Source organism: Bergeyella cardium (assembly GCF_009914665.1).
GTDB lineage: Bacteria > Bacteroidota > Bacteroidia > Flavobacteriales > Weeksellaceae > Bergeyella_A > Bergeyella_A cardium.
This window is the reverse complement of the sequence record NZ_CP029149.1, coordinates 749,729-806,129: the sequence shown is the minus strand read 5'-3', so window position 1 is coordinate 806,129 and position 56,401 is coordinate 749,729. Positions and strand designations below refer to the sequence as shown.

At 41.0% G+C, this 56,401-nt stretch carries 60 protein-coding genes, 1 tRNA gene and 1 pseudogene (1 of these 62 only partly in view); 41 read left to right on the top strand and 21 right to left on the bottom strand.

The genetic code is table 11. The features are described from left to right. Nucleotides 1-96 precede the first annotated feature (96 nt). The 20 genes from ccoS to DBX24_RS03605 all read left to right on the top strand — a co-directional run bounded on the left by ccoS (nt 97) and on the right by DBX24_RS03605 (nt 18,430). Entirely contained in the window at nt 97-279 is a 183-nt protein-coding gene (gene ccoS / locus DBX24_RS03700) for a cbb3-type cytochrome oxidase assembly protein CcoS (RefSeq protein WP_160224023.1), read from the top strand. Nucleotides 280-290: 11 nt separating this feature from the next. Beyond that, nucleotides 291-2,579: a cytochrome-c oxidase, cbb3-type subunit I gene (gene ccoN / locus DBX24_RS03695; RefSeq protein ID WP_160224022.1), complete on the top strand. Its 2,289-nt coding sequence runs from the start codon at nt 291-293 to the stop codon at nt 2,577-2,579. Between the two features lie 66 nt (nt 2,580-2,645). Then, a complete protein-coding gene (locus DBX24_RS03690; RefSeq protein ID WP_120488319.1) occupies nt 2,646-2,858 on the top strand; it encodes a cbb3-type cytochrome oxidase subunit 3 in 213 nt (70 codons plus the stop codon). A 5-nt stretch (nt 2,859-2,863) separates the two neighbouring features. After that, entirely contained in the window at nt 2,864-3,748 is an 885-nt protein-coding gene (locus DBX24_RS03685) for a c-type cytochrome (RefSeq protein WP_160224021.1), read from the top strand. A gap of 155 nt (nt 3,749-3,903) precedes the next feature. Beyond that, nucleotides 3,904-5,358: a cytochrome c oxidase accessory protein CcoG gene (gene ccoG, locus DBX24_RS03680; protein ID WP_160224020.1), complete on the top strand. Its 1,455-nt coding sequence runs from the start codon at nt 3,904-3,906 to the stop codon at nt 5,356-5,358. A gap of 45 nt (nt 5,359-5,403) precedes the next feature. Next, nucleotides 5,404-5,850: a FixH family protein gene (locus tag DBX24_RS03675; RefSeq protein ID WP_160224019.1), complete on the top strand. Its 447-nt coding sequence runs from the start codon at nt 5,404-5,406 to the stop codon at nt 5,848-5,850. Next, complete coding sequence (locus tag DBX24_RS03670; RefSeq protein ID WP_160224018.1) at nt 5,841-6,575, top strand: sulfite exporter TauE/SafE family protein; 735 nt, start codon at nt 5,841-5,843, stop codon at nt 6,573-6,575. Before DBX24_RS03675 ends, DBX24_RS03670 begins: the two co-directional genes overlap by 10 nt. A 6-nt stretch (nt 6,576-6,581) precedes the next feature. Then, nucleotides 6,582-6,875, top strand: coding sequence for a hypothetical protein (locus DBX24_RS03665; RefSeq protein ID WP_120488324.1), 294 nt, complete (start codon nt 6,582-6,584; stop codon nt 6,873-6,875). A 55-nt stretch (nt 6,876-6,930) separates the two neighbouring features. Then, nucleotides 6,931-7,731, top strand: a complete 801-nt coding sequence (locus tag DBX24_RS03660; protein ID WP_160224017.1) for an NAD(P)H-quinone oxidoreductase — start codon at nt 6,931-6,933, stop codon at nt 7,729-7,731. Between the two features lie 161 nt (nt 7,732-7,892). After that, nucleotides 7,893-10,721: a leucine--tRNA ligase gene (gene leuS, locus DBX24_RS03655; RefSeq protein ID WP_160224016.1), complete on the top strand. Its 2,829-nt coding sequence runs from the start codon at nt 7,893-7,895 to the stop codon at nt 10,719-10,721. 257 nt (nt 10,722-10,978) lie between these two features. Continuing rightward, nucleotides 10,979-11,842: a MotA/TolQ/ExbB proton channel family protein gene (locus DBX24_RS03650; protein WP_160224015.1), complete on the top strand. Its 864-nt coding sequence runs from the start codon at nt 10,979-10,981 to the stop codon at nt 11,840-11,842. Nucleotides 11,843-11,891: 49 nt separating this feature from the next. Beyond that, complete coding sequence (locus tag DBX24_RS03645; protein WP_120488328.1) at nt 11,892-12,488, top strand: ExbD/TolR family protein; 597 nt, start codon at nt 11,892-11,894, stop codon at nt 12,486-12,488. Nucleotides 12,489-12,503: 15 nt separating this feature from the next. Continuing rightward, a complete protein-coding gene (locus tag DBX24_RS03640; protein WP_120488329.1) occupies nt 12,504-13,061 on the top strand; it encodes a biopolymer transporter ExbD in 558 nt (185 codons plus the stop codon). An 18-nt stretch (nt 13,062-13,079) separates the two neighbouring features. Beyond that, nucleotides 13,080-13,937: an energy transducer TonB gene (locus DBX24_RS03635; RefSeq protein WP_160224014.1), complete on the top strand. Its 858-nt coding sequence runs from the start codon at nt 13,080-13,082 to the stop codon at nt 13,935-13,937. 64 nt (nt 13,938-14,001) lie between these two features. Further along, nucleotides 14,002-14,214 carry a DUF308 domain-containing protein gene (locus DBX24_RS03630; RefSeq protein ID WP_309568998.1) on the top strand — a complete coding sequence of 71 codons (213 nt, stop codon included), beginning with the start codon at nt 14,002-14,004 and terminating at the stop codon, nt 14,212-14,214. After that, nucleotides 14,189-15,058, top strand: a complete 870-nt coding sequence (locus tag DBX24_RS03625) for a PstS family phosphate ABC transporter substrate-binding protein (protein ID WP_185150756.1) — start codon at nt 14,189-14,191, stop codon at nt 15,056-15,058. The genes DBX24_RS03630 and DBX24_RS03625 overlap by 26 nt, the downstream gene beginning before the upstream one ends. A 28-nt stretch (nt 15,059-15,086) precedes the next feature. After that, nucleotides 15,087-15,704, top strand: coding sequence for an NUDIX hydrolase (locus DBX24_RS03620; protein ID WP_160224013.1), 618 nt, complete (start codon nt 15,087-15,089; stop codon nt 15,702-15,704). Between the two features lie 22 nt (nt 15,705-15,726). Further along, a complete protein-coding gene (locus DBX24_RS03615) occupies nt 15,727-16,533 on the top strand; it encodes a lysophospholipid acyltransferase family protein (protein WP_120488334.1) in 807 nt (268 codons plus the stop codon). Between the two features lie 5 nt (nt 16,534-16,538). Beyond that, nucleotides 16,539-17,087 carry a hypothetical protein gene (locus tag DBX24_RS03610; protein WP_160224012.1) on the top strand — a complete coding sequence of 183 codons (549 nt, stop codon included), beginning with the start codon at nt 16,539-16,541 and terminating at the stop codon, nt 17,085-17,087. Between the two features lie 68 nt (nt 17,088-17,155). Beyond that, on the top strand, nt 17,156-18,430 hold the full coding sequence (locus DBX24_RS03605; protein ID WP_160224011.1) for an acetyl-CoA hydrolase/transferase family protein: 1,275 nt from the start codon (nt 17,156-17,158) through the stop codon (nt 18,428-18,430). Between the two features lie 362 nt (nt 18,431-18,792). Here the strand turns inward: DBX24_RS03605 and DBX24_RS03600 are convergent, their stop codons facing one another. Both DBX24_RS03600 and DBX24_RS03595 read right to left on the bottom strand, forming a co-directional pair. Further along, nucleotides 18,793-20,190 carry a UDP-N-acetylmuramate--L-alanine ligase gene (locus tag DBX24_RS03600; protein WP_160224010.1) on the bottom strand — a complete coding sequence of 466 codons (1,398 nt, stop codon included), beginning with the start codon at nt 20,188-20,190 and terminating at the stop codon, nt 18,793-18,795. Between the two features lie 21 nt (nt 20,191-20,211). Continuing rightward, complete coding sequence (locus DBX24_RS03595; protein ID WP_160224009.1) at nt 20,212-21,141, bottom strand: DUF8457 domain-containing protein; 930 nt, start codon at nt 21,139-21,141, stop codon at nt 20,212-20,214. Between the two features lie 60 nt (nt 21,142-21,201). Here DBX24_RS03595 and DBX24_RS03590 point away from each other — a divergent pair, with 60 nt between their 5' ends. Then, nucleotides 21,202-21,789: a thymidine kinase gene (locus DBX24_RS03590; RefSeq protein ID WP_120488339.1), complete on the top strand. Its 588-nt coding sequence runs from the start codon at nt 21,202-21,204 to the stop codon at nt 21,787-21,789. A gap of 23 nt (nt 21,790-21,812) precedes the next feature. Here the strand turns inward: DBX24_RS03590 and DBX24_RS03585 are convergent, their stop codons facing one another. Both DBX24_RS03585 and DBX24_RS03580 read right to left on the bottom strand, forming a co-directional pair. Next, nucleotides 21,813-22,919, bottom strand: a complete 1,107-nt coding sequence (locus DBX24_RS03585; protein WP_260392838.1) for a CapA family protein — start codon at nt 22,917-22,919, stop codon at nt 21,813-21,815. Nucleotides 22,920-22,940: 21 nt separating this feature from the next. Continuing rightward, nucleotides 22,941-24,308, bottom strand: a complete 1,368-nt coding sequence (locus DBX24_RS03580; RefSeq protein ID WP_160224008.1) for an exopolysaccharide biosynthesis polyprenyl glycosylphosphotransferase — start codon at nt 24,306-24,308, stop codon at nt 22,941-22,943. 117 nt (nt 24,309-24,425) lie between these two features. Here DBX24_RS03580 and DBX24_RS03575 point away from each other — a divergent pair, with 117 nt between their 5' ends. From DBX24_RS03575 to DBX24_RS03565, 3 genes are read left to right on the top strand one after another with little or no spacing between them, the layout of a single operon-like run. Further along, on the top strand, nt 24,426-25,187 hold the full coding sequence (locus DBX24_RS03575; RefSeq protein WP_160224007.1) for an alpha/beta fold hydrolase: 762 nt from the start codon (nt 24,426-24,428) through the stop codon (nt 25,185-25,187). Nucleotides 25,188-25,220: 33 nt separating this feature from the next. Beyond that, nucleotides 25,221-25,868 (top strand): O-methyltransferase, encoded by a 648-nt coding sequence (locus DBX24_RS03570; protein WP_160224006.1) that lies wholly within the window; start codon nt 25,221-25,223, stop codon nt 25,866-25,868. Between the two features lie 15 nt (nt 25,869-25,883). Next, nucleotides 25,884-26,585, top strand: coding sequence for a C40 family peptidase (locus DBX24_RS03565; RefSeq protein ID WP_160224005.1), 702 nt, complete (start codon nt 25,884-25,886; stop codon nt 26,583-26,585). A 99-nt stretch (nt 26,586-26,684) separates the two neighbouring features. Here the strand turns inward: DBX24_RS03565 and DBX24_RS03560 are convergent, their stop codons facing one another. Next, a complete protein-coding gene (locus DBX24_RS03560) occupies nt 26,685-28,190 on the bottom strand; it encodes a TlpA family protein disulfide reductase (protein WP_160224004.1) in 1,506 nt (501 codons plus the stop codon). A gap of 83 nt (nt 28,191-28,273) precedes the next feature. Between DBX24_RS03560 and DBX24_RS03555 the strand changes: the two genes are divergently transcribed. After that, nucleotides 28,274-29,290, top strand: a complete 1,017-nt coding sequence (locus tag DBX24_RS03555) for a quinone-dependent dihydroorotate dehydrogenase (RefSeq protein WP_160224003.1) — start codon at nt 28,274-28,276, stop codon at nt 29,288-29,290. Between the two features lie 386 nt (nt 29,291-29,676). Here DBX24_RS03555 and topA read toward each other — a convergent pair whose 3' ends face one another. Then, entirely contained in the window at nt 29,677-32,193 is a 2,517-nt protein-coding gene (gene topA / locus DBX24_RS03550) for a type I DNA topoisomerase (protein ID WP_160224002.1), read from the bottom strand. Between the two features lie 77 nt (nt 32,194-32,270). Between topA and DBX24_RS03545 the strand changes: the two genes are divergently transcribed. After that, a complete protein-coding gene (locus DBX24_RS03545) occupies nt 32,271-33,245 on the top strand; it encodes an aminodeoxychorismate synthase component I (RefSeq protein ID WP_160224001.1) in 975 nt (324 codons plus the stop codon). Then, nucleotides 33,229-33,837 carry an aminotransferase class IV gene (locus DBX24_RS03540; RefSeq protein WP_160224000.1) on the top strand — a complete coding sequence of 203 codons (609 nt, stop codon included), beginning with the start codon at nt 33,229-33,231 and terminating at the stop codon, nt 33,835-33,837. The genes DBX24_RS03545 and DBX24_RS03540 overlap by 17 nt, the downstream gene beginning before the upstream one ends. Before the next feature lie 58 nt (nt 33,838-33,895). Here DBX24_RS03540 and DBX24_RS03535 read toward each other — a convergent pair whose 3' ends face one another. Both DBX24_RS03535 and DBX24_RS03530 read right to left on the bottom strand, forming a co-directional pair. Further along, nucleotides 33,896-34,507, bottom strand: coding sequence for a DUF6048 family protein (locus tag DBX24_RS03535; protein ID WP_120488349.1), 612 nt, complete (start codon nt 34,505-34,507; stop codon nt 33,896-33,898). Beyond that, complete coding sequence (locus tag DBX24_RS03530) at nt 34,500-34,979, bottom strand: DUF6452 family protein (protein WP_120488350.1); 480 nt, start codon at nt 34,977-34,979, stop codon at nt 34,500-34,502. The genes DBX24_RS03535 and DBX24_RS03530 overlap by 8 nt, the downstream gene beginning before the upstream one ends. Before the next feature lie 114 nt (nt 34,980-35,093). Between DBX24_RS03530 and DBX24_RS03525 the strand changes: the two are divergent. Then, nucleotides 35,094-36,980 (top strand): annotated as a pseudogene (locus DBX24_RS03525) (zinc-dependent metalloprotease); the annotation flags it as partial. Continuing rightward, nucleotides 36,976-37,440 (top strand): RagB/SusD family nutrient uptake outer membrane protein, encoded by a 465-nt coding sequence (locus DBX24_RS03520; protein ID WP_120488352.1) that lies wholly within the window; start codon nt 36,976-36,978, stop codon nt 37,438-37,440. The pseudogene DBX24_RS03525 and the gene DBX24_RS03520, both read left to right, overlap by 5 nt. A gap of 127 nt (nt 37,441-37,567) precedes the next feature. Here DBX24_RS03520 and DBX24_RS03515 read toward each other — a convergent pair whose 3' ends face one another. From DBX24_RS03515 to rplK, 5 genes are all read right to left on the bottom strand, one after another. After that, nucleotides 37,568-38,797, bottom strand: coding sequence for an aspartate aminotransferase family protein (locus DBX24_RS03515; protein WP_160223998.1), 1,230 nt, complete (start codon nt 38,795-38,797; stop codon nt 37,568-37,570). 87 nt (nt 38,798-38,884) lie between these two features. Beyond that, a complete protein-coding gene (gene rplL / locus DBX24_RS03510; protein WP_120488354.1) occupies nt 38,885-39,256 on the bottom strand; it encodes a 50S ribosomal protein L7/L12 in 372 nt (123 codons plus the stop codon). A 51-nt stretch (nt 39,257-39,307) separates the two neighbouring features. Next, on the bottom strand, nt 39,308-39,877 hold the full coding sequence (gene rplJ / locus DBX24_RS03505; protein ID WP_120488355.1) for a 50S ribosomal protein L10: 570 nt from the start codon (nt 39,875-39,877) through the stop codon (nt 39,308-39,310). A gap of 13 nt (nt 39,878-39,890) precedes the next feature. Continuing rightward, nucleotides 39,891-40,583 carry a 50S ribosomal protein L1 gene (gene rplA, locus DBX24_RS03500; RefSeq protein ID WP_120488356.1) on the bottom strand — a complete coding sequence of 231 codons (693 nt, stop codon included), beginning with the start codon at nt 40,581-40,583 and terminating at the stop codon, nt 39,891-39,893. Between the two features lie 13 nt (nt 40,584-40,596). After that, nucleotides 40,597-41,043: a 50S ribosomal protein L11 gene (gene rplK, locus DBX24_RS03495; RefSeq protein WP_120488357.1), complete on the bottom strand. Its 447-nt coding sequence runs from the start codon at nt 41,041-41,043 to the stop codon at nt 40,597-40,599. A gap of 201 nt (nt 41,044-41,244) precedes the next feature. Here rplK and ctlX point away from each other — a divergent pair, with 201 nt between their 5' ends. Together ctlX and DBX24_RS03485 are read left to right on the top strand one after the other, a co-directional pair. Then, the gene (gene ctlX, locus DBX24_RS03490) at nt 41,245-42,171 is read left to right on the top strand and encodes a citrulline utilization hydrolase CtlX (RefSeq protein WP_120488358.1); all 927 of its coding nucleotides are present in this window, start codon (nt 41,245-41,247) and stop codon (nt 42,169-42,171) included. A 2-nt stretch (nt 42,172-42,173) separates the two neighbouring features. Continuing rightward, complete coding sequence (locus DBX24_RS03485; protein WP_160223997.1) at nt 42,174-42,893, top strand: hypothetical protein; 720 nt, start codon at nt 42,174-42,176, stop codon at nt 42,891-42,893. 34 nt (nt 42,894-42,927) lie between these two features. On the opposite strand, the gene DBX24_RS03480 is transcribed toward DBX24_RS03485, so the two are convergent. The 3 genes from DBX24_RS03480 to pepT form a co-directional block, all read right to left on the bottom strand. Further along, nucleotides 42,928-43,722, bottom strand: coding sequence for a DUF2797 domain-containing protein (locus DBX24_RS03480; RefSeq protein ID WP_160223996.1), 795 nt, complete (start codon nt 43,720-43,722; stop codon nt 42,928-42,930). Nucleotides 43,723-43,826: 104 nt separating this feature from the next. Further along, the gene (locus tag DBX24_RS03475) at nt 43,827-44,582 is read right to left on the bottom strand and encodes a Rossmann-like and DUF2520 domain-containing protein (RefSeq protein WP_160223995.1); all 756 of its coding nucleotides are present in this window, start codon (nt 44,580-44,582) and stop codon (nt 43,827-43,829) included. A 69-nt stretch (nt 44,583-44,651) separates the two neighbouring features. After that, nucleotides 44,652-45,911: a peptidase T gene (gene pepT / locus DBX24_RS03470; protein ID WP_160223994.1), complete on the bottom strand. Its 1,260-nt coding sequence runs from the start codon at nt 45,909-45,911 to the stop codon at nt 44,652-44,654. Between the two features lie 124 nt (nt 45,912-46,035). Here pepT and DBX24_RS03465 point away from each other — a divergent pair, with 124 nt between their 5' ends. The 4 genes from DBX24_RS03465 (at nt 46,036) to DBX24_RS03450 (ending at nt 49,087) form a co-directional block, all read left to right on the top strand. Continuing rightward, nucleotides 46,036-46,884 carry a hydroxymethylglutaryl-CoA lyase gene (locus DBX24_RS03465; protein ID WP_160223993.1) on the top strand — a complete coding sequence of 283 codons (849 nt, stop codon included), beginning with the start codon at nt 46,036-46,038 and terminating at the stop codon, nt 46,882-46,884. 28 nt (nt 46,885-46,912) lie between these two features. After that, the gene (locus DBX24_RS03460) at nt 46,913-47,533 is read left to right on the top strand and encodes a TetR/AcrR family transcriptional regulator (protein WP_260392837.1); all 621 of its coding nucleotides are present in this window, start codon (nt 46,913-46,915) and stop codon (nt 47,531-47,533) included. A gap of 213 nt (nt 47,534-47,746) precedes the next feature. Continuing rightward, nucleotides 47,747-48,709: an outer membrane protein assembly factor BamD gene (locus DBX24_RS03455; protein WP_120488365.1), complete on the top strand. Its 963-nt coding sequence runs from the start codon at nt 47,747-47,749 to the stop codon at nt 48,707-48,709. 51 nt (nt 48,710-48,760) lie between these two features. Beyond that, nucleotides 48,761-49,087, top strand: coding sequence for a DNA-directed RNA polymerase subunit omega (locus tag DBX24_RS03450; protein ID WP_120488366.1), 327 nt, complete (start codon nt 48,761-48,763; stop codon nt 49,085-49,087). A gap of 116 nt (nt 49,088-49,203) precedes the next feature. Here DBX24_RS03450 and DBX24_RS03445 read toward each other — a convergent pair. The 3 genes from DBX24_RS03445 to DBX24_RS03435 form a co-directional block, all read right to left on the bottom strand. Next, nucleotides 49,204-49,277, bottom strand: a tRNA-His gene (locus DBX24_RS03445). Between the two features lie 36 nt (nt 49,278-49,313). Then, nucleotides 49,314-50,036, bottom strand: coding sequence for a bacillithiol biosynthesis deacetylase BshB1 (gene bshB1 / locus DBX24_RS03440; protein ID WP_160223991.1), 723 nt, complete (start codon nt 50,034-50,036; stop codon nt 49,314-49,316). Nucleotides 50,037-50,105: 69 nt separating this feature from the next. Continuing rightward, a complete protein-coding gene (locus tag DBX24_RS03435; protein WP_120488368.1) occupies nt 50,106-51,767 on the bottom strand; it encodes a tetratricopeptide repeat protein in 1,662 nt (553 codons plus the stop codon). Between the two features lie 332 nt (nt 51,768-52,099). Here DBX24_RS03435 and nusB point away from each other — a divergent pair, with 332 nt between their 5' ends. Genes nusB through yajC form a run of 3 tightly spaced genes read left to right on the top strand, consistent with a single transcriptional unit; the run spans nt 52,100 to nt 53,831 of the window. Next, nucleotides 52,100-53,008, top strand: coding sequence for a transcription antitermination factor NusB (nusB, locus tag DBX24_RS03430; RefSeq protein WP_120488370.1), 909 nt, complete (start codon nt 52,100-52,102; stop codon nt 53,006-53,008). A 12-nt stretch (nt 53,009-53,020) separates the two neighbouring features. Further along, a complete protein-coding gene (locus DBX24_RS03425; protein ID WP_120488371.1) occupies nt 53,021-53,488 on the top strand; it encodes a DUF1573 domain-containing protein in 468 nt (155 codons plus the stop codon). Between the two features lie 7 nt (nt 53,489-53,495). Further along, a complete protein-coding gene (gene yajC, locus DBX24_RS03420; RefSeq protein WP_374210832.1) occupies nt 53,496-53,831 on the top strand; it encodes a preprotein translocase subunit YajC in 336 nt (111 codons plus the stop codon). Nucleotides 53,832-53,891: 60 nt separating this feature from the next. On the opposite strand, the gene DBX24_RS03415 is transcribed toward yajC, so the two are convergent. Then, on the bottom strand, nt 53,892-54,365 hold the full coding sequence (locus tag DBX24_RS03415) for a hypothetical protein (protein ID WP_120488373.1): 474 nt from the start codon (nt 54,363-54,365) through the stop codon (nt 53,892-53,894). A gap of 24 nt (nt 54,366-54,389) precedes the next feature. Beyond that, entirely contained in the window at nt 54,390-54,818 is a 429-nt protein-coding gene (locus DBX24_RS03410) for a DUF6646 family protein (RefSeq protein ID WP_120488374.1), read from the bottom strand. A gap of 158 nt (nt 54,819-54,976) precedes the next feature. On the opposite strand from DBX24_RS03410, the gene DBX24_RS03405 reads away from it, so the two are divergent. From DBX24_RS03405 to DBX24_RS03395, 3 genes are all read left to right on the top strand, one after another. Then, nucleotides 54,977-55,372, top strand: coding sequence for a hypothetical protein (locus DBX24_RS03405; RefSeq protein ID WP_120488375.1), 396 nt, complete (start codon nt 54,977-54,979; stop codon nt 55,370-55,372). Further along, entirely contained in the window at nt 55,372-55,788 is a 417-nt protein-coding gene (locus DBX24_RS03400) for a type II 3-dehydroquinate dehydratase (RefSeq protein ID WP_120488376.1), read from the top strand. Before DBX24_RS03405 ends, DBX24_RS03400 begins: the two co-directional genes overlap by 1 nt. Nucleotides 55,789-55,861: 73 nt before the next feature. After that, nucleotides 55,862-56,401: the 5' portion of a pyruvate dehydrogenase complex E1 component subunit beta gene (locus tag DBX24_RS03395; RefSeq protein ID WP_120488377.1), read on the top strand. The gene runs 444 nt beyond the window's last position; only the first 540 of its 984 coding nucleotides appear in the window; it begins with the start codon at nt 55,862-55,864; the stop codon falls past the right edge of the window.

The following is a 56,401-nucleotide window of genomic DNA, read 5'->3' as shown; positions in this document are numbered from 1 at the left end:
TATTTTCGTTATAGTTTATATCAATTAATCAGGGTTTTATTGCCTTTAATAAAATCAATTCTTTCATTAATTTTGCCTCGAAATACTCTGAAACAGATGGATATTCTATACTTAATGATATTGTGTAGCGTGTCATTGGCTTTAATCTTCCTTATTGTATTTATTATAAATGTAAAAAAGGGGCAGTTTGAAGATGATGAGTCTCCTGCTGTGAGAATTTTATTTGATGATGAAGCAAAACAAAATGAAAACCACGAATTAAACAACGAGAAAAAATAAAATAGATTTATATGGAAGTACAAAAGTTTAGTTACGACAACAGCATTGTGCGAGCTTTCCTCTATGCTACAATCATTTTTGGGGTTGTAGGCTTCTTGTTAGGACTCACGGCTGCACTTATGCTTTTCTATCCTGAATTACCAGAGTTTATTTTTGGTACTGATGACCCTACGATTAAGAGTTTAAGGGAAATAGGTTCAGGAGGGCTTCAAGGATTAATTGACACTCACGGTGCATTTGGCTTTGGGAGAATCCGAATGCTGCATACTTCGGCAGTGATTTTTGCATTCGTTGGGAACTGCATTTTTGCAGGGGCTTATTACTCAATGCAAAGGTTGCTCAAAACAAGAATGTTTAGTGATACGCTTTCTTGGATACATTTCTGGAGCTGGCAAATTATGATTGTTGCTGTGGTGATTACTTTCTTAATGGGGATTAATACCTCTAAGGAATATGCTGAGCACGAATGGCCTATCGATATTCTCATCACTATATCCTGGGTTATTTTCGGTATCAATATGTTTGGAACCATTGCCAAGAGGAGGGTTCGCCACTTGTATGTTGCTATCTGGTTCTACATAGGTACTTGGATTGCAGTAGCAATGCTTCATATTTTTAATAATTTGGAAGTCCCATTATCCTTTACTGGCTGGAAATCCTATTCTGCATATGCAGGGGTAAAAGATGCCTTGGTACAATGGTGGTATGGGCATAATGCTGTGGCATTCTTTCTTACAACGCCTATTTTGGGTCTTATGTACTACTTTGTTCCAAAGGCAGCCAATAGACCTGTATTCTCTTATAAATTATCTATCATCCACTTCTGGTCATTAATATTCGTATATATCTGGGCGGGGCCTCACCACCTTCAGTATACGGCTTTACCAGGCTGGGCTCAAGCATTGGGAACAGGTTTTTCAGTAATGCTTATCGCTCCTTCTTGGGGAGGTATGCTTAATGGTCTCCTTACCCTGAGAGGCGCTTGGGATAAGGTGAGGGATAATCCTATCCTTAAATTCTTTGTAGTGGCGATTACCTGCTATGGTATGGCTACATTTGAAGGACCTATTCTGGCAACTAAAACTTTAAATAAGATTGGGCACTATACGGACTGGGTTATCGGGCATGTGCATCTTGGTGCGCTCGGCTGGAATGGCTTTATAGCATTCGGTATGATTTACTACCTCATTCCTATTATGTGGAGAACCAAACTCTGGTCTACTAAACTGGCAAACTGGCATTTCTGGTTAGGTACATTGGGGATTATATTCTATGCTATCCCGCTTTATATCGCTGGATTTACTCAGGGCTTGATGTGGAAAGAGTTTAATGACGATGGTACCCTTGTATGGAAAAACTGGTTAGATACAGTCTCTGCAATTCTCCCTTATTATAAGATGAGATTCTTAGGTGGAGTACTTTATCTCTCAGGGTCTATTCTAATGGTAGTTAATGTCATTGCTACTGTAAGAGCGGGCTCTTTCCAGAAAGAAGTTCCTGCGGAAGCTCCTGCATTGGCTCGAATCAGTAAAAACAGAAAACAAAGCGAAGGCTATCACCTTTGGTTAGAGAGAACGCCTTTTCTTTTCAGTATTCTTTCATTTGTTGCATTGGCTATTGGTGGTTTCTTAGAGATTGTTCCTACTTTGCTCGTAAAGGAAAATGTGCCTACCATCACAGCGGTGAAGCCTTATACTCCTCTCGAGCTGGAAGGCAGAGACCTCTACATCCGTGAGGGTTGTAATTCTTGCCACTCTCAGATGATTCGTCCATTCCGTGATGAAGTGGTAAGATTTAATGGTAAAAACGGACAATATTCCAAAGCAGGTGAATTCGTCTATGACCGACCATTCCTTTGGGGCTCTAAAAGAACAGGGCCAGACTTACACAGACAAGGAGGTAAGAACCCAAGTTCTTGGCACTTCAAGCATATGTATAACCCAAGATTAACATCTCCTCGTTCTATTATGCCGAGATACCCTTGGCTGATAGCTCACAAGCTGGACAGGTCGCTTACCCAAGATAAAATCCAGTTTATGAAAGATGTTTATGATATACCTTATACTCAAGCCGAGATAGACTCTGCAAACACTTGGGCTAATAATCAAGCAGCAGGTATTGTAAGAGATATTTACAAAGAAGCGCCAGATATCAAGGAAGCAATAGAGAAAGAAAAGGCTAAAAAGGGTGCTGACTTTATCCCGTTAGAGGAAAGAGAAATCACCGCTCTTATTGCTTACCTCCAAAGGCTTGGTACAGATATTAAAACCACTGAAATAAAAACAGCAAGTAATAACTAATCATAAGGCAAAGGGCTGTGGCAGTACTTCCCTCAGCTCTTGCCTTTCACTTAATCAATATATAGAATGATTCCTCAAAGTTTTAAAGATATCGTCGCTGGTGGTGAGTATTCAGGTCTGTTTCAGACTTTGGCAATGATACTTTTCATCCTTGTGTTTATGGCGCTGGTGTGGTATGTTATCAGCCGACCGAAGAAATACTACCAAGAGGAGCAGAATATCCCTTTGGAAGACGAAAAACAGGAAGAGAATACAGATATTGGTTTAACTAAATTATAACGAAAATGAAACAAAGAACACCCCTTATCATCAATATTTTAGTAGTGCTTTCATTGCTATTTATGTTGTTCTATATGATTATTCAGAACTTATCGTTTCTACTCTCGCCTTACTTTATCGGTACTGCGGTATTCGGTATCTTGATGGCGCTTATCAGCCACTCTATTGGCAATAAAATGGAAAAAGAGAGGCTAAGCAGACTCTCCGATGCAGAAAAGCAGGCTTACCTCACAGAGAAAAAGATTCCTTACTTCGTAAGAATGTACAGAAGTGCATTTAAACAGCAATCTGCTGCAGAGGAAAAAGATATCCTTATAGACCACGGCTTCGACGGCATTATGGAGCTCGACAACCAGCTCCCAAAATGGTGGCTCGGGCTATTCTGGATAGGAGTGGTATACTGCGTAGTCTATATTATATTCTACTTTGGAGGTGTAGGAGATTTTGCCAATGCAGATAAAGAATATGAGCAAGAATACAAGCATCAGCTCGCAAGTATCGCTGCGTATGAAGCCGACCCTAAAAACATCATTACCATAGATAATGCTACCTATTCTCAGGACAACATTAGCGCTGGTGAAGAATTATTTAAAGCCAACTGTGTATCCTGCCACTTAGAGGGCGGTAAAGGAGGTATAGGACCCAACCTTACCGATAACTACTGGATAAACCAACCAGAGAAAACCCTCTTTAAGAATATCTTTAATGTGGTAGAGAATGGCTCGCCCAACAACCCTTCTATGCAGGCTTTTGGTAAGAATGGCGTACTCACTGGCAAAGACATTCAGAATGTAGCTGCCTATGTCTATCACATCAACCAAGAGCAGCCTCCCGTTACTCAGGATAAAGGCGGTGCTGCACCACAAGGCGACGAAGCTCACTGGCAGTAGTAGCTCATCCGCGTACTGCCGCTCTCAGCAGAGCGCATAACTTATGCAATGGGCTTAAAGCGTAGAGCATTAAGCCCGTTTGCTTTCACAATAAATCAAATCTAATTTCTTAGCCTCAAACAGAGGTTTCAGGCTAATGATTAACAAGATTAACAATGGAAGAATCAGAAATAAAAGGCGGACAAGGGCAAGTACTCAACCCCGAAACTTTCAGAGATTCCGTAGGTACTATGGAGCAATCTGGAAAGAGGAAATGGGTATACCCAAGGAAACCGAAAGGGAAGTATACCGATTACAGAACTATAGTCGCAATAGGATTGCTTACGGTGTTTTTCGTTACTCCATTTATTCGGATTAGCGGCAACCCTTTCCTGATGATTAACATACTCGACAGGCAGTTTTACATCTTCGGTCAGCCTTTCTATCCGCAGGACTTTTTCATCTTAGCATTAGGAGCTATCGCTTCTCTGGTATTCATTATCTTATTTACGGTAGCGTACGGAAGGATATTCTGTGGCTGGATTTGTCCTCAAACCATATTTATGGAAATGGTATTCCGCAAGATAGAATACTGGATAGAGGGCGACAGAAACAAGCAAATAAAGCTCGATAAACAGAAGTGGGACTGGGAGAAAATCCGTAAGCGAGGGCTTAAATGGAGCATCTATATCACCATCTCTCTTATCATCACCCACTTTATGTTTATGTATGTAGTGGGCTACGCGGAAGTCTTCCGAATAATGAAAGAAGGTCCTTTCGTACGCACGACCAACTTTGTGGTAATGGTTCTATTCACTGCTACTTTCTACTTCGTTTTTGCGTGGTTCAGAGAGCAGGCGTGCACCCTCGTTTGCCCTTACGGAAGATTGCAGGGAGTGCTCATTGATAAAGAAACCATCAATGTATATTACGATTTCAAGAGAGGGGAAGGTACCGCTGGGCGCGCTAAGTGGAAAAAGAATGAAGACCGCCAAGCACTCGGTAAAGGAGACTGTATAGACTGCAACCAGTGTGTAGTGGTATGCCCTACGGGGATAGACATTCGCAATGGTCAGCAGCTCGAGTGTGTGAATTGCACTGCTTGTATCGATGCCTGCGATGAGGTGATGGAGAAAGTCGGTTTCCCCAAAGGGCTCATCCGTTATGCTACAGAGGCAGAGATAGAATCCGAAACCAAATTCCATTTTACCCTTAGGATGAAACTCTATGCCCTCGTCCTTGTGGGGCTTATCGCTTTCCTCGGCTATCTTCTTTATGACAGAGGCATTATGGAGGCGAAGTTCATCAAACCTGCGGGCAGCACCTATGTCATCAGAGACGGTAAGGTAAATAATACTTATGATTATACCTTGCTGAATAAATCCAACCGAGATATTACCGTATCATTCAAGGTGCTCTCGCCAGCTAATGGCACAGTGCTCTACAGCGGTAGCGATAAAATCACCGTAAAACGAGACGCCATATTAAAAGGAACTATCAATATTCAGTTCCCAGAGGAAGAGATTAGCCTCGCCAAGCAAAGCATTCTAATTGGGGTATTTGATGCTAATGGCGAGATGATAGATTCTTACGAAACCTATTACGAAGGGCCGTTTAAGATGCAGTTCTAGCTGCCCATAGAGTACAAAACAAAATCATTAATAGAAATTATAAGTATGAAATTCAATTGGGGGCACGGCATATTGGTAGCATTGGTTTCGTTCATCATCTTCATCGTGGGGCTTGTGGTCTATTTCACCCAAACGATGCAAAATTCAGAGCTTATCACGGATAACTACTATCAGGAAGAGCTAATGTACCAGCAAGTAATCGATGCTAAAAACCGTGCAGCAGCATTGGAAGAGATTCCTTCCGTACAGCTCCAGAGCAGCGGTATAGAAATCTCCTTTCCAGAGGATATTAATAATGATAACGCCCATTTTAGCTTCTATCTGTACAGAACCGATGACAAAAACCTTGATGTACAGCAGCATTTTAAGCTCAATGCCCATCGCTACACCATACCCTCTGCCGTATTGAAGAGGGGGAGCTATACCTTAAAGCTCAGCTGGAATAAAGACGGAGAAAGTTATCAAGTAGATTACGATATACAATGGAAATAGGGCTTATCATATCAGCATTAGGGCTCGGCTTTGCGTCGGGCTTTCACTGCATTGGTATGTGTGGCCCCATAGCGCTTTCGCTCGGTCTTACGGGTAGGCGAGCGCTCGGTTTCTACCTGCAAAACCTCAGTTATCAGCTTGGGCGTATCACGACCTATGCCCTACTCGGAGCGGTCTTCGGTATCCTCGGCGAGGGGCTGAGCATCGTAGGGCTTCAGCAGTACCTCAGCCTCTTTGCTGGCGTAGCGCTTATCCTTATGGCGATTTTCTCCTTCGGCAGTGCCGATTTCTCAGCCAAAATACCGCTTCTGCATCGCCTTCTTCTAAGGATTAAAATCAATTTAGGTAAAATGATGCAGCGCTCGGGCTACTCCTCTCGATACCTCACAGGGGTGCTCAACGGTCTCCTGCCCTGCGGAATGGTCTATATGGCGCTTACCGCATCGCTTGCCTACGGCGGAGTGAAGGAGGGTGCCGTCTTTATGGCGCTCTTTGGTCTTGGCACCTTACCTTTTATGTTTGTCATCGTGTTCCTCGGCAATCTAATGACACAAGCATTGAGGATTAAAATCCTCAAGCTCATCCCTATCCTAATGCTCATTATGGGAGCGTTATTCATCCTTCGGGGCTTGCAGCTTGGCATTCCCTACCTTTCCCCAAAATCCGAAGTGCTACACATCCACCAGCCTAATGCCTCCCCCCATACCCAACCCACCTGCCACTAGCCCACTGTGTGGGGATCACATCTTGCAGGTGAGGCAATTGTTTTTAATTGCCCCACCGGCTACGGTGTAAGTATTCCCCACGCAGTGGGTTGGATGAAGCTAGAAATGCTGTATTCTTCCTCCGATGAAATAATAAAAGAGGCAATGCCTCTAATCAATGCCTCCGATGAGAAAAAAAGTAATAAACCTCCTTCAATGAGTAGAATATCCTCCTTCAAAAAGGATATGTATATGCCTAAAAGTTACTGTCCATTATTAGAACTATCGGGTATGAGCCAAAAGCCAGTAGCCACAGGATAATTGTCTCACCAGCTATGATGCTCTATATTTGCACCTGTTTTAATAAGTTGAAACAATGAAAGCAATACACTTTAATGGAGCAGGTGGTGCAGAGGTTATAGCGCTTGTAGAGGTACCTATACCTACTCCTCAGCACGATGAGCTCCTTATCAAGGTGCATACGGCGGGGATTAATGGTCCAGATGTAATGCAAAGAAAAGGGCTTTATGCCCCTCCGAAGGGGGTAACCGAAATCCCAGGGCTTGAGGTTTCGGGTACGGTGGTGCAGTCCGATAGTGCTGGGACTTTTGCTGTAGGGCAGGAGGTTTGCGCCCTTATACAAGGCGGAGGCTATGCCGAATATGCCGTTGCCAAAGCAGAAAATACGGTTCCCATTCCTACGGGCTTGTCTCTCACGGAAGCTGGAGGTTTCTTAGAAACTTTTATGACGGTCTGGGCACACCTCTTTCAATTTGCGGGCTTTACGGAGGGTAAATCTATCCTTATCCACGGGGGTGCATCGGGGATTGGCACTACGGCTACGATGCTTGCAAAGGCTTTTGGTGCTAGTCAGATTTTTACTACTGTATCGAATAAAGAAAACCAAATCCGTAGCATTGAATTAGGAGCCGATATAGCCATTAATTACCGAGAAGAGGATTTTGTGCAGGTAGTGAAACAGCATACCGAAGGTAGAGGGGTAGATTATGTGCTCGACTTGATAGCGGGCACTTATGTACAGCGAAATTATGATGTAGCGGCAATGTACGGAACCATCGTGCAAATAGGCGTGATGCAAGGCAAAGCTCCAGAAGTAGATCTCTTCCCAATGCTCGACAAAGGTGGGCACTTCGGTAAGTTTGTACTTAATATATAAGTGAGCCCTAGGTCAAGGAAAATGAACCTTAGGTCAAGGAAAATGAATAAGTGCCCCACCGGCTACCGTGTTGGGTCAATGAAAATTAAGACTGTATAGCTTTTACGATGACTTTCAATATTGTTCTAAAATATTAAATTTGTATCTTAAATAACCAAAAAATGTTTTACAATCACCAAGAGATAGAGAAAAAATGGCAGAAGTATTGGCAGGAGCACCAGACCTTTAATGCCAGCCAACCCACCAACAGCAAGAAACCCAAGTACTATGTACTGGATATGTTCCCCTATCCATCGGGTGCGGGGCTGCATGTAGGGCATCCACTGGGGTATATTGCGAGTGATATTTATGCGAGATTTAAAAGGCATCAGGGGTATAATGTGCTGCATCCTGTGGGGTACGACAGCTTTGGTCTCCCTGCCGAGCAGTATGCGATACAGACGGGGCAGCACCCAGCCATTACCACTAAAGAGAATATCAACCGATACGAGCAGCAGCTCCGTAAGATAGGCTTTTCCTTTGATTGGAGTAGGGAGCTCCGCACATCAGATGCTTCGTATTATAAATGGACGCAGTGGATATTTATTCAGCTCTTCCACTCTTGGTACAATAAGGCGAATGATAGGGCGGAGTGCATCAGCACGCTCGTTCAGCACTTGGAGAAGCACGGTACTGAGGGGCTTTTCGCAGCACAATCTGAGGCACTTGATTTCTCTGCCGAGCAGTGGAAAGCCTACACCGAAACCACAAAGCAGGAAATCCTACTCAATTATCGTATGGCGTATCGTGCCGAGACTACTGTTAATTGGTGCCCTGCGCTCGGTACTGTACTCGCAAATGATGAGGTGAAAGATGGTAAGTCCGAACGAGGAGGCTATCCCGTATTCCAAAAGAAAATGATGCAGTGGTCTATGCGCATCACAGCCTATTCCGATAGATTATTAAAAGGTCTTGAGGGCTTGGATTGGTCAGAAGCCGTGAAAGAAAGCCAGAGGAACTGGATTGGGAAATCCGAAGGAGCATCTGTAAAATTCAAGGTGCAAGGTACGGAGGAGTATATAGAAGTCTTCACCACTCGACCAGATACGATTTTCGGGGTGTCATTCATTACCCTCGCTCCCGAGCACCAGCTTGTAAAATTCATTACCTCTCCCGAGCAGAAGCAGGCGGTGGAGGAATATATTGAAGCTACCTCCAAACGCTCCGAGCGCGAAAGAATGGCAGATGTGAAGAACATCTCTGGGGTCTTTACTGGGGCGTATGCCGAGCATCCGATTACCCAAGAGCCTATTCCTATTTGGCTTGGAGATTATGTGCTTGCAGGCTATGGTACAGGTGCCGTAATGGCTGTCCCTTGCGGTGATGATAGAGACTATGCCTTTGCTCAACACTTTAATATCAGTATTAAAAATATATTTGATAAAGACCTTTCTGACGGGGCTTATACGAATAAGGAGGGGATGATTTATCAGAACTCCGACTTCCTCAATGGAGAAACCGATTTTAATAAAGCTACCGATACCGTGCTTAAGTATTTGGAGAGCCATAATGCAGGGAAACGACAAACCAATTACCGACAAAGAGATGCGATATTCTCCCGCCAAAGGTATTGGGGAGAGCCCGTGCCTGTCTATTACGAAGATGGTGTGCCTTATACTCTGCCTGTTTCAGCCCTCCCTCTCGAGCTTCCAGAGGTGGAGAAATACCTTCCAACAGAAGATGGAGACCCGCCACTCGGCAATGCAAAAGCGTGGTATTGGGATGAGATTAATCAATGTGTAGTTCCCGCTCCACAAGACCCATCAAAGGCAGGGGATAGGGCTTTCCCATTAGAACTCTCCACGATGCCAGGCTGGGCAGGGAGCTCTTGGTACTTCCTCCGATATATGGACGCTCATAATGAAGATTCATTTTGTGATAAGGCGATTTCCGACTATTGGGGGCAGGTAGATCTCTACATTGGCGGAAGCGAGCACGCTACAGGGCATCTTTTATACTCCAGATTCTGGACAATGTTCCTCTACGATAGAGGCTTTATCTCCCATTCCGAGCCATTCCAAAAGATGATTAACCAAGGGATGATTTTGGGGATGAGTGCTTTTGTGTATAGAATAGAGGGAACAAATCAGTTCGTATCAAAAGGGCTTTCCAAAGATTATAGCACCCAAAGGATACATATTGATATATCATTACTAAAAGGTACGAGTGATGAACTGGATATTGAGAAATTCAAACAGTGGAGAAAGGAGTTTAATGATGCAGAATTTATACTTGAAGACGGTAAATACATTACCGAGAGAGAGGTAGAAAAGATGTCTAAATCCAAGTATAATGTAGTAAATCCCGATGATATTTGCGAAGAATATGGAGCTGACTGCTTGCGGCTGTATGAGATGTTCCTCGGGCCACTCGAGCAGTCAAAACCTTGGAATACTCAGGGGCTAAGCGGGGTATATGGCTTCCTTAAAAAGTTCTATAACCTCTATTTTGATGGGGATGCGTTCTCTGTTTCCGACGAAGCGCCTACCAAACCCGAACTGAAAGTCCTCCACACGCTCATCAAGAAAGTGGTGTATGATATAGAGCATTTCTCCTTTAATACCTCAGTATCGCAGTTTATGATTGCGGTTAACGAACTTCAAAAGATGAAATGCAACAAACGAGAGATATTAGAGCCCTTGGCTGTACTTATATCGCCGTATGCACCGCATCTTTGCGAGGAGCTTTGGAGCCTTTTGGGGCATAGCGAAAGCGTGGATTTTGTGCCTTTCCCTGTACTTAACGAAAGCTACCTTGTGGAAGATGAGATAGAATATCCTGTGAGTTTTAATGGTAAGATGAGGTTTAAACTGCCTTTCTCTGCTGCGCTTTCCAAAGAGGAAATAGAGGCATTGGTAGTGAAAGACGAGCGGGTTATTCAGCAATTAAACGGTAATCAACCCAAGAAAATTATCGTAGTTCCTAAGAAGATTATCAATATTGTGGTATAAGAATGCAGGGGTTTTGGTGATTGCTTAATCAATAAAAATAAGCCGTAATATTTTTAATTTTATACTGATTATTGTCTAATTGACAAAAGTTAGAAAAAAAAGAGGATTAAATTGTAGATATAATAATGGGTTTTTAAGTATTTGTTAGGTAAAATTATCTGAATATTGCTTTAAATATTTGGAGTATAAGTTTTTTTTTACTTTACTTTACGCCCTCAAAAAAAGATAAAAATAATAATTATAATTTTAGTTTAACTATGGAAATGAATGTTTCAAACGAGCTTGTAGAAGTGGCTCAAAAGAAAAAAGGAGGTCTTAACCCCGCGATTATTTTACCAATACTTTATGTAATTGCATTATCTATTTATGTTTTCGTATTAGGTAATCCAGGAAACTTTAAAGCTGATCCAAGACTTACAGGTGCTTCTGTAGCTTTGGCTGATGTGGAATCTAAGGAATTAACACCAGAAGGCTTTATGGGGATTATCTATATGGGGGGACCTGTTGTACACATCCTTATTCTCTTTATGATTACCGTAATTGTATTCTCTTTCGAAAGATTTTTCGTTTTAAATAGAGCACAAGGTAAAGGTAGTCTTGATGCTTTCGTAATAAAAGTAAGGTCTTTACTTAATCAAAACAAAGTTGATGAAGCTCTTGAAGAATGCGACAGACAGCAAGGTACTGTGGGAAATGTGGTGAGAGAAGGGCTTACAACTTATAAGGCATTAGCTAAAGACACAACCCTAAATAAAGAACAAAAAATGGCTGCACTTAATAAGTCTATTGAGGAAGCTACAACCCTTGAAATGCCAATGCTTGAAAAGAATATGATGATTCTTTCCACTCTTGGTACAGTGGCTACGCTTGTGGCGCTACTCGGTACCGTAATCGGTATGATTAAGGCGTTTCACGCATTAGGTTCAGGTGGTGGTACGCCAGATGCAGCAGCTCTTTCTATCGGTATCTCAGAAGCATTGATTAATACTGCATTAGGTATTGGTACTTCTGCGATTGCGATTATCCTTTATAACTTCTTTACTTCTAAAATTGATGGAATGACTTATAAAATTGATGAAATATCAATGTCTATCCAGCAATCTTTTGCAGAATTCAACTAAGAATCTGCCTACTTGAAGTTTATAAGTTAAATAAAAATCCAAAAGAATAATGGCGAGAATAAAACCAAAAAGACACGGTGTAGTAACAGATATGACGGCGATGTGTGATGTTGCCTTCCTGTTACTGACCTTCTTTATCCTCACCACACAGTTTAAAAAACCTGATGTGGAGCAGATAAAACCGCCATCTTCTATTTCAGAAAAGCTACTCCCAGATGCGAGTTTGATGACCATTAATATAACCCCGGAAGGAAAATTCTACTTCCAGCCTGTGGAAAATGGTTCAGAAAGAATAAAACTCCTCGAAGCTATGGGAGAGAAATATAAAGTGAATTTTACAGATGAAAATAAAGTAGCATTCACTAAGGTTACAGCTATTGGAGTACCAATGTCTAAACTAAAAGGCTTTTTAGAGCTTTCAGAAGATGAGCAGAAAAATGTGAAAGCGGACGGAATTCCGCTCGATAGTACAAAGAGAGAATTAATCGACTGGGTACAGCAAAGCCTTAATGTAAATGGTAGCTATAAAATGGCAGTAAAAGGCGATGTGAATACCAAATACCCTAAGGTAAAAGACCTCTTTGAAGGTTTGAGAGAGATTAATTTCCTCCAGTTTTGGTTGATTACAACTCAGGAATCTAACTAAATAAAGAATTGAGAAATGGCAGAAGTACAAGTAAAAGAAGATAGCGGAAAGGGCGGTAAAGTCCGCTCCAAGAAGCAGAGCACGAGGGTAGATATGACCCCGATGGTAGACTTGGGGTTCCTATTGATTACATTCTTTATGTTTACCACTACATTTAGCAAGCCTAATGTAATGGACTTAGGATTACCTGCAAAACCAAAAGATGAAACTCAACAATTGGAAAAGAAAGAAATTGATTTATCAAATTCCATATCTCTGATTTTGGGTAAAGACGATAGAATTTTCTACCACCAGCAAGACAAAGAAAGTCTAAATGAGCAAAACCTTATGGAGACCAACTTTGACCGTGAGGGGGTAAGAAAAGTAATTGAGCAAGCTAAGGCTAAGGCTAAAGATAAAAGTATATTTACAGTTATCATTAAGCCTACAGATGATGCGGTATATAAAAACTTTGTAGATCTTTTAGATGAAATGGCGATTACAGGTAATGAAAGATACGGTGTAACCGAAATCAAGACTTGGGAAAAGCCAATTTATGATAAAAAAGCAGGAAATCCTGCATCTGCAAACTAATCTTAATTATAGACGATTATGGCTAATGATATACAATACAATGAACAAAATCTGTCTTTAGATGAAATTGTATTTGAAAACAGAAATAAAGACTATGGTGCATACGACCTTAGATTTAATTATGCTAAGATATTGACCAAGTCATTTATTATCGGTACGGTTCTTTTCCTCGTATTGGCGCTTACTCCTCTTATCTATGTAACGATTGAGAGACTTACAGCTCCAGCAGCAAAGGAGGTAGATTCTGTATTAATCAATATAGAAGATGACCTGCCAGAAGAGGAGGAAATTATAGAAGAACCGGAAGATACTCCGCCACCGCCACCACCTCAGCAGGAAGAACCTCCTCAGCAGGAGATTATTCAAAACTTGGTTCCAGAGCCTACAAAAGATCCTAAGGTAGAAACTCCACCGCCACCAATCAGTGTGCAAACACAAACCACTACTGGAGCGGTGAATCAAGAGGGGGTAAAAGCGCCATCAAGCTATACACCACCGCCACCACCGCCATCCGGTACAGGAAAAGGCACTACAGTGGAAGTAAAACCACAAGTTTCTACTACTGAAGTTTATCAAACCGTAGATCAGGAGGCGGAATTTACAGGTGGAGGGCTCAATGGCTTCCGTAGAAAGTTCCAAGAGAATTTTGATAATGAATCTATGGAAGGTGAGGGTACTGTAAAAACAGAAATCACCTTCGTGGTAGAGAGAGATGGAACCATTTCCAGCGTAAAGGCTACGGGTTCAAATACAGCATTTAATAAAGAAGCAGAAAGAACCATTAAGTCCATTAAGCAGAAGTGGAATCCAGGTAAAGTAAATGGGCAAGCGGTAAGATCGCGATACAGATTCCCAATTACAATGCAGTTTGAATAATTTTTATAATTATTTATAGAGAGAGAAGTCTTAGGGCTTCTCTTTTTTTATTATTTTTGTGGCTATGATGTTTAACTGGTTATCATTGGTAACGGGCTTTTTCTATATCGTAATGGGAGTCGTCGTTATCACATACAAATTTTTTATCAATCGTTTGGAAACCACCACTGCTTATGCTTTGGGGGCACTGCTCATCGCCTATGGTATTTTCAGAATACTCAGAGCTATTTATAAAATTAGGAAAAACAAAAATGAAAAAAATTCTTCCCGTTTTTAGTCTCATCTTCCTCCTCATCATTTCCTGTTCAAAAAAAGAAGAGAAAATGATAGATTTCAATAAAGGTAAAATCACCATACTTACAGATGACTCCTTTAAAAGCTTAGTAGAGGCGTTGGCAGATGCCTATATGATACGCTACCCACAAACAGAAGTAAGTGTAGAGGTAATGAAAGAAGACTTAGCTCTTTCAAGGCTAATGAAAAATGAAGCCAAGCTCATCGCTATTTCAAAACCATTGACTGAGAAAGAAAAATCGGAGTATGAACAGATTATGGAGACGAAGTTTCAACCTGATTATTTCGCTGCCGATGCAGTGCTTTTCATTACCCATAAAAACTCAGCCCGAGAAAGTATTTCGGTTGAAGAAATAAAGGCAGAACTGCTTTCAGATAAGAAGAATTTTGTATTTGATGGGAATAATTCCAGCAATCTGAATTTTATTTCGGATAAAATTGGGCATAAACCTTCGGAATTGAAGTATTATGTGATGAATGGTAATGAAAATGTAATCCAAACTTTGGAAAAGCACCCCGATAAGATTGGAGTTATAAGCCTGAATACCATCAGCAGACAATATAATAAGCAAATGCAAGAGCTCAGAAACTCAGTGAAAATCTTACCTGTGCAGTCTGAGGGGCAGCGTATCTTCCCAGAGGGGAAAAACCTTACCGAGATGAAGTACCCTTTTACAAGGCTTATCTATTTCCTCTATAATGAAGGAGGCTTTGGTATAGCAAAAGGTATTGTTCGTTTTTCTTGTACTCAAAAGGGACAGTTGGTAGTAGAGAAAGAGGGGCTTCAGCCCTACAACCTCTATAAGAGAGAGGTGAGAATGAATTAGCAGAGGCTTTTCCTCGCTTAAAAAACAAATGATAGATTTAGTAAAGAAAATAAAAGCACAGGAGCTTTGGGGAGAGGAGGCGCATCGGTTGTATTCGCCACCGTACCGCCCCGTCTATACCTATGATGAGATTCTGCAAAGAAATCCGAAGCAGGCAGCCGTCAATATCTTATTTTATTTAAAGGATGGTGAGTGGTACTTTCCGCTAATGCTCCGCTCAAAGAATATACATGATACCCACAGCGGGCAGGTATCTCTCCCTGGTGGGCAGTATGAGGAGGGAGACCTTAGCTTTGAGGAGACCGCCATCCGAGAGACAAATGAGGAGATGGGAATAGACAGGCACTACATCCGCATTATTAGGCGTCTTTCGCCTATTTATGTGCAGCCGAGCAACTTCTATGTGCATACTTTTATTTCTTATACCAAGCGAAACCCTATTTTCAAACTCCAAAAATCCGAAGCCGTAGAGCTGATAGAATTTCCCGTTTCTGAGCTGCTCATACAGCCAGAACCTCCAACATTAATGGCGCTTCCTTCTGCGGGAAATACCGAAGTACCCGCTATTCAATTTAAAAATCATATCATCTGGGGAGCGACTTCTATGATACTCTCCGAGCTTAGGCACTTGCTTAAAAATTTGTAAATTTGGCACTCTAATTATTCTAATGGCTAAGAAAAATATCTTTTTTGATGCATTTGGTACGCCTTATTTCTTGAAAAGGTTAATCATTTTCATCTTTGGGCTTATTTCCTATCGTAGGTTCAATGGTTTTAATAAACTGAAAATATCAGGAAGCGAAAATTTGGTGGATTTACCTGATACCAATGTACTCTTCGTTTCTAATCATCAAACCTATTTTGCCGATGTGGCAGCTATGTATCATGCGTTTTGTGCAGTGAATAATGGCTATCTCAATACCATAAAAAATCCAATCTACCTTCTTAATCCAAAGGTTGATTTTTATTATGTAGCAGCAAAGGAAACGATGAATAACGGCCTGCTGGCGCGGATTTTTAAGGTCGCAGGAGCCGTTACTGTAAAGAGAACCTGGCGCTCCGAAGGTAAAAATGTAAATCGTATGGTAGATATGAGCGAGGTGGAGAATATTATGAAAGCCCTTGATAATGGCTGGGTGATTACCTTCCCACAGGGGACTACTTCTGCTTTTGCACAGGGTAGAAAGGGAACAGCCAAGCTCGTAAAAAGCCAGAAACCCATCGTAGTGCCGATTAAAATTAATGGCTTCAGAAGGGCGTTTGATAAAAAAGGCCTCAAACTGAAAGTTACAGGCGTAAAACCGACAATGGAGTTTAAAAAACCTTTAGAACTAGACTATGAAAACGAATCTACGCAGGATATTTTAGATAAAATAATGATTGCCATAGAGCAAACCGAAGACTTCAATCTACTGCACCAGTACGATAAGGAGCAAGAACTAAAAAAACAACAGGAAACTCAAATACAACCTTAATAAAAGTGGATTATAAACAACTCTCAGCGCTTTCGGAAGGCAAAACCCGAGTGATACTTTTCGGCTTGCATCCCAAAATCTCACAGCTTATACGCTATGTTTTGGACTATCACGAAAAAGAATATGATTATGTGAGTTCGGGAGAGGCTATCCTCAATGGAAAAGATTTTTTCATCTTGGAAACCGATGATGCTAATGCTCCTCAGCATTTCCCACCTACGATTATCTTTATAGGGAGCCAATCGCAGACAGAGAACTATTCGGATATGCTTGTCAGCATCACCCAAGGGGGAATATTGGTTTATCCAGACTTTGTAATGCCTTTGGAGCACGCCGTATATCAGTCCCTCAACTATTTCAGGAAGATGGGCTACAAAGCTCCAGATGCTCAAATTTCAGATTCTTCCTCCGTATTGAATACCGACTTTGGTAAGGTTAAAATCGCATTATCAGATAAAGAGATTTTAAAAGACATAGATGGTGCAAAGTATTTCTGCCAGCAATTGGGTATTATGGAAGATGAATTTTATGATGCCGTTTCGGTATGGGAGTGAGTTAATATATAAGGATTTGGCTTATTGGGATAAATTTGTATATTTATCCCAATAATTTTTTACGCATTATGATAAATTATTCAACCATTGAAGAAGCTGTCTCCGAAATTAGGAGCGGAGAGAGGGTATTCCTCCACGGATCAGCTTGTACGCCTACCGTTATCATAGATGAAATGGCAAGACAGGCACCGCGTTTGAAAGATGTAGAAGTAGTCTCCATTACCTTGCAAGGGGACATAGAGATTGCTAAGCCTCAGTATGAGGATAGTTTTATAATGAATTCTTTTTTTGTTTCCTCACCCCTTCGCGAGGGTGTTAATCAAGGTAAGGGCAATTTTATCCCCGCATTCCTTAGCGAGATACCGCTTATTTTCCAGAATGTAATGCCTCTGGATGTGGCGGTAGTTACCGTTTCCCCGCCAGATAAGCACGGCTATTGTACTTTGGGAACTTCGGTAGATGTTACCAGAAGTGCAGTAGATCTTGCCAAAAAGATTATCGCAGTGGTGAATCCTAAAATGCCGAAGACCCACGGTCAGGGCTTGATTCATTATACAAAATTTACTAAGGCTGTCCTCCACGAATCCGAGCTTCTCACCATAGACTATCGCTCAAAAATCACCGATATAGAAATGAAAATTGGGCAAAATATTGCGGGGCTTATAGACGACAGGGCTACCCTACAAATGGGTATCGGTACTATTCCAGACGCTACTTTGCTCTATTTAAACAACCATAAAGACCTCGGGATACATACAGAGATGCTCAGCAATGGGGTGATAGACCTCATTAAAAACGATATCGTAAATAATAAGTATAAGGGGCTTCATAATAACCGTACGGTAACCTCATTCTGCTTTGGTGAGAGGGAGCTCTACGATTATGTGGATGATAACCCAGCCGTAGTATTTATGGATGTAAGGCATACCAATGACCCTATCCAAATTATGAAAAATAAGAAGCTCCACGCCATTAATTCTGCGATAGAGATAGATATTACGGGGCAGGTATGTGCAGATTCTATTGGGACTTATCAGTACAGCGGTATCGGGGGTCAGGTAGATTTTATGCGCGGTGCAGCACTGAGCGAGGGCGGTAAGCCGATTATGGCAATCACCTCCCGAACCAAAAAAGGCCTCCCAAGAATTGTCCCAACCCTCAAAGAAGGTGCAGGGGTAGTTACCACCCGAGGGCATATCCACTATGTAGTTACTGAGTATGGCGTAGCCTACCTCTATGGTAAGAATTTCAGGCAAAGGGCAAAGGCGCTTATAGACATCGCTCACCCAGACGACAGGGAATACCTTACCGAGCAAGCCTTCAAACGATACAGAACACTTTAAGCTATCATTGGTAGCACCTTTACTTCTTGATAAAAGCCCTCATAGAGGGCTTTTTTTTCGGTACACCTTGCAGGTGATGCACTCGTTAGCACGAGGGGCAATTATTTTACACCTTATATATATAAGGTATAGAAATTTGAAAATTCATTACAAGGTGAATCAACATTGTCGGAGACCTCCGATGATGTTAGCAAGGTGAATCAAGATGTTCGCAGGTCTGTGAATTACACACGCAATATGGGCAAGATTAAAAATATAAATTATTACGCTGTTTCAGCTTGTTTTATTATTAATTTCGCAAAAAATTGATGAAAAACTTGATGATTTGAGCAGTTGAAAACACGCATTTTTTTAGCCAAAAGCTAAAAGCTATTAGCCAGAAGCCCATTAAAAACCTCTTTTGCAAAGGTTTCTAAGCTTGGGTCTCTGGCACCCATTAGGAGGAGGATGTCGCCACTGTGTAGGTGTTGCGAAAGGTAAGGGATAATCTCTGCTCTGTGCTCTATAAAGCATGCTTTTTTTCCTTTTTCTTTAATGCCTAAGACGAGGTCATTAGCAGAAATATCTTTTACGGCAGTACCGCCAGCGTAGAATATTTCACTCATCAGGATTTCATCTTGTGGGCGGAGGGCTGCGGATATTTCATCTATAAAATCCTGTTTTAGGAATCGGGTAGGTTTGTAGCCGTGTGGCTGAAACCAAGTGATAAGCCTGCCCTCACCAGCAACGAGCTGGCAAGCCTTAATGCTGGAAGCGCATTTTGCAGGATTATGGGCATAGTCATCAATTACCCAAACGCCATTCTTCTGCCCCAGAATCTGATGCCTGCGGTAGATACCCTCGTACTGGGCAAGGCTTTGGGCACAGACCTCCAAACTCACACCTACGCTGTGGGCAACGGCTATGGCTGCAGCAGCATTTTCCGCCGAGTGCCTACCGATAGCATTCATTTCAAAGACTTGGTTTTGGATTCTAAAGCTGAGATGAAAACCCTCTTGATGAAAATCGGTGATGCAATAGCCCGCTTCTGGAGTTTCAAAACCGAAATCAGAGGATTTATCCGAAGACAAGTCCTTAGCTAATAAATTGGACTGATTTACAATAAAACGATGATGGGTATTCCCTTTAAAAATCGTGAAAAGCTGGATGAGCTCATCAATCTCTTGGTGGTCTTTATCAATATTCAGGAGGAGCCCAATCTCTGGTTTGTACTGCACTACGGAGCCATCGCTTTCATCAGCTTCTATAATGAGCCATTCGCCTTTTCCTACGGCAGCATTGCCTATTTTTCCTTGCTTGATAAGACTCGTAAGCCCTGCACCAGAGATAATACTCGGTGATAAACCTGCATCGTTCAAAATCTGATAGAGCATAGCAGAAGTGGTACTCTTACCCGAAGTGCCTGCTACGGCAATTGTTTTCTTGCTTTGTGCAATGATGGCGAGGAGCTCACTCCGCTTGATAATAGGAATGCTGAGTGCTTTTGCTTTCTGAACTTCAAAGACGGTATCTTCTATCGCGGTGGAAACTACGACTAAGTCCGTATCCTCGGAGATGCCACTGCCATCTTGCAGGAAGCACTGGATACCTTCAGCTTCCAGTAGGTTTTTGGTAGGGTTAAACTCATCGGGGTGGAAATATCGGTCACTCCCCGAAACATCCTTACCAATACCTTTTAGGTACTGGGCTATGGCGCTCATACCGACACCTGCAATCCCAATAAAAAACACATTCTGGAAGTTGGAAATATCCTTTATCATCTCGATTTATTCGTTCTAAGGTTACATAAATTTATCTTCTACAAGATACCAAAGTCTTTGTGCTATTTCATCTACTTTATCCCAGTTTTTTTCGTAGTACATATCGCTGAGAAACTCTTTTGCACTGTCTATATCGTCAAAGGAATTGAGTTTTTTTACCACTTCATTCAGCTCTACTTGGCTACCATCGAAGAGGTGTTTAGAAAAGGCAATCCTGTCATTTAGGTCTAAGGCAAATTCTCTCCTTGCTTTTTTATTTTGATGCTGTTCTGCTTTTTGCTCGGTGATTTCTTCTAATGTCTCTTCATTAAAGAGAGGCTCAATATGGCTTAGGGGTTTTATTTTCGCGAGTTTTATTTTCTTCTCGGTAGGATACTCGCTTTCATTTTCCTCTATGTTTTCTTCAGTCGACTCTTCTATATTTTCTATTGCTTCCTCTATTTCTTCTTGGAGCGTCTCTTCATTTTTGTGTTGAGGCTCTGAGGTCTCTTCTGCTGTATGCGTCATAGGCTTTTCATCCTCCAGCTGAGGGGTTACTTCCTCTATTTCTTGGGGAGTTTCTGTCTCAATTAATACTTCTTCCTCTACATTCTGAGTTTCTTCAGGGTTGAGGAATTGAATATCGATAGAGGGTGTCTCTTCAATGCTGATTTCGTTGAGTTCATTATTAAAAATAACCTCTTCTTCCAGTTCGGGTTTGTTGTCTGGTTCTTCGGGGTATTCTTCAGGGGAAGGGAGGTGGGTGTTTAGGATTTCATTGCTTTCTACATTGGGAGTGAGGTCGGCTTCATTCTTCTCAATGAATTTTAATACGGTGATTCTATTGGTGAGTTCCAGAAATAAATCGTGCTTTATCAGGAGCTCTTCTTTTGTTGAAATTTTGGAGATACTGTCTAATATATTCTTACATTCGAAGAAGAGTTTGTCCTGTAAATCCTGTATCTTTTGCATATAAAATTGAAAATTAAATTTAGTATTTTTGAGGCTCAAAAATCACGGCTAAAATAAAAAATGTTTTTAGAAAATACAATTAATCATGCCAAACAAAGTGGGTGGATGGAAGTCATCTGTGGGTCTATGTTTTCTGGGAAAACGGAGGAGCTCATCCGTAGGCTCCGCAGGGCAGAAATGGCAGGGCAAAGCGTGGAAATCTTTAAACCCAAAATAGACACCCGATATTCTGAGGAAGATGTGGTTTCTCATAACCAAAACAAAATCCGAAGTACTGCGGTAGAAAGCCCAAGTGAAATACTCCTGCTGGGCTCTGGCTGTGATGTAATCGCCATAGATGAAGCTCAGTTTTTTGATGACAGCATCGTAGAAATTGCCAATCAGCTTGCCAATAATGGCGTGCGTGTCGTGATTGCAGGACTGGATATGGACTTCCTCGGTAGGCCCTTTGGACCTATGCCCGCACTGATGGCCACTGCTGAATATGTGACCAAAGTACACGCCATCTGTAAGCGGACGGGCAACCTTGCCAACTACTCTATGCGTACCAGCCAAAGCAAAGATTTGGTAGAGCTGGGCGAGACCGAAAGCTACGAAGCCGTAAGCCGTAGGGTTTTTGTAGATGAGGTATTAAACCGTAAATTTTAAGCTATTAAAGCAAAAATCTCCCCTTATTTTCTAATAATATCAGGATTTTCTTCAAAATGGAGAACATTTTCTGGGAAGTCGGCAAGAGTAAGTTTCTTTATCTGATGAAAGGCTCCAGCATTAGGGTCTAATTGCAAGCCCTTTTCATCGGTCTGTTTTATGGAAATTACCTTTGAGTAGAGGAAATCGCCTTTGGCATTCAGCTTAATATCCAATAGCGGCGCGATACCATTAACTCCTTTCAGATTAAATCTCCCATAGGTATTGAAGTTCCCAAGGCTGTATGCGATAAATTTATTTTTATACAGCTCCACAGCGCGGGTTATATGTGGACCGTGCCCAAGTACAATATCCGCTCCTGCATCGATGACCGAGTGGGCAAATTCATAGACATTGCCTCGGTTTTCTCCGAAGAAAATCTCATTTCTACGGGGCACACGGGTATGCGTAGCGCCTTCGGCACCCCCGTGGAAGGATACGATAACGATGTCGGACTTAGATTTCAGCTCTCGGACGATTTGCTGAGCTTCCTTGATGTTTAAAATAGATACCATATTTCGGTTCGGAGCAAAGGCACAGAAGCCGTACTTTACGCCGTTTTTCTCAAAGGTGATGTAGGGCTTTTCTATCTGCCCTGCGTAGAGGATGCCGTTTTCGTCCAGCACCTCTGCGGTTCGTTTTCTGCCTGCTTCTCCGAAATCTCCAGCGTGGTTATTAGCAATACTCATCAGCATAAAACCTGCATCTTTTATAATCTTGCCGTAGCGCTCGGGCATTTGGAAGGCATAGCAGTTGGAGGCGTTTTTCCCACATTTTTGGGTATAGCCATTGTCTATAAGCGTACCTTCGAGGTTTCCGAAGACGATGTCTCCTTTTAAATAGTCTTTTACAGCATTAAAACTCCCTACGGCATCATCTTTTGGCAGGTAGCTGATGGAGGGATATTTACTTCCAATCATTATATCTCCTACAGCAACGATGCTTATCGTGTCTTTGAGAGGAGTTTGAGGAGAATCTGCCACCGCTTTCTCGGTTTGAGAAGCATTATGAGTAGAAGCATAGCTTTCTTCCTTTTTGGATTGGCAGAAAACGAGCATTGATGCAGCTAAAAAAGTCAATAGTTTATTCATCTTTATAATTTTTAGTTAATATTATCCGGCATTTTTATCACCTTTAATCATCAGGATAAGGGTTTTTAGAATGATGATAAGGTCTAAGCTGAAACTCCAATTTTTTACATAGAAAGAATCGGCAATTATCCTTTTTCTCATCTGAATATTTCGGTCTCCTTTATCGCCTCGGAGCCCATTTACCTGTGCGAGCCCCGTAATTCCTGGTTTTACCAAACTGCGAACTGAGTATCTTCCGATTTTGGGTTTAAATTCCTCATCTACGGCGAGCATATGTGGGCGAGGACCTACAACGGACATCTCCCCAAGCAGTACATTGATGAACTGAGGGAGCTCATCAAGGCTGGTTTTCCTGAGAAATCTACCGATAGGCGTTATTCTGCTGTCGTTCTCCTCCGTTATCTTAGAAGTGGAGCTTCCATCCTCTTTCATCGTTCGGAATTTATAGCAATTAAATACCTCCTCTCGGTAACCATATCTTTTTTGTTTGAAGATGATACCTCCCTTACCGCTGAGCCTGATCAGCAGAGCGATGATGGGAAAGAGCCACGAGCATACTCCTATTAGGATAATGAGGGAGAAGAGGATATCAAATGTGCGTTTAATGGTATAGTTGGCAAAATAATTTAATGGAAATTTTGCTGGGTATAATACGGGGAGAGACTCTATATATCTCAGTTCGTAGGCGAAAAATCGGGTTTGGATAATGTTGGGCAGGAGGATGATTTCCACTTTATCTTTTTCTGCTTCTATGAAAATTTGTTTTTCCAGTTCGGTGGGCAGTGCTTTCTGAGACGGTATATAGATACTGTGGATGCCGTGTGTTTTCCAGAAGTTTTTTAAGTCTTGAATCTTTATTTCTCCCTTTGGGAAGTTGAAAATTTGATAGCCGTAGTCCTTCCTTTTAATAAAAATTTCTCTTAAAATTTCGGTAGTGGGTGTCTCTATGATAAACATTACATTCCTATGGTTGATACCTTTGGAGCGAATATATTTCAGGAAGAGAAAAATGCCCGATTTCTGTACAAAAAAGATAAGCAGCAAGCTCAGACAGAGGTAGAGTCTCTCGCTTTTGAAGATACTGCTGTCGGATATATTGGTAAGGAGTACTACCCCTCCAGAGAAGAACAAAATATGTATGGCAAGCCTTTCCAAATAGTTGGTATAGGTAAGGCTTCGGGAGATGGAGTAGAGCTTGGTACGCCCACTGATGAGAAACCAGAAAATAAGTAGCAAACATACAGTAGTAATATTCTTTTCGGTGAAGATATCACTGATGCTCATCTCCCTCTTCCACCAATAAAAAAACAGGAATGTGCAGGTGATAATAAGAGCATCTATTCCTATGATAATAACCTTTGTATATTTAGAGTACCGCAGCCTTTGCATTCCTTTTTCTCAATTTGTATTCACGAAAATACTACTTTTTTATAAATTAAGTCTTCAGAAAGCCCTTCACAAATCTATTTCTTACCTTTGCGACCATAGTTTTTTTAACAGTACCTAATGCTTCATTATAATATTTCAGGAAGTGGGAAGGAGGTTTTGGTGCTCCTGCACGGTTTTATGGAGAACAGCAGTATCTGGGCAGATATGGAAGGCTTTCTCTCTAAAGATTTCAAATTGATAAAGGTAGATTTGCCTGGGCACGGGCTTTCGGAGGTAAAGTCCTCTCCACAAACAATGGAAATGATGGCCGATGAGGTAAAAGCTACACTCGATTCCCTTAATCTTAGAGCGGTTCATCTCCTTGGGCATTCTATGGGGGGCTATGTTTCTCTTGCTTTTGCAGAGAAATATCCGGAAATGCTGCGTTCGCTTACGCTTTTCTTCTCCACAGCATTGGAAGATGATGAGGAGAAGAAAAAAATCCGTACCCGAAGCATTGAAATCATAGACAAATATTTCTCAATGTTCGTCAATAACAGTATTCCCAACCTCTTTAACCCTAATGAGAAGGATAGGCTGGAAACAAAAATCAACCTTGCGAGGGAAATTGCACACTCAACAGATGTAGAGGGTGTAAAAGCTGCTCAGCTCGGTATGGTAGAACGCCCCAACCGTCTTTCTGCGCTTAAAGATTTAGAGGCAAAGGTGCTCATCATCACTGGGAGGTATGATAGTGCAGTGAAGAATGAATTATTCATCTCCTCACTTCCAGAGCGAAGCAATATTAAGGTCTATACCCTCGATTGCGGGCATTGTGGGCATTGGGAAAAGCCCGAAGTATGCTCGGCAATTATCAATCAAGAACTTTTAAACCCCTAACTCCCATTAATCATCATTTTAACTATCATTACTATGAGCTATTTTGAAGAATTGCATTCGGAGATGGACAGGTATTTGGAATCTCACGCATCCCAAGAGCCTGCTATCCTTAGGCGATTGAGGAGGGAGACTAATCAGAAGACTACTCAGCCTCATATGATTTCGGGTTATCAGCAGGGGAGGCTGCTTTCTCTTATCTCTCAACTCATCCAGCCGAAAAATGTCCTTGAAATCGGTACTTTTACGGGCTATGCTAGCCTTTGCCTCGCTGAAGGGCTTGCGAAAGACGGCACACTTACGACGATTGATATTAATGAAGATCTTGCCTACCTTCCTAAGAAATATTTTGAGGAGAGTGCTTATGCTCATCAGATTAATTTTCTGCTTCAAGATGCGAAAGATTATCTAAAAAACACTTCGGAGCGATATGATTTGGTCTTTATTGATGCTGATAAGGAGAATTACCCAGAGTATTTTCGATTGATTAAGCCAAAATTGGAAGCTGGGGCAGTTCTGATGTTTGATAATGTACTTTGGTATGGTAAAGTTCTTGAGGAAAACCCAACACAGAGAGCTACGCAAAGCATCAAGGCATTGAATGACTTAGCGGCTCAAGACCCGGACTTTGAAAATCTAATCCTACCTTTGCGCGACGGTCTTAACCTGATGCGAAGGAAATAAACACTACCCTCATTTATGGAAAAAACAAGTTGCAAACTTCCCCTAATCTGCATTCGTAGGCATCCTAATGAAACATCTGAGCTTATTTCGCAGATGCTCTATGGAGAAAGCTGTACGGTTTTAGAAACAGAGAAAGATTATTCTAAAATCTCAATGGATTTTGATGCTACAGAAGGCTGGGTAGTTTCTTCCTCACTTAAAAAGGAGGGAAATAGCGTTCGTAGTGTTATACAAACTCCCTTTTCTTTTGTGCAGACGAAGGAGGGGCGGTATCTGCTCTCGATGGGTGCAGAAATTGGTGCGGGAAGTCCTGTGCCGCCTCTGCCAGCCACACCAGAAAGCGTAGTAGAGACAGCGCAGAGCTTCCTTAATGCTCCTTACCTCTATGGTGGGAGGAGTTTTTTTGGGCTTGATGCCCCTGCGCTCGTTCAATTGGTATATAAAATACACGGAATTGCCCTTCCGAGGTTTGCAGAGGGGCAGTCGGAGTGTGGAGAGGCTCTCAATTTCCTTGAAGAATGTGTTGGCGGCGAAGTAGCCTTCTTTGAAAACGAGAATGGCGATATTATCCACGCGGGAATAATGCTTGGAGGGCAGAAAATCATTCATTCTTTTGGGAAAGTTCGGATTGATGATATTGATACGATAGGTATTTTTAATGGCGAGCTGAATAAACACACGCACAGGCTTAGATTTATCAAATCAATTCTATTGTAGAGGAGCTTTGGGGGTGAGATGGGAGGTGATTTGGGACAAAAAAACCTGCTTTAGGGATTTCTAAGGCAGGTTTTTTCAATATTTAAAATAACTGTAAGTCTATTTTGCTTGCTCGGGCTGTTGCGAAGGGGCTTTTTCGGTTGGGAGAGGGGAGATTTCAGCTGGCGGAGCTTGTGAAGGGGCTTTTATGCCAGTGAGTTTCTCTAATTGGTTAGTGAAATTCTCATCTATGCCGAAGTAAGGCCTTCCTGAGAGCTTACCATCTTTATCTATCAGGATAATGCTCGGTATTTTGAAGGCGTAGAGACCGAATTTTTTAGCTTCGGGGGAGTTTATGCCGTCTTTAATGTAGAAATGTGCGCCTGAGAGCCCTTTCAGGAGGGAGGAGCTGGTCTTTTTGAACTGGTCTTGGGTATCATCGAGGTTGATGTAGGCGAAATTGAGCTTGGATTTGTAGGTATCGTCGAGCTCTTTGAGCTGCGGAACGAGGGTGAAGGCTATATTTGGGTTGTAGGAGGCATAAAATACGACGAGGGTAGGCTTTCCTTTGAGGTCTTTGAGGTTTGTATTGCTACCGTCTTCGTTTTGAAGGGCGAGGTCTGGCGCTGTGCCTTCTTTGAAGCCCATCAGTACCTTTTGGAGCTCTTTCAGATTGTCTTTTATGGTATTATCTTTTATGTTTTCGTCTATCAGCTTGGTGATTTTGTCGTATTTTTTGATGTTTTCGTAGTTAATATCATTGGCGATGATGAACGCAAAGAGGTAATCTTTGGTTGTTTGGGAGAAATCCTTTTTCTGTTTCATAAAATCGGTGAAAAGCTCGGAGGTGAGGGGTGTTTGTTGGCTGCTGAGCATTTTCGGTTGGGCGAATTTTTGGAAATCATTATTGAGGGTGCCGAGCAGGAACTGGCGATAGGCAGGAATTTCTTTGACCATCTTTTCCTCATCGTTTATGAGGGATTTTTTTAGCTCGGTGAACTTCGCCGCAGGCTTGTAGCTTTTGTTTTTTGTGGTGAGGGCGTGAGATTTTTCGTATAAATCCATCAGCCCGATGAGTTTGGCGTTGGTATCCATCTTTTTGTAGGTGATAACCTCGCTGTCGGCCTTGTATTTTGCGCCGAAATCATCGATTTGCTTGGTGAGATCGGTTAGAATTTTATTGAAATCCTTGATAAATTTGGGTTCATCGGTTTCTATGAGCTTTTGGACATCGATTTTATTGGCGTAGCTGAGGAAACTTTCGTCGGCTTTCTTAAGAAAATCGTTGTTGGCCTTTGTTTCGCCCTTGATTTGGTTTGTTTCTGGGAAGGAAGAGGCGTCTCCAGAGAGCTCGAGGCTTTGTCCTTTCTTCAGATAGAGCATTGTGGCTTTACCGGCGTATGCAAAGAGGTACATTCCGTTCTTCGGGGCGTCAAAAGAGGCGTTGAAGTGTCCCTTTTCATCTACGGGGATGTTGATGAGGGGTAAAGTGGCTACGCCAGAGGCTTCGATGACCTCAATTCTGTCTAATGGGTTAGCATTCTTTATATTTCCTTTTACTTCTATTTTTTTATTGCAAGAAATGAGTAGGAAAAAGGCTACAATTAATGATAAATAGGATTTCATTGTATGTATATAAATTTAGATTTTTTGGTTTAATGAGGGCAAAAATAAGTAATTTTTGTACTTTTGGGAAACATTTTTTTGATATGTATAAGCGTTTTATAAGACCTTTTCTCTTTAAATTAGACCCAGAGAGGGCTCACAATCTCACATTTTCATTACTTAAAGTTTTTGGCAAGTGCCCGTTTATGTTTAGGGCATTTCTTCGTCCGATTTTTGATAAAAAACTTGAGCGCGAGGTATTCGGGCTGAAGTTTAGGAACCCTATTGGTCTTGCAGCCGGTCTTGATAAGGATGCGAAGCTGTATAAAGAGCTGTGGGCGCTTGGTTTTGGCTTTATCGAGATAGGAACAGTAACGCCAAAGGCACAACCAGGGAATGAGAAGAAGCGTTTGTTTAGGTTGATTGAGGATTCTGGGATTGTAAACCGTATGGGATTTAATAATGAGGGGGTTCGGGCGACTGTAAAGCGGCTAAAAAAGAACACAAATGTGCTGATTGGCGGGAATATCGGGAAGAATAAACTGACACTGAATGAAAATGCTGTGGATGATTATAAAATTTGTTTTGAAGCGCTGTTTCCGTATGTGGATTACTTTGTTGTAAATGTGAGCTCACCCAACACGCCGAATCTGAGGGCTCTCCAAGACAAGGAACCGCTGAAATACTTACTGACGACGCTACAAAAAATGAATGAATCGATGCCTAAATCTAAGCCAATCCTCCTAAAAATAGCTCCAGACCTGAGCGATGAGCAACTTTTGGATATTATTGAAATTGTGAAGGATACTCAAATAGCGGGGGTGATTGCTACGAATACGACGCTGTCTCGCGAAGGGCTACAATCGCCCAACCGAGTGGAGGCAGGAGGCTTATCTGGCAAGCCATTGGCTGCCAGATCAACGGAAGTGATTCGTTTTCTGCATCAGAGGAGTGGCGGAGCGTTTCCGATTATCGGTGTAGGAGGGATACATTCTGCTCAAGATGCGATAGAGAAGTTTGAGGCAGGGGCATCGCTTATCCAACTTTATACGGGGTTTATTTATGAAGGCGCAGGGCTTATAAAGGAGATTAACAAGGCGCTTTTAAGAGAGCAGGTGTAATTATTAAGAAAACAAGGGTATTATTAATCCGAACCGATGATGTATTGGTTTGGATTTTTTTTGTTTATGGATGGCAAGTGGGTGTTGGAATGGCGCAAGTGGGTGTCGGGATTGTGCGGATGTTTGTCGGAATGATACAGACGCTATTCCTTTTAATGCGATTGTATGTTTTTTGATTGCAATAAGGTGTAAATAGAATGCTTATTGTTGTTTTACTAATGAAATGGTATTTTGTTTATGATTTATTGATTTTTTTACTCAATCAAACTTTAACATTTGGAAGGGGTAGTTTGGTTTTTGGTATGAAGGGGATTGAATTGTATTTGCAGGAAAGAAAAACCCTCCTGAAATAAGGAGGGCAAGAAGATTAAATGTATGCTAAAAAATTAATCTTTCTTTTTTGTGGCTTTCTTTGCAGTTTTTTTGGTTTCCTTAAAGGCGGTTTTGTCCTCCGCTTGTATCCATTTTTTCACCTCATCAAAGGAAATGGTGGAAAGTTCTTCCGCAGTGTATTTCTCGCCATTGGATTTTTTAGGAATCTTGATGTTTGCCTTTTTGTATCTGATGAAAGCACCCCAGCGACCGTTTTCTATGGAGACCTTTTCGCTTTCCCATTGCTGAATGTATCGGTTGGCTTCTTTCTCGAGTTTGGCTTCTATCAGCTCATTGATGTCGGAAGGAGAAAGGTTGTCGAAATCGTACTTCTTAGGGACATTGATGAAGAGCGACTGGTACTTGATAAACGGCCCGAACCTGCCCACATCCTTAGTAACGGGTTCGCCTTTATACAGGGCGATGGGAGCATCAGCCTTTTGTTTTTCGCGGATGATTTCTTCGGCTCTTTCTTGATCCACAGAGAAAGGATCTTCGCCCTTTGGAAGGGATATGAATGAGTCGCCAAACTTTACATAAGGACCAAAGCGCCCTACGCCTACCGAGACGGATTTACCTTCATAATCTTGAAGGTTAAACGGTATCTTGAAGAGCTCGAGCGCCTCCTCTAAGCTGATAGTAGCGATATTTTGGGTTTGTAGAAGCGACGCATAGGCAGGTTTCTCTGTATCACTGCTCTCGCCGATTTGAATCATTGCTCCAAAGCGACCGATTCGGGCATAAACATTCTTACCCGTCTTGGGATCTTTACCCAGAAGGCGCTCGCCATTGGCACGGTCGGCATTTTCTTCTACATCTTCTATCTTTGGATGAAACTGGGTGTAGAAATGGGTCATCATTTCTTTCCATTCTTCATTTCCTTCGGCAATTTTGTCGAAATCGGCTTCAACTTTTGCGGTAAAGCCATAGTCTAAAATCTCCCCAAAGTTGTTGATAAGAAACTCATTGACCACTTCGCCAATATCTGTTGGTACGAATTTGTTTTTATCTCCTCCGAATTTTTCAGTGAGGATTTCTTTTTTAACAGAGGTTTTTCCCAGCGTCATTTTCAGGATTTCCCTTTCTTGCGGGAGGATTTCTCTTTTATCTACATAGTCTCTGTTTTGGATGGTCTGTATCGTAGGCGCGTAGGTGGATGGGCGACCGATGCCGAGCTCTTCGAGTTTTCTTACAAGGGCAGCTTCGGTATAGCGAGGCGCAGGTTTTGTGAATCTTTCTACGGCTATTATTTTTTTATATGAGAGTTTTTCGCCGATCTCTACTTTTGGCAGGCTACGCTCATTGTTTTCATCGTCTTCATTTCTGGTTGTTTCATATACCTTTAAGAAACCATCAAAGATGATGACCTCTCCTTGTGCTTCAAAGTGGGTCGGGAGGTTAGAATTACCGATTTCAATAATGGTTTTTTCGATTTTGGCATTTGCCATCTGGGAAGCAAGCGTTCTCTTATAAATTAGCTGATATAATTTATTGAGCTGAGCATCTCCAATGGTTTTTACTGAGAAATCGGTTGGGCGAATTGCCTCGTGCGCCTCCTGTGCGGAAGAGGATTTTGTGGTATAATTCCTCGGTTTGGAATATTCCTCTCCGAACTCGTGTATGATGTGGCTTTTCGCTGAATTAATCGCCTCTTGAGAGAGGTTTACAGAGTCGGTTCTCATATAAGTGATGAAACCTTCTTCGTATAGCCTTTGAGCAACTCTCATTGTGGTGGTTACACCATAGCCCAGCTTATTTGATGCCTCCTGCTGAAGCGTAGAAGTGGTAAATGGTGCAGATGCAGAGCGAGTACCAGGTTTTACTTCTACATTTAAAACGCTGAAGTCTGTATTTTTTGCTTGTTCTAAGAATTTCTCGGCTTCGGCTTCTTCGGTGAAATCTCTTTTCAGCTTGGTAGGAATCTCCTGCTGAGCAGAATTTTGGAACACACCCTCTATCTTATAGCTGGAGGTAGGTTTGAAATCTCGGATTTCTTGTTCTCTTTCTACGATAAGCCTTACTGCTACCGACTGTACCCTGCCTGCGGAGAGCCCCGTCTTTACTTTTTTCCACAGGATAGGAGACATCTCAAAGCCCACGATTCTGTCTAAAACTCTCCTTGCCTGCTGTGCATTTACCAGGTTTTTGTCTATCTTCCTCGGGTTTTCTACCGCTTTTAGTATGGCGTTTTTTGTAATCTCGTGGAAAACGATTCGTTTTGTATTCTCGTCTTTAAGGTTTAGTTCCTGAGCGAGGTGCCAAGCGATAGCCTCCCCTTCGCGGTCTTCATCGGAAGCCAGCCATACAGTGTCGGCTTTTTTCACGGCTTCTTTTAGCTCGCTTACAAGTTTCTTTTTATCGGAGGAAACTTGGTAGTCAGGTGTAAAAGTCTGCAAATCTATCCCCATTCCCTTTTTGGGTAAATCGCGTATATGCCCGAAACTGGATTTTACCTCGAAATCTTTTCCCAAATACTTCTGAATGGTTTTAGCCTTTGCTGGAGACTCTACAATAACTAAGTTTTTAGACATTGAATTCAATTTTGTGCAAAAGTATAATTATTTCTAATATAAGAAAGACTAATGCCACAATATCTTATTTTTGTAAAATGATATTGAGCATTCAGCAGAAGTTTGAGCGGATGGACAGCTTCTCCACTCGAGGAGAGCCGTTCTTTTTTATGGTAGATTTCCTTCTGGAGAATTTGGAAATCTATACTGTGGAAGAATTACAGAAGTCTGATATTCTCATAGAATTTCAGGGATTTAAAAACTTTAAACCAAAGGAATTTCAAGCCAATATAGAATGGAAAACCTTTCCAGAAGTAAAAGAAATCTATAAAAAGGGATTTGATATTGTTAAGAAAAACCTAAGGCTTGGAAATTCATATCTTATCAACTATACACAGCGGAGTCTTGTGGAAACCAATAGGAGTTTGGAGGAGATTTTCTACCTCTCCAAGGCACAGTATAAGGTTTGTGTCCCTAGTCGCTTTGTATTCTTCTCGCCTGAAACTTTTATTAAAATTACAGATGGAAAAATCTCTACTTATCCGATGAAAGGGACGATTGATGCTTCAATCCCTGAGGCAGAGGAACAACTTAGAAATGATGAAAAGGAAAAAGCAGAGCACTATACCGTAGTAGATTTGCTTAGAAATGACCTTAGTATGGTTGCTGATCATGTGAGAGTGGAAGATTTTCAGCGTATAGATTTCATCAGGACAAGACAGAAAAATCTCTTTGCAATGAGCTCTGAAATCTCGGGAGAGCTAAAACCTCGCTTTCAAAATAAAGTGGGAAGTATTATTAATACGCTATTGCCTGCGGGCTCTATCTTAGGTGCTCCTAAACCTAAAACCCTTGAAGTTACTTTACAGGCAGAAAAGAACCCTCGAGGTTGGTATACGGGGGTCTGTGGCTGGTTTGATGGTAAAAACCTCGACAGCTGTGTGATGATACGAATGATACAGAAAGAAGGAGATAAGCTCTACTTCCATAGTGGTGGAGGCATTACCCATAAAAGTCGTTTGGATGATGAATATGAGGAAATGAAAAATAAAATCTATGTACCTATTTATTGAGAGTATTAAGATAGAGCACTTCCGCCCTTGTCTTTTGGATTACCATCAAAAGAGGGTAAATGAAACTTTTCATCATTGGAAAGGCAAGGGGAGGATTCCCAATTTAATGGAGATTGCTTCTTCAATAAAAATTCCCAGCAGGGAGGTATATAAGCTCCGAATCCTATATAATTTAGATGGAAATTTCAAAACAGAAATTATTAAGTATTCTTACCCTGAAATTAAAACTTTTGAGCTTGTGGAGGCACCTGAGCTGGATTATCGTTTTAAATATGCCGATAGAGTAGCTATTACCCAACTGAAAAAGGAATCCTCTGCCGATGAAATTATCATTACCCAAAACGGTAAGATTACAGATACTTCATTCTCCAATCTTGTATTTTTTGATTCTGATAAAGGTTGGGCTACCCCTAAGACCTATCTTCTCAATGGAGTACAGAGGCGGTTTCTCCTGCAGCAAAAACTCATCTATGAAGCTGATATTACCGTAGAGAATCTTAAAGATTACTCTGCTTTTAAACTTATTAATGCCTTTCTACCCATCAGTATGAAAGAAACTTACAGTATGAGCACAGTAGGCTTTAGGCAGTAAGCCTCAGATGATGTACGATTGGATTAAGGTTATAGCTAACCACTCCCCGCTCTGTGGCTTAGAATTGGTAGGCGATACTCCAAGAGAAGCCCATATTGAAGTTGGAGGAGGCTCTTCCGAAGCCTGAGATTATCATTGGCTTTATGCCTTCCTGTTTTGTAGAGTAAAGGAGGTATCGAGGTTGTACTTGTACATCTATCAGAAATCTGGAATTGAAAAGCTGTACTCTGCCTCCTGCCACAGCTTCCAGCCAGTAGGAAGACTGACTACTTTGTGGGTAGGTGACGAAGGAATCACCACTGTTTAGCCCTTGTATAGGGATTTTTCTGTATTCCTGTTGGTAGAATGATGCAGAGGCTTTTCCACCGATATAGAAGCCATTGAATGGATTTTCGTAATCTTTAATCAGCATATACTGGGCACCTGCTTTTATGAAAAAACCGTTGGTAGAGGCATCATAGCCATTCTTTTCGTAGGTATTTTGAGCATATCCGAGGTCAGCAACTATATCGGTATGTTTTTTTAGCTGGGTAGAGATATAACCTTGGTATAATTTATTATCTGAGAAAACAGATATGCTGGCATTCATCACATCAAAGCCGAGGATAAAAGCTCTTTTACTGGCTGATGAATCGGGCTTGATACTCTGCGCAAGGAGGCAGTTAGTCATTAGCATCAAAAATAAAGTGATAATGGGTAAGGTTCTCATCGTTGATTTCTGTTTGCTGATTTTGTATTGATTTTATAAGGTTTCCGCTCTCTATTTTACCGCTGAGGTTATTATAGAGGAGTTTCATGCCACAGGCTGGTGATACATATTGGGTACTTGTGCCATAATAAAATTGGAGTACGCTCCCTATGGTATCCTTATCTGTACGAACCCTTATTAGGGTGCTCTCACTTCTGTCTACACGGAGGGGGATGAGGACAGAATCTACATTACTCGTATTGATAACATTTTTGAGCCCGTTTCCATAATCTACATCTACGAAGATTTTAGGGATTTTATAGGCGTTATTCTCTGTGTTGAGGAATTTTATTTTCATTCTGGGGGTGCCTTCTCCACTGAGGCAGATATCATCGTCGCTTCCGCAGGAAGCGAGAATCAACCCGAAGATTATACCGAATACATACTTTTTCATAGGACAAAAATACACATTAGTGTGGATTAAAATAATTGCTTGCCATACTATGGCTGAGGCATTTATTTTTTTGCAGAAGATTACTTACTTTTGCACTCCTTAAATTAAAAGATAATGAAAAAACTTGCCTTTATACTATTAGCTCTTCAATGGGGTATCGGTTTTTCGCAAGCAAAGAAAACAAAAAAGGTAGAAATACTAAAAATTACTAAAAAAGATAGCATTGATAAAAAAGATGCACTATCTACTTATTCCGACCTGCTGAAAGGGGCTCAAACTAAGAAAGGGCTCTTCACCATTCATAAGGTAAAGGAGAAAATCTATTTTGAAATTCCTAATGAAGTTTTGAGTAAGGACTTGCTCCTTGTGAATAAAATCTCGTCTGTACCTGCACAAATTAATAATGCAGGAGTAAATAAGGGAATTAATTATGAAAATAAGCTCATTAGGCTTTATAAAGACACTAAGAATAAAAAGATTTGGGCAAAGACTTTTGACCCAGAAATCAGCGTAAATGAAAAGGATAATATTGCTAAATCTGTAAGAGATAATTATAGTGAATCTATTATAGAAGGCTTTGAGATAAAGGCTTTTGGGAAAGATTCTACAGCAGTGATTCAGGTGAATGATGTCTTTAATGGCACTTCCAAAAGTTTTAATAACCTTTTTGATAATATAGGAATGGGGGGCTCTGTGCGCACCAAAGATTCTTTTATCAGTGAGGTGAAGAGCTTTCCACAGAATATTATTATTAAAGCCAACCTTACTACTCAGGTAAGTGAGGGAAAGACTACCGCTGAGAAGGCAGACCTCACTGTGGGGACTACTACAAATATTGTCTTACTTCCAGAGCCTATGGTTGCCCGCTTTTCAGATGACCGAATTGGGTATTTTACTACACCTAAAACTTATTTCTCAGACAAGCAGCAAAAGGTAGAGAAGAAAGAGCTCATTACCCGATGGCGTCTTGAACCGAAAGATGAAGATATTAATAAATATCTCGCAGGTGAGCTCGTAGAGCCTAAGAAGCCTATTTTATACTATATAGACCCTGCTACTCCTAAGCAGTGGCAGCAGGCGATTATAGACGGAGTTTCGGATTGGAATGAGGCCTTTAAAGAAGCCGGGTTTAAAAATGTAATCTCTGCAAAGCTCCCAGACCCAGATGATAAAGACTTTGATGTAGATGATGTACGCTATTCCGTAATTACTTATGCCGCTTCTTCTATGGCAAATGCCCTTGGACCTTCTGTGGTAGACCCTCGTACAGGTGAAATACTGGAAGCTGATATTATCTGGTGGCACAATGTAATGACTCTACTCCAATCTTGGATGAGGGTTCAGACGGGTATTATCGATCCTCAGGTTAGGAATAACACTTTTCCAGATGCTAAAATGGCAAATGCTATTCGCTTTGTTTCCTCTCACGAGGTAGGGCATACTTTCGGCTTGAAGCACAATATGGGTGCTTCCTTTGCCTATTCCGTGGAGGCTCTTCGTTCACCTGGGTTTACAGAGAGAATGGGAGGTACTGCACCCTCTATTATGGATTATGCACGGTTTAATTATGTAGCTCAGGAGGGAGATGGTGTAAAGCAAATCACCCCTAAAATCGGTGCGTATGATAAATTTGCTATCGGCTGGGGGTATAGATGGACGGGGAAGGCCTCTCCACAAGAGGAGCTCACCATTACCCGCTCTTGGTTAGATGCACATCAGGGAGACCCTCTCTATTTCTACGGCGAGCAGCAGTCCGAAACTATAGACCCTCGCTCCCAAGCCGAAGATTTAGGAGACAATGCAATGAAAGCAGGGGCATATGGCATTATCAACCTTAAAAAGACCATCCCTCACATCATAGAATGGAGCACCAAAAAAGGCGAAGATTATGAGCAAGCAAAGGCTTTTTATAATCAAGTAATCAACCAATGGTATGTTTATAACAATCATACCCTTGCCAATATTGGGGGCATTTATCTCACTCCAAGCGTAAAGGGTGATATTTGACCAAGTAAATGACCTCCGTTTTGCTAAATATTTTGTGAAAAATGGGGCAAACTGGCAAACGACCAAGTATAATAGCAACAACAGCTTGAAATGCTCTTTCCGAGTAGGGGAAATCGTATTAATAAAAGCAGAAGCACAAGCGAAATTAGGAGATGAAGCAGCTTCAAAAGCTACACTTTTAGATTTGGCAACGAAGCGATATAATAGTACTGGGCTTTCCAACTTTACCGCAAGGATAAATGCCCTCTCGGGAGCAAATTATTATACCGAACTCCTCAATGAAAGAGCAAGAGAAACCTCTTTTGAGGGGCTTAGGTGGTTTGATTTAAGGCGTACTACCCAACCTGAGATTATCCATACATTTGATGGTAAAGAGTATAAGCTCAATTCAAAAGACCCTCGCTATACCCTGCCTTTCCCACAGGATGCGAGACTAAAAAATCCAGCGCTTTAAGTATACCAATTGCTTTGTTAGAAAACCAAAATCAGGAGTTTATACTCCTGATTTTGGTTTTCTATTTCACAATAGCTGACAGCTTCTGGCTTTTAGCTTTAGGCAGTAGGCAGTAAGCAGTGCGTGGTTAGCTTGTCCTATGTGCTCCCCACGCAGTGGGTGCCTGCCGTGCTACGGCTGCCTCATCGGTTATGGTGTTGAGGATGATTTCACAGCCGTGTTTTATTTCATCATCGGTGATGTTGAGTGGTGGGGAGATTCTGAGGAATTCGTTTCGGTAGAGCTGCCAGAAGACGATAAGCCCTTGCTCCATACAGCGTTTGGCTACGGAGAGGGTATATTCTGGGCTACCGAGATTTACAGCGAGCATTAGTCCTTTTCCATTTATGGACTTTATTTTAGGGTGTACGAGGAGCTCGCGGAAGAGCTTTTCTTTTCTGTCGATTTCGCTCATTAGGTTGCTTTCTAAGAGCTCTTTAAGTGTGGCGTAGCAAGCTGCAGCGATAAGCGGATTACCTCCAAAAGTGGTGATATGCCCCAGCTTTGGAGAGTGGGAGAGGCTCTGCATTATCTCCCGAGAAGCCATAAAAGCCCCTACGGGTACGCCTCCGCCCATACCTTTGCCTATCACAAGGATATCGGGCACGATGCCATAATGCTCGAAGGCGAAGAGCTTGCCTGTACGCCCGAAGCCAGGCTGTATTTCGTCTAAGATGAGGAGTGCGCCTACCTCTTCGCATCTTTGTTTTAGCTTTTTGAAATAATCGGGGTCGGGTACCAGGAAACCTGCGGCTCCCTGTATGGTTTCAGCAATAACGCAGGCGATTTTTTCAGTGATTTTATCAAAGTCTTCAGGATTATTAAATTCAATGAAATTAATCATAGGAAGGAGAGGTCTGAACTCGCGCTTATGCACTTCATTGCCCGCTACGGAGAGGGCACCGTGAGTATTTCCGTGGTAGGCATTCTTCATCGAGATAATCTCCTCTCTGCCTGTGTATCTCTTAGCGAGTTTTAGGGCACCGTCTATACCCTCTGCACCAGAATTAACGAGGTAGGTTACTTCCAGAGGCTCTGGTGTAGCTTCTGCCAGTAGCTTGCAGAGTGCTACGGGTTTCTCTTGGGCATATTCGCCATAGACCATTGTGTGTAGGTATTTATCTGCCTGCTCCTTTATGGCATTGATGATTTTCGGGTGAGAATGCCCGAGTGTATTGGCAGAAACCCCCGCCACGAAGTCTAAATATTTCCGTCCATCTTTACCGTAGATATAGCTGCCCTCTGCTCGTTCTACTTCAAAGCCCGAAGCGAAAGGAGTAGTCTGTGCCTGGTAGGTGAAAAAATCTTTGCTAAGCATTGTTCATAAATTTTAGGGGTCAAATTTCAGAAAATATAAATAAAAAAACCGCTCTTGCGAACGGTTTTTTGTTATGATGAATGAGAATTATTTTAATTCTACTTCAGCACCAGCTTCTTCAAGTTGTTTTTTAAGAGCTTCTGCTTCATCTTTTGGAACTCCTTGCTTGATTGGAGCAGGAGCGCCATCTACGATGTCTTTAGCTTCTTTAAGACCAGCACCTGTTAAATCTTTAACTAATTTAACGATAGCTAATTTAGAAGCACCTGCTGATTTAAGGATTACATCGAATTCTGATTTTTCTTCAGCAGCGTCTCCACCTGCTGCACCACCTGCAACTACAACAGCAGCAGCAGCTGGTTCGATTCCGTACTCATCCTTAAGGATAGCAGCTAATTCATTTACTTCTTTTACTGATAGGTTTACAAGCGTTTCCGCTAAATTTTTTAAATCTGACATTTTTGTAATGTTTTTTGTTGTTGAACGATTATATTATTTTTTGAGTATCTATTATTCTGCATCGGTTGCAGGAGTTTCTTCTGCTGGAGCACTTTCTTCTGTTGGGGCAGCTTCTTCAGCTTTAGCTTCTGGAGCGGCAGCATCGGCTTTATTTTCCAAAGCGGAAAGTAATCTCTTGATAGGAGATTGAAGTAATCCGATGATTTCTCCAAGCATTTCTTCTTTAGATTTAATGTTGGATAGAGCGTCGAGGTTTTCATCTCCAATGTAGAATGTCTCTTGCAAGTATGCGGATTTCAAAGCCGGTCTCTCAGCAGCTTTTCTGAATCCTTTGATGAGCTTTGCTGGCGCATTAGCTGTTTCAGAAATCATTAAAGCGGAGTTTCCTTTGAAAGTAGGGAACATTTCGGAGTAGTCTACTCCTTCGATTTGCTCCATTGCTTTTTGAAGGAGCGTGTTTTTAACTACTTTTACTTTGATGTTGTTTTTGAAAGCCTGTCTTCTAAAGTCTGAAGTCTGAGAAGCGTTCAATCCTTCAAGGTCTGCTACATATACTACTTTAGCATCTTGTAACAAATCTTTTATTTCCTGTATTACTACTACTTTTTCTTCTTTTGTCATTGTCTTTCAGATTTTAGTTTACAGATTTAGTATCAATTGCAATACCTGGACTCATAGTAGAAGATAGGTAGATGCTTTTTACATAAGTTCCTTTTGCAGCAGTTGGTTTCAACTTGATAAGCGTTTGGATAAGCTCCTGAGCATTTTCTTTAAGTTTGTCTGCCTCAAAAGATACTTTACCGATAGCAGCGTGTACGATACCGTATTTATCAACTTTGAAGTCAATTTTACCAGATTTTACTTCTGCTACGGCTTTACCAACTTCCATAGTTACAGTACCTGATTTAGGGTTTGGCATTAAGCCTCTTGGTCCGAGTACTCTACCGAGTGGCCCAAGTTTACCCATTACTGCTGGCATAGTAACGATAACATCTACATCTGTCCAGCCGTTTTTAATTTTATCAAGGTATTCATCAAGACCTACATAATCAGCACCTGCTTCTTTTGCTTCTGCTTCTTTATCAGGAGTTACAAGAGCGAGTACTTTTACATCTTTACCGGTACCGTGAGGTAGAGATACTACACCTCTCACCATTTGGTTGGCTTTTCTTGGGTCTACCCCTAATCTTACAGCGATATCTACAGAAGCGTCGAATTTTGCGATATTAACTTCTTTTACAAGAGCAGAACCTTCTTGAAGATTGTATAATCTTCCTTTTTCTACTTTGCTTAAAGCTTCTTTTTGTTTCTTAGTCAATTTTGCCATTTCTCAATAAGTTTTAAGCGTTAGTTTCTGGTTTAGTTCCTGTTACTTTTAATCCCATAGAACGAGCTGTTCCTGCTACCATAGACAAAGCAGAATCGAGGGTAAAGCAGTTAAGGTCTGACATTTTATCCTCAGCGATTTTTTGTACTTGTTCCCAAGTTACAGAACCTACTTTGTTTCTGTTTGGTTCACCAGATCCACTCTTGACTTTAGCCGCTTCCATAAGCTGAATAGCTGCAGGGGGAGTTTTGATAACAAATTCAAAAGATTTGTCTTCATACACAGTAATTACTACTGGTAGTACTTGTCCCGGCTTATCTTGAGTTCTTCCGTTAAATTGCTTACAAAACTCCATAATGTTCACACCCGCAGAACCCAAAGCTGGACCTACTGGTGGGGAAGGGTTAGCAGCACCTCCTTTCACCTGAAGTTTTACCATTTTAAAGACTTTCTTAGCCATTTCTTTTGTTTAAAAATTAATTAAATAATGAATGTGGAAGCATTTATTATTCAAATAATTATACTCTACTCACAAATCGTATAATTACTTTTCGGTCTGCAAAAGTATAAATTATTTTTGAATACACAAGTAAACCTGTTGATTTTTAGTTTTATTATTTTGATTTTCTTTTCTACTTTTGCCGAAAATCGTTTAAAAACTATGCAGACAACAGATACTGTACTGATGGTAGAGCCCATTGCATTTGGCTATAATGCTGAGACCGCTAAAAACAATTACTTTCAGGTAAATTCCGAAAATGATAAAACCCAAGAAAAAGCATTGGTTGAATTTCAAAATTTTGTTTCCAAACTCAGGAGTAGGGGAGTAAATGTAGTGGTGATAAAGGATACCCTAAAACCTCATACGCCAGACTCCATCTTCCCGAATAATTGGGTGAGCTTTAATAAAGAGGGTAAAGTATTCCTCTACCCAATGTATGCTCAAAACAGGAGAGATGAGAGGCGAAACGATATCTTTGAACTCTTGAAAAATGAGGGCTTTCAGATTAATTCTATAGAAGACTGGTCTACCTACGAAGCAGAAAATATATTTCTGGAAGGCACGGGAAGTATGATTTTTGACCACGATTATAAAATCGCTTACGGTTCTGTCTCCCTCAGGCTTGATGAGGCTTTATTCAGAAAATACTGCGAGAGTATCGGGTATAAGCCCATAGTTTTCCATTCTTTTCAAACGGCAAATAACGAGAGGCTCCCTATCTATCATACCAATGTAATGATGTGCGTGGCGGATAAATATGTAGTGATTTGCTTAGACTGCATAGATGATGAAGCAGAAAGAAAGCAAGTGGCAGACACCATTCTCTCCACCCATAAAGAGATTATTGAGATAACGGAAGCTCAATTGCAGCAGTTTGCTGGGAATATGCTCCAAGTGCAGAATACTGCAGGAGAAAAGTTTTTGGTGATGAGCCAGTCTGCTTATCGGTCTCTCTCGCAAGAGCAAATTCAGAATATTGAAAAGTATAACGAGATTATCTACTCCGACCTTAATACCATAGAAACTAATGGCGGAGGGAGTGCAAGGTGTATGCTCGCAGAAGTCTTTTTACCTAAATCATTATAACGATGTCTAAATCTATTCAGGTAGGGATAGACCATATCCTATCAAGGGCGTTTTATTATTGGAGGAAAACCTTGCTGTATCAGTTTCTTTCATCGGTTATTTATTTTTCTATACTTTTAATTGTCATTCTTTTCTTTGCCGAGAAGTATGGCATCCTCGATGAGTACATCAGGATTATTAATACCTATAATAATGACAGGGTGCAGTTGCAGGAAGATTTAATAAAACTCTCTCAAACTTCCGAATATCTCCATCTTGCACTTATTATATTGGGGGTAAAGGCTTTCCTCTTTCCGTTGCAGATAGGGCTGCTCCATATTTACAGGAAGATAGACTTGAAAGAGAAATATACCGCCTCTGATTTATTTATCGGCTATTCGGGGGTTAATTTCTTTATATTCGCGGGCTATTATTTATTCTGGTATATGCTCTTCTCTTATGGCGCTCCGTTTGTGTTTTTATCGGTGCTTTGGGTATTGCTTACGCTGTTTTCTGCGCCACTTATCTTCTTTATGAAGCAGCCTTTATTTAGAACCATAGGAATAAATCTTAAAGTGATGAGGGTATATTTCATTCCTGTAATCGTATGCCTCTTGTTTTCGTTGGTGTTCAGGTATTCTGGAGCGCTGGTATTCGGTGTGGGGATATTGCTCACTTATTTCTTTTCCACGGCTGTCGTCTATAGCTTGTACCAAACCTTATTTAAGGAAGTGAGAGAATAAAAAAAATAAAAGACAATTGCTACGATTGTCTTTTTTAATGGATGTCTATTTCTATAACAAAACCTTCGTGATTGCGGATATTGATAACTCCTCCACCTTCAAAAATGAGATATTGGCCTTTTATTCCTTTTAAAATGCCACCGAACTCCCCTTGTTTCTCGAGGCTGATGGTCGTAACTTTCTCTACAGGCTGATGCGGGAAATGAATGCTTAGCACCTCGCTATTGGCTAAATAGAACTTTTGAGAATCCTTCGGGAGCAGGTCTTTTATCTTCTCTCGCACGGCGTATAGGTCGGTTTCGTCATTGTTTCCCTCGGCGAGCATTTTTCGGTAATTGGTTTTGTCGCTCAGGTGTTTTTTTAGTTCTACTTCTATTATTCCTGCTTCGTAGCGGTTGTTTGTGCGGGCTATGGGCAGGGCGAGTGTAGCGCCTTGGTCTATCCATCGGGTGGGGGTTTGGCTTTCTCGGGTTACGCCTACTTTTACTCCCCCCGTGTGGGCGAGATATACGATGTGTGGCTGCAGCTGTATCTCTTTTTCTACTGCTAAATCTCTGTCCTCAATCCCCAAATGTGCGGTAGATAGCTCTGGGCGAATGATGCTCTCGCCTGCATAAGGGCTCTCGAAAAAGCACTGCTTGCAGAACCCCATACTGAATATTTCTTTGCTCTCCCCACAGTTTAGGCATTGGTAGCCTGTATGTTTTATTAGGATTTCTCTCTCGAGGAGCTGATTGATGCAGAGGAGATTTCCGGATAGGTTGAGGTAATACTGCACAGGCTCTGCGAGTACCGTGCTCATTTTCTTGACTTGTCCCGATAGTTTCATTTTCTTCTATTGAAAAGCAAAGATAAGTGAAATGGTGAAAATTTTTTAGTTGCAAGTATCTATTAAGGTACTATGTTGTGGATTGAAAAACCAGTAGAAATTAATTATTTATTGTTCATTGCCAGAATAGATTGCGAGAGGGTTTCGTAGAGGAGGAGATGGCTGGGAAGGGAAGCGAGGAGCTGCTTTTGGAGGCTAAGGGTAGGAATATCATTTCTAATCGCTGGGCCTGTCTGTGCTTGTTTGGGTTCTAAGATGTGGATTTTCTGCACCGTCTCGTCTATAAGCGGCAGGAAGTATGAAAAGGGTATGCTTTGGCTGTCCGAAATCTCTTTGGCTTTGGTAAAAAGATGATTGGTAAAGTTGCAGGCAAAAACCGCTGTAAGGTGGATGTATTTCCTCTTTTGGTAATCGGCAACAGCTACTTTATCCGAGATTTTAAGGGCGAGGCTTTTGAGTATTTCTTCATCGCTTTTATGCTCGGCTTCGATGAAAAAAGGAATCTGAGAATAGTCTAAAGCTCGGCTTTTGGAGAAGGTTTGGAGGGGGTAGAATACACCTTTCCTGTAATTGCCTTGTAGGCTCTCAAGAGGGAGCGAGCCCGCAGTATGGACGACAAGCGCATTGGGATTCTTGGGAAGTTTTGAGACCTCAGTTACTGAACTGTCGGAAACCGAAATAATATACAGATCTGCATCCGCAAGGGTGGTAGTACTGGTTGGGATATCGAGCTCGGAGGAGATTTGCGCCAAGCGCTCAGCATTTCTCCCAAAGATTTGGATGATATCAGTGCTGGACTGCTTTAATGCTTTTGCCAAGTGATAGGCTACATTTCCCGAGCCTAAAATAACGATTTTCATAAGAGTATTTATTTTAAATGATGCGAAAAAACTCCCCTTCTATGAGAGGAGTTTTCTTAGGTTGGCTTATTATCTTTTCTTAACTGCTTTAGCAATATTTACGATGACTTTTACCGCTTTCTCCATACTTTCTAATGGAATATATTCATAAGGTCCGTGGAAGTTTAGCCCTCCAGCAAAGATATTTGGGCAAGGGAGCCCCATATAGGAGAGGGTAGCTCCGTCGGTTCCACCTCTTATGGCTTTTATCTTAGGTTCTATGTTGGCGTCTTTCATCGCTTGCTCGGCGATGTCTATAATGTGCATTTTGCCCTCAAACTGTTGCTTCATATTTCGGTACTGGTCTTTTATTTCGAGCTCTGCAGTGCCTTCACCGTATTTTTTATTAAAGTCTTCTACCTTCTGTGTGAGGAATTGTTTCCTTTGTTCAAACTTCTCAGCATCGTGGTCGCGGATGATGTATTGCAGCTTGGCTACCGAAGTCTCGGAGGTAAGTCCCGTAAGGTGGTAGAAGCCCTCGTAGCCTTTTGTGGTGGCAGGAGTTTCATTCGCTGGGAGAAGCTGGATAAACTCTGCTGCGAGTAGGGAAGCATTTAGCATTTTACCGAAAGCATAACCTGGGTGCACGCTCAGCCCGTTGATTTTTACCACAGCACCTGCGGCATTAAAGTTTTCGTATTCGAGCTCGCCTACTTCGCCTCCATCCATAGTATACGCCCATTCGGCACCGAATTTCTCAACATTGAAAAGATGCGCTCCTCTGCCGATTTCCTCATCGGGATTAAAGCCTACGGCAATTCTTCCGTGCTTGATTTCGGGGTGGGCAAGGAGATATTCTGCTGCAGTTACAATCTCTGCTATCCCTGCTTTATCATCTGCGGAGAGCAGGGAAGTGCCATCTGTGGTGATGAGCGTTTGCCCCACATAGTCTTTAAGGCTTTCAAACTTTGAAGGAGAGAGGGTAAAGCTCGTTTCTTTATTAAGGAGGAGGTCTTGTCCATTATAATCGTTCCAGATGAGAGGGTTTACTCCTTTTCCATTGAAGTCTGGTGAGCTGTCATAATGCGCAATAAAGCCCACCACAGGCTCATCATCATTCTCTAAATTAGAAGGTATGAAGCCAAAGACATAGCCGTGCTCATCAATAGATACATCGGACAGCCCGAGCTGTTTCAATTCCTCGTGGAGGAGGTGAGCCATATCCCACTGCTGAGGGGTAGATGGGCAGGCTTCATTCTCTGGGTCTGAGGTAGAATATACTTTTACATAAGTGAGGAAGCGGTTCAGGAGCTTCATTTTCCATTCGTGATTGAATTCTATTGTCTGCATATTGTTAATTTTTGAAATTATTTATCGTTGATAACTGGATTGAGGTAACAAAATTAATGTTTTTAAGCCATTATTAGGGTATTGGCAAAAAAGTTTTATATTTAGACGGCTAAAATTAGAGGAGATGCTACTAGCGGAATGCCCGAGAGATGCTATGCAAGGCTGGAGAGAGTTTATCCCCACCCAGCAGAAAATAGACTACCTGAATGCGCTGATGCAGGTAGGCTTTGATGTATTGGACTGTGGCAGCTTCGTCTCCCCAAAGCTCATTCCTCAAATGGCGGATACCTCTACCGTTTTGGAGAATATAGATAAGTCTGCAGCTAAGACCAAAGTATCGGTTATCATTGCCAATCTTAAAGGTGCAGAGCGGGCATTAGAACACTCAAAAGTAGATGTCTTGGGTTTTCCTTTTTCCATTTCAGAAACCTTCCAGTTTAGAAATACAAACAAGAGGCAGGAGGAGGCATTTAGCCAGATTATACAAATACTCCAAGATACTCAGAGGGCAGGGAAGGGGCTGAGGGTTTATCTCTCTATGGCATTTGGAAACCCCTATGGAGAGCTGTGGAAGTCAGAAGATATTTATTTTTGGGTAGAGCGGTTGAGCGAGATTGGAGTTCAGGAAATCCTCCTCTCTGATACCATAGGGGTAGCAACGAATGAGAGTATTAGATTGGTATTCTCAAGGATTATCAATGCTTTCCCTTCTATAGTCTTTGGGGCGCATTTTCATACCAAATACGAAGAATCTTATACTAAGCTCAAAGCAGCCTATAACCAAGGTTGCCGAAGTTTTGATACGGCGATTAAAGGCTTTGGAGGTTGCCCAATGGCAAAAGACCAGCTGGTAGGCAATATGCCCACAGAGCAAATGATTAACTTCCTGATGCGCGAAAAGATAGAGCATAAGCTCAATCTCCTCAACTTTGAAGCTGCTTATAACAAAGCAAAAGATATTTTTCACTTTTAAATATATCCGAGATTTAATAGCAATGCAGATGACATTTACAGATAAGCAAATAAAAATATTGGAAGCCGCCGAAGAGCTTATTGCAGAGAAAGGCTTTGAAGAAACCACCGTTAGAAACATTTGCCAGAAAGCGAACATCAATGTAGCAATGATTTCCTATTACTTCGGTTCTAAGGAGAAGATGCTCACCTACCTCTACCAGTACAGGGTTCAGAGAGCTAAAGAAACCTTTGCGGAATTTGCTCATACCATTAAAGAAGGTACGCCCCAAATGCAAGTAAAGGAAGTGATAAAGTTTATTATCGGGCAGATGTTTAAATACAAATACTTCCACGGTTTTGTAAAGCAGGAATTCCGAAATACAGAGCTGATGGATGAGGAGCTGCAGGACTTTTATACGATAGTAGTAGAGAAATTAAACCAAATCATAAAGCAAGGTATAAGCACTGGTGTTTTCCTCTACGCGCCAAATGCAGAAGACCTCCTCACGATACTTATAGGCAGTGTGCTTTTTGTCATTAGGAATAAAAGGTTTTATGAGCAATACATCCCACAAGCCACCGAAGAGAATTTCCTCTCCGAAGCAGAAATCAAAATACGACAGAGCCTCTACCAAACCATCTTCTTGCAGTTGGGGTATAAGCAGTAGGTAATAAGCCTTAGGCAGTAGGCTTTAAGTTGTATGCGTTATAAACAGTCTATAGCTAGAGATGTAATCACAGCGCGGCAGGTACTTACTACGAACTATCGCACACTGCTAATAGCTAATAGCCAGCCACTGCTTACCCCCTAAAGCCTATGGCTATATAATAAAAAAATCATATTTTTGCATCTTATTAAAACAATTTTGTATTACTGATATATGAAGAAGTTCAGTATAATACTTCTCGTAGCCTTAGGGCTTTCGTCTTGTAATAACAGGATGAACCAAGCAATGAAAAGCGCTGATAAGGATTTTATTCTTGAAACGGCGAATGAGTATTTTGCTAAGAAGAAATGGGGCAAGGCGCTCTCGCTCTACGATAGATTGCCAAATTTAGTAGCAGGTACAGATGATGCGCCTAATGTGGTGTATAATTCTGCGTATGCGAATTATTATCAAAAGAATTACAGGTTAGCAGGGCATCAGTTTAAGAATTTTTCAGCCTCTTATCCAGATGATGCAAGGCGTGAGGAAGCCTCTTATATGGCAGCACTCTGCTATTATGAAGGCTCTTTGGATTATAATTTAGACCAGACGAATACAGATTTGGCGATTAATGAGCTTCAAGACTTTATTAATAAATATCCTAATTCTGAGCGCTCAAAAAATATCAATCAGCTAATAGAAGAGCTAATGTATAAGCAGGAGTTTAAAGCCTATGAAAATGCAAAGCAGTATTTTAAAATGGGGCTTTATAAATCTTCTGATATCGCTTTTGAGAATATATTGGAGGATTTCCCCGCTACGAAACTCCGCCCTAAGATTTATGACTATATCTTAAAGTCTAAATATGAACTGGCAGTAAATTCTAAATTTGATTTAAAGAAAGAAAGATTAAATAATGCAGAGGCCTATACCAAGTTTATTGAAAAAGAACTCCCAAATACTGAATATTCAAAAACGGCAGTGGCTTTAAGAGAGAAGTTAGAAAGAGAAAAAGAAAAGTTTATAAAACTCGAAGCAGAGGTAGAAGCTCATAAAGCAACGGTTTTAGAAAAACAAAAAGCCGAACAGAAGAAGCAGGAAGAGAAAAAAGCCGAGAAAGAGCAGAAGAATCTAAGCACTAAAGAAGAAGTGAGTACGGAGACTAAAAGCTCAACAACTTTCAAGATTAGAAGATAATATCTATCTTTGCAAAACTTTTTTATTTAAAACTTAAATAATACACTTACAATGAGTGCGAAAGATTATAAAGCAGAAATTACAACCATTACTTACGACAAGAATAAAATTGAGGAAAAGGTAGGCTCTATTTACGAGGCTATCGTGATTATGGGGAAAAGAGCAGAGCAGATTAATGCTAATATGAGAGAAGACCTTCGTAAGAAACTCGAAGAATTTGCAGACCATAATGGCTCTTTGGAAGAGGTTTTTGAAAATAGAGAGCAGATTGAGATTTCAAGACATTATGAGAAGCTCCCTAAGCCTACTTCCTTTGCTATTGAAGAGTGGCTTAATGATAAAATCTATTTCAGAAAGAGAGATGATAAGCAATCATAAGCGAATAGAATAAAAAGATAAAAAGCTGGGATATAATGTATCTCAGCTTTTTTTTGTGGAGGAAATCATTTATCAATAAAAAAAAGAAGCCTTAAAATTTAGGGCTTCTTTTTTTGGGTGACTGATCGGGATCGAACCGACGACCTTCAGGACCACAATCTGACGCTCTAACCAACTGAGCTACAATCACCGTTTTGCGAGTGCAAATATAATATTTTTTGTATAACTACAAAATTATTCCATCAAAATTTTTTAATGCTAAGGTTTTTTCTACGGTAAAACCTTCGGCATAAGTTACACCCGATAGTCGCCCTAAATCCTGAGCTCTGTAAGTAAGACTTTCTAAAAAGTCTTTTGTAGCGATGGGTGTCATTGGTTCGTTTGAAGATGGGTCGTAGAACTGCGTTTTGTAGGCAAGGCAGGCTTCTATTTTTTTATCTATGAAGTCCGAGATGTCTATTACAAAGTCAGGAGTTATGTTTTTCCATTGGATGTAATGAAAAACCTGTTTTGGTCGCCAGAAGGTTTGTAGGTTTCCTCCGTCGTCTAAGGTTTTAATTTTAATCAATCCTGAAAGGAAGCAGGCGTCGGAAGCTAATTTTGCTGCTTTGGCGTGGTCTGGGTGCCTGTCGTCTATCGCATTTGCAAAGACAATTTCGGGTTGGTATTTCCTTATCATTTTAATGATGCGAAGCTGATATTCTTCAGAATTTTGAAGAAAGCCATCTTTCATCTTGAGGTTTTCCCTTGCAGATACCTCTAATATTTTCGCAGCATTAGCAGCTTCTTCTTTTCGGGTCTCGGCGGTACCACGAGTTCCTAATTCTCCCTCAGTAAGGTCTATAATTGCAACTTTTTTACCTTCGGAGATGAGCTTTGCAAGTGTGCCTCCACAGCCTAATTCTACATCGTCTGGATGGGCACCTATGGCTAAAATATCTACTTTCATAAGGGTTGTTTTTTAATGAATGGATAAAAAAACTTCCTCACAGGGAGAAAGTTTTTTACAGTGTTTAATCTATTTATTTAATTGCTTATTCGAACTATTCAATTGTTGATTCAGGTTTATAGCATCTTGATAAGTACGGTTGAGCTCAAGAGATTTATCAACATAGGCTTTTGCCTTTTGCTGATCGGAGTCTTTTACCATATATGCTACTGCAAAATAAGCGTAGGAAAGAGGCTCTTTGTTGGCAGCTACTTCCGCAGGAGTTATTTTTGAGATATAATTCTCATAGGAGAGTTTTGCCATTTCATTGTTTTTCGCTTGCTGATAAGCATAGCCCTGGCTGTAATAAGCAGGAGCCCAGTCTGGGAGCAGATTAATCATCTTCTGCCAAGTAAATGCGGCACCATTCCAGTTTTTTACATTTTGGTAAGCATTGGCAAGTTTAAATAACGCATCTGTATCCTGAGGATTGGCAGCTACTTTTTTCTTTAAGTCCTCAATCTCTGGTGAGGAAGGTCCAGCGTTGGCAGCAGCTTCATTAGCAGCAGAAGAGCCAGAGAGTTTTATGAGCTCTTCATCCCATTTGAGGGTGGTGTCTTTTGCATTTTTAGCAATGGCAATTTTTGCTTTTGACTCGGTTAAGAGTTGCTGTTTTTTAGCTTCGTCTTTCTCGTCTTTTGCCAAGCCTGCATCTATCAGCCCTAAAAGCCCTTGGTCGCTGGGTTGTATTCTCTCTTTCTCTGCTTTGGAAATGAAGTTCTCCATATTTTGCTTTGCAGAGGCATACTCTCCATCTGCGTAGTCTAAGTAGGCTTTGAGTTTGAATTTGATTACATCATCTACTTTGTCAAACACCTTATTGAGTGTAGCTTTGGAGTTCGTATAATCTTCATTAGTAAAGAAAAGTTTAGCGATTTCAAGTTGGGTATAAGGGTCTTCATCTGCGTATTTAGCATAGTTGATGAGGTCTTGAGTCGCCAATTGGTTCTGCTGGTATCTGATGTCATAAGCCGCTTTTACTTTGTATACAGGAGCGTAAGACGGGTCGGCAGAAATCGCTTTATCGATGTTCTGCTTTGCTTGTTGCCACTGCTGAGCTGCCATCCACAGGGAAGCCATACGGGTAAATACAGAGGCTTTGTTCCTAGCTACTGAAGCAGCATTATCATAGGCAGTCATTGCTTTTCCTGCATCTTTTTTAAGCCTGTAAGCATCACCGAGAGTGTAGTAGAAGTGAGCAGGTATGCCGTTTTTCTGAGCCTTCTCAATTGCCTTGTTGAGGTAGTCTATCGCTAAGTCAGGCGCATTGTTTTTCTCATACATTGTAAGGGCTTCGGCAGCTCTGTAGAGCACTTCGGTGTCTTTTTCGCGAGAGTCTTTTACGATGTTTTGTATTTCTGTAATGGCAGATTTATCTCCTTTCCCGAGTTTGATGCTCGCAAGACCGATTTTATTCAGATAGTTTTTGGAGTTGATTTCCAGACCTTTTTTGAAGTATTCTTCGGCTTTAGAAAAATTGGGTTCAAACTGTGTGATGTAGGTATTACCAAGGTAGAAATAGTTATCTGCATCTTTTGGGGAAGAGGAAATCATTGTATTATAAATTTCTCTTGCTTTCCCGAATTTGTGGCTATCCACATTTTGAATTCCTTCTTGTACGCTCTGAGCAAAACCGAGGTGGAATAAGAATCCTGCGGCTGCTGTAAGGGCAATTTTCTTTGGTAATTTCATTGTGAAGTTTTTTATTTAACGAGCGCGAATATATGAAAATATCATTCCAAGATAAAAAATGACCATTAATAATTGTGAATTGGCCACCAAAATAAAAAGTGAGCCAATTAATAGTTGTGAATTGGTCGCCAAAATAAAAAGTCGAGCAATTAATAGTTGTGAATTGGTCGCCAAAATAAAAAAGCGAGCAATTAATAGTTGTGAATTGGTCGCCAAAATAAAAAATCGAGTAATTAATAAAAAATCATATACGAATAAAAAAGTTACTGACAGCTCGGTAAGGGAGTTTATTAAAAAATGATATCTTTGCCGGCATTAAAAAAGTTCTTTGAATGTTAGGAAGAAGACAAATTAGGGAAAAAGTAGTGATGGCAGTCTATGCCTATTTCCAAAATCCAATACAGTTTAGTACACTGGAAAAGAATATGTTTACAGAGATTGAAAAAATTTTTAATCTCTACATTTATGAGCTGAATTTTTTGGTGGGCTTAAAGCAACTGGCAGAACAGCAATTGGAGATCGGCAGGAATAAATTCCTGAAATCTGAAACCGAGCTCAACCCCAACCGAAAATTTATAGACAACCGAGTGCTGGAACAGCTGGAAGCTAATACCGAACGCCTTGTATTTACAGGCTCTCACCAGGATTTGAAATGGGATTTGCACGACGATCTCCTCGTAAAAACTTTCCAAAAGATAGTGGCAGGCAAACGATATAACGACTATATGAAGTCTGCAGAAAACTCTTTTGAAGAGGACCAGAAATTTATCGGGAAGCTCTTCCTAAAATATGTGGCAGAGAATAGCGATTTCCATACTTATGTAGAGGACCGGGAGCTCTCTTGGGCAGATGATATACATATCGCAAACTCTATGGTGCAGAAAACCCTTGGCTTTATGAAAGAAGATGAGGCTTCTCATACGCTGATCAAAATGGTAAAAGACGACGAAGACCGCTCATTTGCATCAAAAATGCTGAGAGATACCCTCAACAACTTGGAAAATACGGAGAAAAAATTAGAAGAACGACTCCTCAACTGGGAGCTGGAAAGAATCTCCACAATGGATAAAGTGATACTCAGTGTAGCGATTTCGGAGATAGATTCCTTCCCGCTTACGCCGAGTAGAGTGATTATCAACGAATATATTGAAATATCAAAAGTCTTCTCCACAGACCGTTCCAATATATTTATTAATGGAATATTGGATAAATACATAAAAGATATCAATAGAATAGTTTAATTATTATATAAAATGAAAAAATTAATTTTAACGATACTTTGTTTAGGATTGCTCAGTGCTTCCGCCTGCAAAAAGGAAGAAAAAGTAGAAATGGACAGCTCCGAACTTATAGAGCAAATGGTGCAGGAAGAAGCTGAGGTTAATGATATGGAGCAACCTTCCGAGCTTACTTCTCTTGCGCTGTCTGAAAACAGCCACGATTTCGGTGATGTGAAAAAAGGCGAGAGCGTAGAGCATACTTATGAGGTTACCAATATTGGAAATAACCCACTTGTGATTTCTAAAGTAGTGCCAGGCTGTGGTTGTACAGCGCCAGCTTATACCCAAGAGCCCATACTCCCTGGAAAGAAAGGGCAGATTACCCTAAAATTTAATTCCTCCAATTTTGAAGGAGCACAGCAAAAACAGGCGCAGATTTTTGCCAATGTAGAGCGCTCGCCTATTATGATTAGTTTTACAGCGAATGTAATTAAACCTTAAATATTAAATAAAAATGTTATCTATATTACAAGCACAGCCAGCGGGAGGCGGAGCACAGATGATTTTCCTTTTTGTAGCGTTTATCGCTTTTATGTATTTTGTGATGATTCGCCCACAGATGAAAAAGCAGAAGCAGGAGAAAACCTTCCAAGAGTCATTAAAAGTAGGGAGTAGAGTGGTTACCACCTCAGGGCTCCACGGGAGAATAGCCCAGATACAGGAAGATGGTGTAGTGATAGAAACCCTTTCTGGAAAGCTGAAATTTGAAAAGGCTGCCATATCCAGAGAATATACACTCGCGAGATTCCCAGAAGCAGATCCAAAAGCTGAAAAGAAAAAATAAAAAATAAACACCGCTTTAAATTTTAAAGCGGTGTTTTGATTTAATGTTAAAAGTAAAAAGTTATTTAAAAGCATATTTAAACCCTATGCTAAATCTTCCTGCAATGAAGTTAGATTCTTGCGAAAGGTTCCACAAAGGTTTCCAGTCAAAGTGCATTGCAAGAGGAGCACTTGGGATTTTAAATTCTAAGCCCACTTGCGGTCTAAGAGCGAATAATGCATTGCCTCCACCTTTTGGAAAAGAAATATTAGGTCCGATACCCACATACCAAGCCAGACCTCTTGCACCAGGTATAGGCTCGTTATAGGTATAGTTTACTCCAATAGATGCAGAGATACCCTTACCGAAGAGGAGCTGACCATCAAGAGCACTGTTTTTATTAAAGAAGTGTTTTACTTGTGGCCCTACATATGTACCTCCATCTCCCAAGTCTATATTAAGCCCCAAAGAAGTTCTGTAAGACTGTGCCTGTACATTAGAGATGCTTAGCATCCCGAATAGCGCGATAGCTACTGCAAAAATGTTTTTTTTCATAATTTATAATTTTTTAAAAATTTTCTATAAGTTAATGGAAACGCCTATGCTTCCGTTATTTCCTATTTCGGCAAAGGCTCCAAATTTCTCAGTGAAGTAATACCTCACGCCTAAATGTACACCTAAACCGAAAGAATTACCCAATACACCTATATCTGCACCAGGATAAATATCTAATTGGTCAGAAAGTTGGAGTGCATCTTGAAGGTGGAAATTTACTCTCCCGAAAATAAAAAAATCGTTATCTTTCTTATTATCAAAGTAGAGATTAAGACCTCCACCTACGGAAATAAGGTCGGACAAGCCATAATCATAAGTTCCCGTAATTCCTACTCCATTACCCCAGGCACTGAAACCTGCTTGTGCTTTTTGGTCTCCTGCGCCATTCCATGCTTGGCTATGAAATAATTGTGCCATAAAAAACATAGCAAGGCTTATCATTACCTTTTTCATTATATCTGAATTTATAAATCCATTAACAGAATTTGTATAAGTTTAGTATTTTATCTGAATAATTTTTTTGTTTAAAAATAGTATTCTTTATTATCTAATGCTAAAAATAATCTTTCCTAAATTTGCGAGTTGAGTATGATAAATTTTTTATCGAATAAATGAATTACTGGCATATACAGCTTCATCCCAATAAGATGAATTGGGGAGTAGAGGAAATCAGGAATATACTGTCTCAAAACCTTATTGGGTGCAGTGGAAAGCCCATTGCAGAATTTTATAAAATTCAAAAAGGAGATAGGGTACTCGTGCGCCATGGAGCTAAAGTGATCGCATTGGTAGAGGTAATAGGCAGTCCTAAAACTACTCCTGAAAGCATAAAAAATGAATGGATTTGGTTTACGGACTGCTGCGAGGTAGAGGTATTAGCCTATTGCGAAAACCTCTCTGTAAAGGGAAAAGGCTGGTATTTACCAACGACCCTTCAGCAGATTAAGAAGAGCAATGAAACGGCTCATAGTTTTATAGAAAATTTGTATAACGAAATATCTAAATAATGAAAATACTCATCGCAAATGGTGCAAACCTTAATCTTTTGGGTAAAAGAGAGCCCGAAATATATGGCAGTACGACTATGGAGGACTACCTCGCACAGCTGAAAGACGAGTTTCCACAGCACGAGATTCTCTATTTTCAGTCTAATGTAGAGGGGGAGCTAATCAACCGACTACAATCTGAGGATTTTGATGCTTTGGTGATTAATGCTGGAGCTTTTACTCATTATTCTTATGCGATTGCCGATTGCCTTAAAAATATCTCTAAACCCAAAGTAGAAGTGCATATCAGTAATATCTATCAGCGAGAGGAGTTTCGGCAGAAGTCTGTAACCGCAGCTTATACCGATGCTTTGCTCTCTGGATTTGGTCTTAGGGGGTATTCACTGGCTGTGGAGTATTTGGTAGCAGAGCGATAAATTTATTTTTCGTCTTAAGACTTACCATTAAATATAAAATCATTACTTTTGTCCCTAAAATTTTAAGAAAATTATGGCAGAATATACTTTCCGTGAAGTGATTGCTCAAGCAATGAGCGAGGAAATGCGTAAAGATGAATCCATTTACCTTATTGGAGAAGAAGTAGCAGAGTATAACGGAGCTTATAAGGCTTCCAAAGGTATGCTTGATGAGTTTGGACCTAAGAGAGTAATAGACTCTCCTATTGCTGAGCTCGGTTTTGCGGGTATCTCCGTAGGTGCAGCGATGAATGGTAACAGACCTATTGTAGAGTTTATGACTTTCAACTTCTCTCTTGTGGGGATAGACCAGATTATTAATAATGCTGCGAAAATCCGCCAGATGAGCGGTGGGCAGTGGAATTGTCCAATCGTATTTAGAGGGCCTACGGCATCTGCTGGTCAGCTCGGTGCTACGCACTCACAAGCACTTGAAAGCTGGTATGCCAACTGCCCAGGTCTGAAGGTTGTAGTACCTTCTAACCCGTACGATGCAAAAGGCTTGCTTAAATCTGCTATACAGGACAATGACCCAGTAATTTTTATGGAATCTGAGCAGATGTATGGCGATAAA

Coding starts and splice junctions, on each gene's coding strand:
- DBX24_RS03640 (WP_120488329.1), top strand. CDS start 12,504: ATGGCAGAAGTACAAGTAAAAGAAGATAGCGGAAAGGGCGGTAAAGTC.
- DBX24_RS03400 (WP_120488376.1), top strand. CDS start 55,372: ATGAAAATACTCATCGCAAATGGTGCAAACCTTAATCTTTTGGGTAAA.
- DBX24_RS03590 (WP_120488339.1), top strand. CDS start 21,202: ATGTTTTTAGAAAATACAATTAATCATGCCAAACAAAGTGGGTGGATG.
- DBX24_RS03600 (WP_160224010.1), bottom strand. CDS start 20,190: ATGATAAAGGATATTTCCAACTTCCAGAATGTGTTTTTTATTGGGATT.
- DBX24_RS03555 (WP_160224003.1), top strand. CDS start 28,274: ATGTATAAGCGTTTTATAAGACCTTTTCTCTTTAAATTAGACCCAGAG.
- DBX24_RS03650 (WP_160224015.1), top strand. CDS start 10,979: ATGGAAATGAATGTTTCAAACGAGCTTGTAGAAGTGGCTCAAAAGAAA.
- DBX24_RS03425 (WP_120488371.1), top strand. CDS start 53,021: ATGAAAAAATTAATTTTAACGATACTTTGTTTAGGATTGCTCAGTGCT.
- ccoN (WP_160224022.1), top strand. CDS start 291: ATGGAAGTACAAAAGTTTAGTTACGACAACAGCATTGTGCGAGCTTTC.
- DBX24_RS03585 (WP_260392838.1), bottom strand. CDS start 22,919: ATGAATAAACTATTGACTTTTTTAGCTGCATCAATGCTCGTTTTCTGC.
- rplA (WP_120488356.1), bottom strand. CDS start 40,583: ATGGCAAAATTGACTAAGAAACAAAAAGAAGCTTTAAGCAAAGTAGAA.
- DBX24_RS03485 (WP_160223997.1), top strand. CDS start 42,174: ATGTCTAAATCTATTCAGGTAGGGATAGACCATATCCTATCAAGGGCG.
- DBX24_RS03675 (WP_160224019.1), top strand. CDS start 5,404: ATGAAATTCAATTGGGGGCACGGCATATTGGTAGCATTGGTTTCGTTC.
- DBX24_RS03560 (WP_160224004.1), bottom strand. CDS start 28,190: ATGAAATCCTATTTATCATTAATTGTAGCCTTTTTCCTACTCATTTCT.
- nusB (WP_120488370.1), top strand. CDS start 52,100: ATGTTAGGAAGAAGACAAATTAGGGAAAAAGTAGTGATGGCAGTCTAT.
- rplJ (WP_120488355.1), bottom strand. CDS start 39,877: ATGACAAAAGAAGAAAAAGTAGTAGTAATACAGGAAATAAAAGATTTG.
- DBX24_RS03565 (WP_160224005.1), top strand. CDS start 25,884: ATGGAAAAAACAAGTTGCAAACTTCCCCTAATCTGCATTCGTAGGCAT.
- bshB1 (WP_160223991.1), bottom strand. CDS start 50,036: ATGAAAGTAGATATTTTAGCCATAGGTGCCCATCCAGACGATGTAGAA.
- DBX24_RS03605 (WP_160224011.1), top strand. CDS start 17,156: ATGATAAATTATTCAACCATTGAAGAAGCTGTCTCCGAAATTAGGAGC.
- ctlX (WP_120488358.1), top strand. CDS start 41,245: ATGCAGACAACAGATACTGTACTGATGGTAGAGCCCATTGCATTTGGC.
- DBX24_RS03515 (WP_160223998.1), bottom strand. CDS start 38,797: ATGCTTAGCAAAGATTTTTTCACCTACCAGGCACAGACTACTCCTTTC.
- DBX24_RS03435 (WP_120488368.1), bottom strand. CDS start 51,767: ATGAAATTACCAAAGAAAATTGCCCTTACAGCAGCCGCAGGATTCTTA.
- pepT (WP_160223994.1), bottom strand. CDS start 45,911: ATGCAGACAATAGAATTCAATCACGAATGGAAAATGAAGCTCCTGAAC.
- rplK (WP_120488357.1), bottom strand. CDS start 41,043: ATGGCTAAGAAAGTCTTTAAAATGGTAAAACTTCAGGTGAAAGGAGGT.
- DBX24_RS03455 (WP_120488365.1), top strand. CDS start 47,747: ATGAAGAAGTTCAGTATAATACTTCTCGTAGCCTTAGGGCTTTCGTCT.
- DBX24_RS03410 (WP_120488374.1), bottom strand. CDS start 54,818: ATGAAAAAGGTAATGATAAGCCTTGCTATGTTTTTTATGGCACAATTA.
- rplL (WP_120488354.1), bottom strand. CDS start 39,256: ATGTCAGATTTAAAAAATTTAGCGGAAACGCTTGTAAACCTATCAGTA.
- DBX24_RS03570 (WP_160224006.1), top strand. CDS start 25,221: ATGAGCTATTTTGAAGAATTGCATTCGGAGATGGACAGGTATTTGGAA.
- DBX24_RS03540 (WP_160224000.1), top strand. CDS start 33,229: ATGTACCTATTTATTGAGAGTATTAAGATAGAGCACTTCCGCCCTTGT.
- ccoG (WP_160224020.1), top strand. CDS start 3,904: ATGGAAGAATCAGAAATAAAAGGCGGACAAGGGCAAGTACTCAACCCC.
- DBX24_RS03415 (WP_120488373.1), bottom strand. CDS start 54,365: ATGAAAAAAAACATTTTTGCAGTAGCTATCGCGCTATTCGGGATGCTA.
- DBX24_RS03475 (WP_160223995.1), bottom strand. CDS start 44,582: ATGAAAATCGTTATTTTAGGCTCGGGAAATGTAGCCTATCACTTGGCA.
- DBX24_RS03460 (WP_260392837.1), top strand. CDS start 46,913: ATGACATTTACAGATAAGCAAATAAAAATATTGGAAGCCGCCGAAGAG.
- DBX24_RS03535 (WP_120488349.1), bottom strand. CDS start 34,507: ATGACTAACTGCCTCCTTGCGCAGAGTATCAAGCCCGATTCATCAGCC.
- DBX24_RS03645 (WP_120488328.1), top strand. CDS start 11,892: ATGGCGAGAATAAAACCAAAAAGACACGGTGTAGTAACAGATATGACG.
- DBX24_RS03530 (WP_120488350.1), bottom strand. CDS start 34,979: ATGAAAAAGTATGTATTCGGTATAATCTTCGGGTTGATTCTCGCTTCC.
- DBX24_RS03545 (WP_160224001.1), top strand. CDS start 32,271: ATGATATTGAGCATTCAGCAGAAGTTTGAGCGGATGGACAGCTTCTCC.
- DBX24_RS03635 (WP_160224014.1), top strand. CDS start 13,080: ATGGCTAATGATATACAATACAATGAACAAAATCTGTCTTTAGATGAA.
- DBX24_RS03670 (WP_160224018.1), top strand. CDS start 5,841: ATGGAAATAGGGCTTATCATATCAGCATTAGGGCTCGGCTTTGCGTCG.
- DBX24_RS03480 (WP_160223996.1), bottom strand. CDS start 43,722: ATGAAACTATCGGGACAAGTCAAGAAAATGAGCACGGTACTCGCAGAG.
- DBX24_RS03615 (WP_120488334.1), top strand. CDS start 15,727: ATGGCTAAGAAAAATATCTTTTTTGATGCATTTGGTACGCCTTATTTC.
- DBX24_RS03465 (WP_160223993.1), top strand. CDS start 46,036: ATGCTACTAGCGGAATGCCCGAGAGATGCTATGCAAGGCTGGAGAGAG.
- DBX24_RS03625 (WP_185150756.1), top strand. CDS start 14,189: ATGAAAAAAATTCTTCCCGTTTTTAGTCTCATCTTCCTCCTCATCATT.
- DBX24_RS03575 (WP_160224007.1), top strand. CDS start 24,426: ATGCTTCATTATAATATTTCAGGAAGTGGGAAGGAGGTTTTGGTGCTC.
- leuS (WP_160224016.1), top strand. CDS start 7,893: ATGTTTTACAATCACCAAGAGATAGAGAAAAAATGGCAGAAGTATTGG.
- DBX24_RS03450 (WP_120488366.1), top strand. CDS start 48,761: ATGAGTGCGAAAGATTATAAAGCAGAAATTACAACCATTACTTACGAC.
- DBX24_RS03405 (WP_120488375.1), top strand. CDS start 54,977: ATGAATTACTGGCATATACAGCTTCATCCCAATAAGATGAATTGGGGA.
- topA (WP_160224002.1), bottom strand. CDS start 32,193: ATGTCTAAAAACTTAGTTATTGTAGAGTCTCCAGCAAAGGCTAAAACC.
- DBX24_RS03595 (WP_160224009.1), bottom strand. CDS start 21,141: ATGCAAAAGATACAGGATTTACAGGACAAACTCTTCTTCGAATGTAAG.
- ccoS (WP_160224023.1), top strand. CDS start 97: ATGGATATTCTATACTTAATGATATTGTGTAGCGTGTCATTGGCTTTA.
- DBX24_RS03630 (WP_309568998.1), top strand. CDS start 14,002: ATGATGTTTAACTGGTTATCATTGGTAACGGGCTTTTTCTATATCGTA.
- DBX24_RS03620 (WP_160224013.1), top strand. CDS start 15,087: ATGATAGATTTAGTAAAGAAAATAAAAGCACAGGAGCTTTGGGGAGAG.
- DBX24_RS03660 (WP_160224017.1), top strand. CDS start 6,931: ATGAAAGCAATACACTTTAATGGAGCAGGTGGTGCAGAGGTTATAGCG.
- DBX24_RS03580 (WP_160224008.1), bottom strand. CDS start 24,308: ATGCAAAGGCTGCGGTACTCTAAATATACAAAGGTTATTATCATAGGA.
- DBX24_RS03690 (WP_120488319.1), top strand. CDS start 2,646: ATGATTCCTCAAAGTTTTAAAGATATCGTCGCTGGTGGTGAGTATTCA.
- DBX24_RS03685 (WP_160224021.1), top strand. CDS start 2,864: ATGAAACAAAGAACACCCCTTATCATCAATATTTTAGTAGTGCTTTCA.